The organism is Myroides sp. 1354, from assembly GCF_030324495.1.
Taxonomy (GTDB): Bacteria; Bacteroidota; Bacteroidia; order Flavobacteriales; family Flavobacteriaceae; genus Flavobacterium.
This window is the reverse complement of the sequence record NZ_JACAGN010000003.1, coordinates 1-57671: the sequence shown is the minus strand read 5'-3', so window position 1 is coordinate 57671 and position 57671 is coordinate 1. Positions and strand designations below refer to the sequence as shown.

Annotated in this window: 56 protein-coding genes (1 of these 56 running past the window's edge); 37 read left to right on the top strand and 19 right to left on the bottom strand. The window is 35.8% G+C overall.

What is annotated here, in order from left to right; translation table 11 throughout:
• The 9 genes from HX004_RS04740 to HX004_RS04700 form a co-directional block, all read left to right on the top strand.
• Window positions 1–1087, top strand: partial view of a DUF3858 domain-containing protein gene (locus HX004_RS04740; protein WP_286441187.1) — the 3' portion only. Its footprint begins 899 nt before the window's first position; 1087 of the gene's 1986 nt are visible here — the last part of the coding sequence; its start codon lies beyond the left edge, outside the window; the stop codon is at window positions 1085–1087.
• A gap of 3 nt (window positions 1088–1090) precedes the next feature.
• Entirely contained in the window at window positions 1091–1543 is a 453-nt protein-coding gene (gene dtd, locus HX004_RS04735) for a D-aminoacyl-tRNA deacylase (RefSeq protein ID WP_286441186.1), read from the top strand.
• On the top strand, window positions 1543–1743 hold the full coding sequence (locus tag HX004_RS04730) for a hypothetical protein (protein WP_286441185.1): 201 nt from the start codon (window positions 1543–1545) through the stop codon (window positions 1741–1743). The genes dtd and HX004_RS04730 overlap by 1 nt, the downstream gene beginning before the upstream one ends.
• Window positions 1744–1755: 12 nt before the next feature.
• Window positions 1756–2082 carry a nucleotide pyrophosphohydrolase gene (locus HX004_RS04725; RefSeq protein WP_286441184.1) on the top strand — a complete coding sequence of 109 codons (327 nt, stop codon included), beginning with the start codon at window positions 1756–1758 and terminating at the stop codon, window positions 2080–2082.
• Between the two features lie 12 nt (window positions 2083–2094).
• The gene (locus HX004_RS04720) at window positions 2095–3327 is read left to right on the top strand and encodes a 3-phosphoshikimate 1-carboxyvinyltransferase (protein ID WP_286441183.1); all 1233 of its coding nucleotides are present in this window, start codon (window positions 2095–2097) and stop codon (window positions 3325–3327) included.
• Window positions 3328–3437: 110 nt separating this feature from the next.
• Window positions 3438–4487: a tRNA preQ1(34) S-adenosylmethionine ribosyltransferase-isomerase QueA gene (gene queA, locus HX004_RS04715; RefSeq protein WP_286441182.1), complete on the top strand. Its 1050-nt coding sequence runs from the start codon at window positions 3438–3440 to the stop codon at window positions 4485–4487.
• A 125-nt stretch (window positions 4488–4612) separates the two neighbouring features.
• Window positions 4613–5893, top strand: coding sequence for a kynureninase (gene kynU / locus HX004_RS04710; RefSeq protein WP_286441181.1), 1281 nt, complete (start codon window positions 4613–4615; stop codon window positions 5891–5893).
• Between the two features lie 61 nt (window positions 5894–5954).
• A complete protein-coding gene (locus tag HX004_RS04705; RefSeq protein WP_286441180.1) occupies window positions 5955–7037 on the top strand; it encodes an agmatinase family protein in 1083 nt (360 codons plus the stop codon).
• Between the two features lie 293 nt (window positions 7038–7330).
• Entirely contained in the window at window positions 7331–8677 is a 1347-nt protein-coding gene (locus tag HX004_RS04700; RefSeq protein WP_286441179.1) for an FAD-dependent oxidoreductase, read from the top strand.
• Between the two features lie 4 nt (window positions 8678–8681).
• Here the strand turns inward: HX004_RS04700 and HX004_RS04695 are convergent, their stop codons facing one another.
• Window positions 8682–10235, bottom strand: a complete 1554-nt coding sequence (locus HX004_RS04695; RefSeq protein WP_286441178.1) for a helicase HerA-like domain-containing protein — start codon at window positions 10233–10235, stop codon at window positions 8682–8684.
• Window positions 10236–10571: 336 nt separating this feature from the next.
• Between HX004_RS04695 and HX004_RS04690 the strand changes: the two genes are divergently transcribed.
• The 8 genes from HX004_RS04690 (at window position 10572) to HX004_RS04655 (ending at window position 19244) form a co-directional block, all read left to right on the top strand.
• A complete protein-coding gene (locus tag HX004_RS04690; protein WP_182647000.1) occupies window positions 10572–11408 on the top strand; it encodes a MotA/TolQ/ExbB proton channel family protein in 837 nt (278 codons plus the stop codon).
• 59 nt (window positions 11409–11467) lie between these two features.
• Entirely contained in the window at window positions 11468–12097 is a 630-nt protein-coding gene (locus tag HX004_RS04685) for a biopolymer transporter ExbD (RefSeq protein ID WP_286441177.1), read from the top strand.
• A 22-nt stretch (window positions 12098–12119) separates the two neighbouring features.
• Window positions 12120–12665, top strand: coding sequence for an ExbD/TolR family protein (locus HX004_RS04680; protein ID WP_286441176.1), 546 nt, complete (start codon window positions 12120–12122; stop codon window positions 12663–12665).
• Window positions 12666–12691: 26 nt separating this feature from the next.
• Window positions 12692–13543 carry an energy transducer TonB gene (locus HX004_RS04675; protein WP_286441174.1) on the top strand — a complete coding sequence of 284 codons (852 nt, stop codon included), beginning with the start codon at window positions 12692–12694 and terminating at the stop codon, window positions 13541–13543.
• A gap of 372 nt (window positions 13544–13915) precedes the next feature.
• On the top strand, window positions 13916–14869 hold the full coding sequence (locus HX004_RS04670) for a PstS family phosphate ABC transporter substrate-binding protein (RefSeq protein ID WP_286441173.1): 954 nt from the start codon (window positions 13916–13918) through the stop codon (window positions 14867–14869).
• A gap of 34 nt (window positions 14870–14903) precedes the next feature.
• Window positions 14904–16586 (top strand): tetratricopeptide repeat protein, encoded by a 1683-nt coding sequence (locus tag HX004_RS04665; protein ID WP_286441172.1) that lies wholly within the window; start codon window positions 14904–14906, stop codon window positions 16584–16586.
• A gap of 103 nt (window positions 16587–16689) precedes the next feature.
• Complete coding sequence (locus tag HX004_RS04660; protein WP_286441171.1) at window positions 16690–17859, top strand: glycosyltransferase family 2 protein; 1170 nt, start codon at window positions 16690–16692, stop codon at window positions 17857–17859.
• Between the two features lie 83 nt (window positions 17860–17942).
• Window positions 17943–19244 (top strand): dihydrolipoamide acetyltransferase family protein, encoded by a 1302-nt coding sequence (locus tag HX004_RS04655; RefSeq protein ID WP_286441170.1) that lies wholly within the window; start codon window positions 17943–17945, stop codon window positions 19242–19244.
• Between the two features lie 125 nt (window positions 19245–19369).
• Here HX004_RS04655 and HX004_RS04650 read toward each other — a convergent pair whose 3' ends face one another.
• The gene (locus HX004_RS04650) at window positions 19370–19876 is read right to left on the bottom strand and encodes a DUF1648 domain-containing protein (protein ID WP_286441168.1); all 507 of its coding nucleotides are present in this window, start codon (window positions 19874–19876) and stop codon (window positions 19370–19372) included.
• A 167-nt stretch (window positions 19877–20043) separates the two neighbouring features.
• Between HX004_RS04650 and HX004_RS04645 the strand changes: the two genes are divergently transcribed.
• Window positions 20044–20964, top strand: a complete 921-nt coding sequence (locus HX004_RS04645) for a hypothetical protein (RefSeq protein ID WP_286441167.1) — start codon at window positions 20044–20046, stop codon at window positions 20962–20964.
• On the opposite strand, the gene HX004_RS04640 is transcribed toward HX004_RS04645, so the two are convergent.
• Window positions 20959–21990, bottom strand: a complete 1032-nt coding sequence (locus HX004_RS04640) for a helix-turn-helix transcriptional regulator (protein ID WP_286441166.1) — start codon at window positions 21988–21990, stop codon at window positions 20959–20961. The two genes, HX004_RS04645 and HX004_RS04640, sit on opposite strands and share 6 nt — an antisense overlap.
• Window positions 21991–22729: 739 nt before the next feature.
• Here HX004_RS04640 and HX004_RS04635 point away from each other — a divergent pair.
• The 4 genes from HX004_RS04635 to HX004_RS04620 all read left to right on the top strand — a co-directional run bounded on the left by HX004_RS04635 (window position 22730) and on the right by HX004_RS04620 (window position 27267).
• Window positions 22730–23824, top strand: a complete 1095-nt coding sequence (locus HX004_RS04635) for a slipin family protein (protein WP_286441165.1) — start codon at window positions 22730–22732, stop codon at window positions 23822–23824.
• A 152-nt stretch (window positions 23825–23976) separates the two neighbouring features.
• Window positions 23977–24729: a nucleotidyltransferase domain-containing protein gene (locus HX004_RS04630; RefSeq protein ID WP_286441164.1), complete on the top strand. Its 753-nt coding sequence runs from the start codon at window positions 23977–23979 to the stop codon at window positions 24727–24729.
• Entirely contained in the window at window positions 24726–25784 is a 1059-nt protein-coding gene (locus HX004_RS04625; protein ID WP_286441163.1) for a nucleotidyltransferase domain-containing protein, read from the top strand. Before HX004_RS04630 ends, HX004_RS04625 begins: the two co-directional genes overlap by 4 nt.
• Before the next feature lie 52 nt (window positions 25785–25836).
• The gene (locus HX004_RS04620) at window positions 25837–27267 is read left to right on the top strand and encodes an RtcB family protein (RefSeq protein WP_286441162.1); all 1431 of its coding nucleotides are present in this window, start codon (window positions 25837–25839) and stop codon (window positions 27265–27267) included.
• Window positions 27268–27273: 6 nt separating this feature from the next.
• Here the strand turns inward: HX004_RS04620 and HX004_RS04615 are convergent, their stop codons facing one another.
• On the bottom strand, window positions 27274–27420 hold the full coding sequence (locus tag HX004_RS04615; RefSeq protein WP_286441161.1) for a hypothetical protein: 147 nt from the start codon (window positions 27418–27420) through the stop codon (window positions 27274–27276).
• A 216-nt stretch (window positions 27421–27636) separates the two neighbouring features.
• On the opposite strand from HX004_RS04615, the gene HX004_RS04610 reads away from it, so the two are divergent.
• Window positions 27637–28251 (top strand): GNAT family N-acetyltransferase, encoded by a 615-nt coding sequence (locus HX004_RS04610; protein WP_286441160.1) that lies wholly within the window; start codon window positions 27637–27639, stop codon window positions 28249–28251.
• A gap of 128 nt (window positions 28252–28379) precedes the next feature.
• On the opposite strand, the gene HX004_RS04605 is transcribed toward HX004_RS04610, so the two are convergent.
• The 7 genes from HX004_RS04605 to HX004_RS04575 form a co-directional block, all read right to left on the bottom strand.
• Window positions 28380–28883, bottom strand: a complete 504-nt coding sequence (locus tag HX004_RS04605) for a YfbM family protein (protein ID WP_286441159.1) — start codon at window positions 28881–28883, stop codon at window positions 28380–28382.
• Window positions 28884–28933: 50 nt separating this feature from the next.
• Complete coding sequence (locus HX004_RS04600) at window positions 28934–30091, bottom strand: alpha/beta fold hydrolase (RefSeq protein ID WP_286441158.1); 1158 nt, start codon at window positions 30089–30091, stop codon at window positions 28934–28936.
• A gap of 144 nt (window positions 30092–30235) precedes the next feature.
• Window positions 30236–30799 carry a YqgE/AlgH family protein gene (locus HX004_RS04595; protein ID WP_286441157.1) on the bottom strand — a complete coding sequence of 188 codons (564 nt, stop codon included), beginning with the start codon at window positions 30797–30799 and terminating at the stop codon, window positions 30236–30238.
• A gap of 102 nt (window positions 30800–30901) precedes the next feature.
• On the bottom strand, window positions 30902–31177 hold the full coding sequence (locus tag HX004_RS04590; protein ID WP_002986040.1) for an HU family DNA-binding protein: 276 nt from the start codon (window positions 31175–31177) through the stop codon (window positions 30902–30904).
• Between the two features lie 155 nt (window positions 31178–31332).
• Window positions 31333–32283: a methionyl-tRNA formyltransferase gene (gene fmt / locus HX004_RS04585; protein ID WP_286441156.1), complete on the bottom strand. Its 951-nt coding sequence runs from the start codon at window positions 32281–32283 to the stop codon at window positions 31333–31335.
• Window positions 32283–34187, bottom strand: a complete 1905-nt coding sequence (locus tag HX004_RS04580; RefSeq protein WP_286441155.1) for a RecQ family ATP-dependent DNA helicase — start codon at window positions 34185–34187, stop codon at window positions 32283–32285. The genes fmt and HX004_RS04580 overlap by 1 nt, the downstream gene beginning before the upstream one ends.
• Window positions 34188–34261: 74 nt before the next feature.
• Window positions 34262–34795, bottom strand: a complete 534-nt coding sequence (locus tag HX004_RS04575; RefSeq protein ID WP_286441154.1) for an AAA family ATPase — start codon at window positions 34793–34795, stop codon at window positions 34262–34264.
• A 523-nt stretch (window positions 34796–35318) separates the two neighbouring features.
• Here HX004_RS04575 and HX004_RS04570 point away from each other — a divergent pair.
• The 3 genes from HX004_RS04570 (at window position 35319) to murA (ending at window position 37731) form a co-directional block, all read left to right on the top strand.
• The gene (locus HX004_RS04570; RefSeq protein ID WP_286441153.1) at window positions 35319–35603 is read left to right on the top strand and encodes a DUF493 family protein; all 285 of its coding nucleotides are present in this window, start codon (window positions 35319–35321) and stop codon (window positions 35601–35603) included.
• A 74-nt stretch (window positions 35604–35677) separates the two neighbouring features.
• Window positions 35678–36421: a DUF4290 domain-containing protein gene (locus tag HX004_RS04565; RefSeq protein ID WP_286441152.1), complete on the top strand. Its 744-nt coding sequence runs from the start codon at window positions 35678–35680 to the stop codon at window positions 36419–36421.
• Window positions 36418–37731 (top strand): UDP-N-acetylglucosamine 1-carboxyvinyltransferase, encoded by a 1314-nt coding sequence (gene murA, locus HX004_RS04560; protein ID WP_286441151.1) that lies wholly within the window; start codon window positions 36418–36420, stop codon window positions 37729–37731. Before HX004_RS04565 ends, murA begins: the two co-directional genes overlap by 4 nt.
• A 338-nt stretch (window positions 37732–38069) precedes the next feature.
• Here the strand turns inward: murA and HX004_RS04555 are convergent, their stop codons facing one another.
• On the bottom strand, window positions 38070–40490 hold the full coding sequence (locus tag HX004_RS04555; RefSeq protein WP_286441150.1) for a S9 family peptidase: 2421 nt from the start codon (window positions 40488–40490) through the stop codon (window positions 38070–38072).
• A 128-nt stretch (window positions 40491–40618) separates the two neighbouring features.
• Here HX004_RS04555 and HX004_RS04550 point away from each other — a divergent pair, with 128 nt between their 5' ends.
• The 3 genes from HX004_RS04550 to HX004_RS04540 all read left to right on the top strand — a co-directional run bounded on the left by HX004_RS04550 (window position 40619) and on the right by HX004_RS04540 (window position 42846).
• Window positions 40619–41623 carry a 3-oxoacyl-ACP synthase III family protein gene (locus HX004_RS04550; protein ID WP_286441149.1) on the top strand — a complete coding sequence of 335 codons (1005 nt, stop codon included), beginning with the start codon at window positions 40619–40621 and terminating at the stop codon, window positions 41621–41623.
• Window positions 41624–41658: 35 nt separating this feature from the next.
• Entirely contained in the window at window positions 41659–42333 is a 675-nt protein-coding gene (locus HX004_RS04545; protein WP_286441148.1) for a sterol desaturase family protein, read from the top strand.
• A 348-nt stretch (window positions 42334–42681) separates the two neighbouring features.
• Window positions 42682–42846, top strand: a complete 165-nt coding sequence (locus tag HX004_RS04540) for a hypothetical protein (RefSeq protein ID WP_286441147.1) — start codon at window positions 42682–42684, stop codon at window positions 42844–42846.
• A gap of 63 nt (window positions 42847–42909) precedes the next feature.
• Here the strand turns inward: HX004_RS04540 and HX004_RS04535 are convergent, their stop codons facing one another.
• The 5 genes from HX004_RS04535 to HX004_RS04515 form a co-directional block, all read right to left on the bottom strand.
• Window positions 42910–43797: an endonuclease I family protein gene (locus HX004_RS04535; RefSeq protein ID WP_286441146.1), complete on the bottom strand. Its 888-nt coding sequence runs from the start codon at window positions 43795–43797 to the stop codon at window positions 42910–42912.
• Between the two features lie 18 nt (window positions 43798–43815).
• On the bottom strand, window positions 43816–45030 hold the full coding sequence (locus tag HX004_RS04530; RefSeq protein ID WP_286441145.1) for an RsmB/NOP family class I SAM-dependent RNA methyltransferase: 1215 nt from the start codon (window positions 45028–45030) through the stop codon (window positions 43816–43818).
• 83 nt (window positions 45031–45113) lie between these two features.
• A complete protein-coding gene (locus HX004_RS04525) occupies window positions 45114–45545 on the bottom strand; it encodes a hypothetical protein (protein ID WP_286441144.1) in 432 nt (143 codons plus the stop codon).
• A gap of 7 nt (window positions 45546–45552) precedes the next feature.
• Window positions 45553–45975, bottom strand: a complete 423-nt coding sequence (locus HX004_RS04520; protein ID WP_286441143.1) for a hypothetical protein — start codon at window positions 45973–45975, stop codon at window positions 45553–45555.
• 46 nt (window positions 45976–46021) lie between these two features.
• Entirely contained in the window at window positions 46022–46570 is a 549-nt protein-coding gene (locus tag HX004_RS04515) for an RNA polymerase sigma factor (protein ID WP_286441142.1), read from the bottom strand.
• A gap of 168 nt (window positions 46571–46738) precedes the next feature.
• Between HX004_RS04515 and HX004_RS04510 the strand changes: the two genes are divergently transcribed.
• From HX004_RS04510 to ung, 4 genes are all read left to right on the top strand, one after another.
• Complete coding sequence (locus tag HX004_RS04510) at window positions 46739–47410, top strand: HAD family hydrolase (RefSeq protein ID WP_286441365.1); 672 nt, start codon at window positions 46739–46741, stop codon at window positions 47408–47410.
• Window positions 47411–47892: 482 nt separating this feature from the next.
• Window positions 47893–48408, top strand: coding sequence for a DUF2892 domain-containing protein (locus HX004_RS04505; protein WP_286441141.1), 516 nt, complete (start codon window positions 47893–47895; stop codon window positions 48406–48408).
• Between the two features lie 209 nt (window positions 48409–48617).
• A complete protein-coding gene (locus tag HX004_RS04500) occupies window positions 48618–49358 on the top strand; it encodes a hypothetical protein (protein WP_286441140.1) in 741 nt (246 codons plus the stop codon).
• The gene (ung, locus tag HX004_RS04495; protein ID WP_286441139.1) at window positions 49358–50029 is read left to right on the top strand and encodes a uracil-DNA glycosylase; all 672 of its coding nucleotides are present in this window, start codon (window positions 49358–49360) and stop codon (window positions 50027–50029) included. Before HX004_RS04500 ends, ung begins: the two co-directional genes overlap by 1 nt.
• A 40-nt stretch (window positions 50030–50069) precedes the next feature.
• Here the strand turns inward: ung and HX004_RS04490 are convergent, their stop codons facing one another.
• Together HX004_RS04490 and HX004_RS04485 are read right to left on the bottom strand one after the other, a co-directional pair.
• Entirely contained in the window at window positions 50070–51845 is a 1776-nt protein-coding gene (locus tag HX004_RS04490; RefSeq protein ID WP_286441138.1) for an aminopeptidase P family protein, read from the bottom strand.
• A 96-nt stretch (window positions 51846–51941) separates the two neighbouring features.
• Window positions 51942–52850 carry a lysophospholipid acyltransferase family protein gene (locus HX004_RS04485; RefSeq protein ID WP_286441137.1) on the bottom strand — a complete coding sequence of 303 codons (909 nt, stop codon included), beginning with the start codon at window positions 52848–52850 and terminating at the stop codon, window positions 51942–51944.
• 102 nt (window positions 52851–52952) lie between these two features.
• Here HX004_RS04485 and HX004_RS04480 point away from each other — a divergent pair, with 102 nt between their 5' ends.
• The 4 genes from HX004_RS04480 to HX004_RS04465 all read left to right on the top strand — a co-directional run.
• On the top strand, window positions 52953–53600 hold the full coding sequence (locus HX004_RS04480) for a rhomboid family intramembrane serine protease (RefSeq protein ID WP_286441136.1): 648 nt from the start codon (window positions 52953–52955) through the stop codon (window positions 53598–53600).
• Between the two features lie 91 nt (window positions 53601–53691).
• Window positions 53692–54393 carry an SIMPL domain-containing protein gene (locus HX004_RS04475; protein ID WP_286441135.1) on the top strand — a complete coding sequence of 234 codons (702 nt, stop codon included), beginning with the start codon at window positions 53692–53694 and terminating at the stop codon, window positions 54391–54393.
• Window positions 54394–55323: 930 nt separating this feature from the next.
• A complete protein-coding gene (locus tag HX004_RS04470; RefSeq protein ID WP_286441134.1) occupies window positions 55324–55962 on the top strand; it encodes a helix-turn-helix domain-containing protein in 639 nt (212 codons plus the stop codon).
• Between the two features lie 681 nt (window positions 55963–56643).
• Window positions 56644–57671 (top strand): phage tail-like protein (locus HX004_RS04465; RefSeq protein ID WP_502888459.1); only part of this gene is annotated, 1028 nt, incomplete at its 3' end.

The following is a 57671-nucleotide window of genomic DNA, read 5'->3' as shown; positions in this document are numbered from 1 at the left end:
AGTAGTAAAAGATTTTCCAATTGTAGAGGGTAACGAACAAGAAAAAGCAATGCAAATGATTGCCTTTGTTCAAAGTAAAATCAAATGGAATCAACAGTATGGTTATTGGGCAGAAAAAGGGGTAAAAAAAGCGATGAGCCAAGGAGAAGGAAATGGAGCGGATATTAATTTAGCTTTGATAGGAGCGTTACGAGCTGTGGGAATTCAGGCGGAACCTATCGTTTTGAGTACCCAGTCTAATGGAAAAGCTTCCTTGTTGTTCTCTCGTTTTATCAATCATGTCATTGTGGGATTAAAACTCGACCAGGTCTTATATGTAGTGGATGGGACCATGCCTCATGCTGTTTTAAATGTATTGCCGTTTGAGGATTTAAATGGTGAAGGATGGATGATAACAGATCAATACGCAGTGACCAAAGTGGATCTTACTCCCAAGCAAATTTCATTTAAACAAGAAGAATTCACTGTACAGCTAGAAGAATCAGGACAAGCAACGGGACAGTTACACATGACATTGACGCGTTACGAAGCTTTGGCTTTTCAATCGAGATATGGAGAAAGTTCACTAAATCGAACTCGCGCAGATATAGAAGCTAGAAGTGCTCAGCTTTTTTTAAGTGAGGGAAAGGTAATGCAAAAACCTGGAGAAGTTGAAGTGTCATTTCATTTGCGAAAGTTTAACTTTGCCACGTTGGAAGAAAATGGGCAAATTATGAAATTTAATCCCTTGGAATTCTATCGCGATAAAGAGAATCCTTTTGTTAGTGAAAGTAGACAATCGGATGTTCATTTTATGTATCCTTTTATGGATATGTATAAAATAACGGTTCAATTGCCTACAGGATATAAAGTGAAACAACTAGCTAAAAGTGGAGTTTTGACTAGTAAAGCGACGGGATTGAATATGACGTATGAAGTGAAAGAACTCGATGCTAATCAATTGCAAATAGGATATACCTTAAGAGTAACAAATCCTATTATAGCCAAAGAATATTATAGTGAATTACAGGGCTTTTATTTAGAAATGAATAAGAGAATGGATCAATTTATCGTGTTAGAAAAAATAAACGAAGCAGAAAAAAAGTAAAAATTGAGAATAGTTATACAACGCGTAACAGAAGCTTCTGTTGCGGTAGATGGAGCCATCATCGGTCGTATTGATACAGGTTTATTGGTACTAGTGGGAATAGAAGAAGTAGATACAAAACAAGATATTGAATGGCTCTCGGGCAAATTGGTGAATTTGCGCATCTTTGAGGATGAACAAGGAGTCATGAATAAATCGGTTCTCGATGTAGAAGGAGATGTATTGGTTGTAAGTCAGTTTACTTTACATGCTTCCACGAAAAAAGGAAACCGTCCTTCATATATCAGAGCAGCAAAACCAGATTTTGCAATTCCGATGTATGAAGCATTTGTTGCTCAAGTAGAGCGTGATTTAAATAAAAAAGTACAAACGGGAAAATTTGGCGCAGATATGAAAGTAGCCTTGCTCAACGATGGACCTGTAACCATTTGTATTGATTCCCAAAATAAAGAATAATGAAAAGTACACTGATTAAATTTAGCCTATTTACGGTTATTTATATTTTATTTTCGTGGTTTATTGCTACGGATTTTGTTTGTGCCTTAAAGGGAGATCCACTGTGTATGCAGAATGTTGCGATTCGCTATGTGATTTTTATGGTACTGATGGTTGTCTATGAAAAATGGGTAAAAAACAGATTGTTCAAAAAAAAGTAAATTAGAATTAAAATGAATATTAAAGACGCACAATTAGCAGTAGATAGTTGGATTAAAGAACATGGAGTTCGCTATTTTAATGAGTTAACTAATATGGCTCAATTGACAGAAGAAGTTGGGGAAGTTGCTCGAATTATTGCTCGTCGTTATGGAGAGCAATCAGAAAAAGAAAGTGATAAAAACAAAGATTTAGGTGAAGAGTTGGCTGATGTTGTTTTTGTTGTGTTGTGCTTAGCGAATCAAACAGGTGTTAATTTACAAGAAGCCTTTGACAAGAAGATGGATTTGAAAACAAAAAGGGATCACGATCGCCATCACAACAATGAAAAATTGAAATAAAAAGAAATACTTATGCAGGTTCACCTACAAAAATCATCCTTACAATCCAACCAAACCGTTGTTATTTCAGGAAGTAAATCCGAAAGCAATCGATTATTGGTTTTGCAAAAACTATTCCCTCAACTAGAGGTCGAAAATTTAGCAGATTCAGATGATGTGGTGGCGATGCAAGAAGGTTTGGCTCAAGAGACAGGTGTTGTAGACGTGCATCATGCAGGAACGACGATGCGCTTTTTGACTGCTTATTTTGCGTTGTGTCAAAATCAAGTGGTGATTGTAAAAGGAAGTGAACGCATGCACAACCGTCCCATAGCAGTTTTAGTTGATGCATTACGGGATTTAGGCGCTCAAATTGCGTATTTAGAAAAAGAAGGATATCCACCGTTGTCCATTCAAGGAATACTGGAGGAAGGAGGAAGTATTGAGATTCCTGCTACCATTAGCAGTCAGTATATTTCTGCCTTATTATTGGTTGGATGTGCTTTGGAAAAAGGACTTACGATTCAGCTATTAGGAGAAATTACCTCTCGGCCTTATATTGAGATGACGTTAGCTATGCTTGGAGAATTAGGCGTTGAGACTTCTTTTGAGGGGCAGAGGATTAGGGTGCAAGCGCTGCATCAAATTCAACAAACACATTTTACAGTAGAAGCCGATTGGTCTTCTGCCTCTTATTACTATTCCCTTGTGGCTTTGTCTCCAATTGGAACAACGCTGCGTTTGGGAAAGTATAAAGCAGTTAGCTTACAAGGAGATGCTGCTTTAGTTGAGATTTATGCTCAATTGGGAGTGGAAACAGTATTTGAAGCAGATGATTTTATTCGATTAACTAAAATAAAACAGGTAGAAGATATTTTTGTAGCAGATTTTAACGCTACACCAGATCTTGCACAAACAGTTGTGGTTACTTGTTTCGGATTGGGTATTGCTTGTGATATTCAAGGGGTACATACACTGAAAATAAAAGAAACCGATCGTCTAGTTGCCCTGCAACAGGAATTGACAAAATTAGGTGGACATCTTCTAATCACAGGAAATAGCTTGTTTTTGTCTGAAGTGAGAACAAACGCAACAACTCCCCCTGCGATAGAAACCTATCAAGATCATCGCATGGCTATGGCATTTGCACCATTGGTTATGCAAATGGACTTGTTGATTCGCGAAGCAGAAGTCGTGAGTAAGTCTTATCCTAACTTTTGGAATGATCTGAGAAAACTTGGTATTCAATTAATTGAATCCAAGTGATATAGAAAAAAATACCGCTAAAAACTTGACAACCCCTATCTCAAGGTTGTATATTTGTAAAACTTAAAAAGAACTGACTTCTTTTTATTGAACTAATTAAAATTGTTTTCATGAAGTTATCAAACTTTAATTTTGATTTGCCAGAAGAATTATTGGCAGAGTTTCCAGCTGAGAATAGAGATGAAGCTCGTTTAATGGTTGTTGATCGTAAAACGGGAACTATCGAACATAAATTATTCAAAGATGTAGTGGATTATTTTGGAGAAGGTGATGTAATGGTTTTAAACAATACGAAAGTATTTCCTGCACGTCTTTATGGGAATAAGGAAAAAACTGGTGCTAGAATCGAAGTTTTCTTATTGCGCGAATTGAATGAAGAACAACGTCTATGGGATGTTTTAGTAGATCCAGCACGTAAGATTCGAATAGGAAATAAATTGTACTTTGGAGAAGACGATTCATTAGTTGCTGAGGTAATTGACAATACAACGTCTAGAGGTAGAACGTTGCGCTTTTTATATGATGGATCATACGAAGAATTCAGAGCTAAATTGCAAGAATTAGGAGAAACTCCAATTCCAAAATACATCAACAGAGAAGTAGTTCCAGAAGATGCTGAGCGTTACCAAACGATTTATGCAAAAGAAGAAGGAGCTGTTGCTGCACCAACTGCAGGATTACACTTTTCTAAACACTTGATGAAACGCTTGGAAATCAATGGAATTAAATTCGCTGAAATCACACTGCACATTGGTTTAGGAACATTTAACCCAGTTGAAGTAGAAGACTTATCTAAACACAAAATGGATTCTGAAGAATTCGTAGTGTCACAAGAAGCGTGTGATGTAGTGAATGAAGCAAAAGAAGCGAAACACCGAGTTTGTGCTGTAGGAACAACTTGTATGAGAGCTTTAGAAAGTTCGGTTTCATCAAGTCAAACCTTAAATCCATATAGAGGATGGACCAATAAATTTATTTTCCCTCCTTATGATTTTAGTATTGCAGATTGTATGATTACAAACTTCCATATGCCAAAGTCTACCTTATTAATGATGATTTCAGCGTTCTGTGGTCATGATTTAATGATGAAAGCTTATAAAGAAGCTGTTGAGGAAGGATACAAATTCTATTCGTACGGAGATGCGATGTTGATTTTATAAAATCAATTAGAAATAAGATATCAACAAAAAATCCCTTGCAATCCCAGCAAGGGATTTTTTATATGTAGAAAATAGTAGAAATATTGATAAAAATTCTACTTTTACAAAAACCAAAATTATAAAACATGAAATTTGAGAATACGTTAGCTTTTGCTCAAAGTCTTGATGCTAAAGATACCTTGTCAAACTATAGAAGTGAATTTAATTTCCCTAAAGTAAAGGGGAAGCAAGTGATTTATTTTACAGGTAATTCACTTGGACTTCAACCCAAACGTGCGGTAGAATATGTAAATGAAGTAATGACAGATTGGGCGGAGTTAGCAGTAGAAGGACACTTTTATGCGGATAAACCTTGGTGGGATTACCACGAAAGATTTAGTGCACCTTTGAGTAAAATTGTAGGAGCTAAACCAGCTGAAGTAACCGTAATGAATACGTTGACGGTTAATCTACATTTATTGATGGCTACGTTCTATAAACCTTCAGGCAAACGCGTTAAGATTTTATGTGAAGAAAAAGCATTTCCTAGTGATCAATATTTAATCCAAACTCAAGTGAAATGGCATGGATTAGATCCTAAAGATGTAATTGTGGAGGTAAAAAGAAGACCAGGAGAACACAACTTTAGATTAGAAGACATTTTAGCAAAAATTGAAGAAGTAGGAGATGAGTTAGCTTTAGTGCTAATGGGAGGTTTGAATTATTATACTGGACAAGTTCTAGATATGAAAACCATTACAGCAAAAGCGCATCAACAAGGAGCATATGTAGGATGGGATTTAGCGCATGCTGCTGGAAATATCAATTTAGAATTACACGATTGGGATGCGGATTTCGCTGCTTGGTGTAGTTATAAATACATGAATTCAGGACCAGGAAATGCCTCTGGATGTTTTATTCATGAAAAACACCATACAAATAAAGACTTAGTTCGCTTAGGTGGATGGTGGGGACACAACAAAGAAAGACGCTTTTTGATGGAACCGAATTACGATCCTATTGAAAACGCACACGGATGGCAAATTAGTAATTTACCTATTTTGTCTTTGGCTCCCTATTTGGCTTCAGTTGAATTATTTGCTGAGGTGGGGATGCCTAAATTAATCGAGAAAAGAAATTTAATTACGGCATATTTAGAATTTATCATCCAAACGATTGGTGCGGAAGTAGGAGGGAATTTTGAAATTATCACCCCAGCAGAACAAAGTGAACGCGCGAGTCAACTGTCTATTTTATTACATGGAGAAGGACGTGCCATGTTTACTTATTTGATGGAGGCAGGAGTGATTGTCGATTGGAGAGAACCCAATGTGATTCGCTTGGCTCCAGTACCTTTATACACGAGTTTTGAGGATATGTATCACTTCGGACAAATCCTAAAAGAAGGGATTCTAAGTCAAAAATAATTTTGATGGTACAACAGTGATTTAATTCCTAAATTTGCAGCGAAAAATAACAGCTTAATATATGTCAACAAAGCAACAAAAAATAGAGACTTTTGATCCGTCTCAACCAGGGTTAGCAGATGCAACAATCTATGGTTTGCCTTTTACAGCAGAAGAAAGTGAAATAATTGTAGTTCCTGTGCCTTGGGAAGTAACGGTGAGTTATGGAGCTGGAGCATCAGAAGGACCAGAAGCAATTTTAGAAGCTTCATACCAAGTGGATTTGTTACACCAAAACTACCCTGAATTGTGGAAGTTGGGAATCTATTTTGACGAAGCACCCGCACATTGGAAAGAGCAAAGTGCAACATATAAAACGTTAGCTCAACCCATTATTGAAGCTTTAGAAAATGGAGAAGATCTAGCGGATCATCCTGCTTTACAAGACAGCTTAAATACAATCAACCAAGTGTGTGATGCTTTACATAAAGAAGTAGAAGCAAGGGTAGCGGATTGGATGAGCAAAGGTAAACGCGTCGTTTTATTAGGTGGAGATCACAGCACGCCGTTTGGATATTATAACGCAGTAGCAAAACACCATGATTCTTTCGGAATTTTACACTTTGATGCTCATATGGATTTAAGAGATGCCTATGAAGGATTTACGTATTCTCATGCTTCCATTATGTTTAATACATTGAAATTACCTCAAGTTGAAAAAATTGTTCAAGTGGGAATTCGCGATTTCTGTGAACAAGAGGTAGAAGTAGTAAAAGCTTCAGGACGCGTGTTGGTTCATACAGATGTAGATTTAAAGAAAGACGAGTTTGAAGGTATGAGCTGGAAAGCGAAATGCGATCAAATCATCGCTTCTTTACCGCAAAAAGTAGTCATCAGTTTTGATATCGATGCTTTGTTACCTTGGTATTGCCCAAACACGGGTACACCAGTGCCAGGAGGATTAACGTTTGAGCAAGCAACTTACTTAATCACTAGACTTTCAGAAACCAATAAAGAAATTATTGGAATGGATTTAGTAGAAGTAGCACCAGGAGAAGACGATTGGGATGGAAATGTAGGAGCAAGACTCTTATTTCACATGTGTGGAGCATTCGCAAAATCACAAGGACTGGCAGTTGGAAAGGAATTAACATTTGAGAAATAAAAAAATAATCCCTTTTAAAGGGATTATTTTTTTTGATTTTCTTTTAGAAAACAGTTGATTAAGGTTAAAACGATGGCCAATGTGAGCATGCTATAAACGAGCAGGCCATCAAAATAAAAGATAAATTGACAGATATACCAACAGCCTGTCAGCAGAATAACGATAATCCAAATTAAATTTTTCATTGCTGTTAAGAGTGTGATTTAAAAGTAGTCGATAATACGTAGAGCGAAAAACACTATTCAAATATTAATTAGGTAATTATATTAAAGATTCAAATATTGAAAGGGGATATGGGGAAAAGTATTGCAATTGTAGGGAGTGGTTTGGTAGGAACTGTGTTAGCCATTGCACTAAAACAACAGGGACATCAGGTTTTTGTTTATGAAAAAGGAGATGATATTCGCACCCTTGATTTTTCAGGACGTTCTATTAACCTAGCGCTTTCCGAACGCGGATGGAAGATGTTGAAACGCGTAGGATTGGAGGAGAGGGTTCGTCAATTTGGAATTCCAATGCATCAACGTGCCATTCATCACCTAAATAGAGAAGAACATCAACCTTATGGTATTCATGGGGAAGCTATTTGGGCTGTTTCTCGTGGAGGATTAAATAAGAAATTAGTCGATTGGGCAGAAGAAGTTGGAGTTCAGTTTGTATTCAATACCCCAATTTGGAGTGTAGATGTCAAAAGAGGCGTGTTGTATACCAGTGAATATGAGCATCAAGCATGGACGGAAATTCAACACGATGTCATTTTTGGAGCAGATGGTGCCTATTCTAAAGTGAGAAGTCGCTTGCAAAGACGCAGTAGATTCGAATACCAACAATCGTATTTGCCGATTGCCTATAAAGAACTTGTCATTCCTGCAAAAGAAGCAGGTGTTTTCGCCATGGATGAAAACTCTTTTCACATTTGGCCAAGAAAAGACTTTATGCTGATTGCTTTACCTAATATGGATGGTTCTTTTACCTGTACACTTTTTATGCCTTATAAAGGATCAATTTCTTTTGAAAGCGTAAAAACACAAGAAGAGGTTACTTCATTTTTTAAAACGCATTTTCCCGATGCACTGCAATTGATGCCTGATTTATTGGAATTGTACATTGAAAATCCAGTAAATTCTCTTGTTACAACGACGTGTTTTCCTTGGGTATACAAGGATAAAGTTGCATTAATTGGAGATGCCGCCCATGCCGTTGTGCCTTTTTATGGACAAGGACTGAATGCTGGATTAGAAGATGTAGATGTTCTACTAGATTGCTTGTTACAACATCCAACCGATTGGACAGAAGCCTTAGACCAATATCAATATTCGCGTAAGGTTAATGCAGATGCAATTGCAGAATTGTCCTACCGCAATTTCAGAGAAATGAGTGAACAAACTGCAAACCCTTTATTCTTGTTGCGCAAGAAAATAGAAAGTAAGTTTGCTAAAAAATACCCCAATCTTTGGTTGCCCTTATACGATCGCGTAACTTTTAGTCAAGGAAGTTATCAAGAAGCGCTAGCTATTGGTGATCAACAAGCGGCGATTATGGATATAATCATGGCAACAGAAGATATTGAAAAACATTGGGATAGCTTGGAGATAGAAGAGAAATTAAAACAATTGATAAACGAAAATAGAGGATCTTAATCCTCTATTTTCGTTTTCTAGCTGTAGTAGATTTTGTTGATTTGGACGAACTGTTTGATCCTCCCATTACTTTGCTCAATAAACTAAAAGCTCCTTTAATAAAAGTAGCGCTTGTAACTACCTTTAAAATACTTTTTGTAATTGTATTATCTTCTTTTTTAGTTGTTGATGTTGACTTTGTCGTTGTTGCTTCTGCCTGATCATTGATAGCCGTTGTACGCTTTTCCAGTATTTCATAAGCGCTTTCTACATCAAGGGTTTGATTGTAGCGTTGTACTAATTTTGACTGACTTAAGATTTCCTTGATTTCATCTTCGGTTAAGATATCCATGCGACTCATCGGTGCTCGCATCGTACACACCACTAAAGGAGTTGGAATTCCCTTTTCATTTAAGGCGGTTACTAAAGCTTCACCTGTTCCCAATTGGGTGATGATCTCATTGGTTGTATAATAAGTGGTAGAAGGAAAGTTTTCTGAAGCTGCTTTGATGGCTTTTCTGTCTTTTTCTGTGAAGGCACGCAAGGCATGTTGAATCTTTAATCCCAATTGAGCCAATACACCATTGGGAATATCGGTTGGATTTTGCGTGATAAAGTAAATTCCGATTCCCTTAGAGCGAATTAACTTAACAATAGTTTCAATTTGATTTAATAGCGCTTTACTCGCTTCGTTGAAAATAAGGTGTGCTTCATCGATAAAAATAACGAGTTCAGGTTGCCCACTATCGCCTTGTTCAGGCATTTGGTTGTATACTTGAGTCAAGAGATTCAGCATAAACGTAGAAAATAATTTCGGTTTATCTTGAATATCAGTCAAACGCAAAATATTGACATACCCTCTGCCTTTGTCGTCATAACGCATCAAATCGCGTACATCGAATGAAGGTTGCCCGAAGAATAAATCAGCCCCTTGTTGTTCCAATTCAATTACTTTCCTCAGAATTGCATTGGTAGAAGCAGGTGAAATTCGACCATACTCGTTTTCGATTTCCGATTTTCCTTCATTAGTAAGGTACTGTAAGAGTTTTTTGAAGTCTCTTAAGTCGACTAATTCGAGCTGTTGATCTGCTGCAAATTTGAAGAGTAAGGCGATAATTCCCGCTTGTGTATCGTTGAGTTCGAGGATTCGACTCAATAAAATCGGGCCAAATTCTGCTATTGTGGCGCGTAATCGCACGCCGTTTTGTTGTGATAATGTTAGTAATTCGACGGGAAATCCACTCGGTTCAAAAGGAATATTCATCTGTTCGTGGCGATTTTTGATAAAATCATTCAGTGTTCCCGCTTCAGCAATACCACTAAAATCTCCTTTAATGTCCATCATGAGCACTGGGATTCCCTTCGCAGAGAGTTGTTCCGATAACACTTGTATCGTTTTTGTTTTTCCTGTACCTGTCGCTCCTGCAATCAATCCATGGCGATTTAACGTCTTTAATGGTAGATTAACAAAAGTATCTGCAACGATTTTTTGATCCAAATTTGCACAGCCAATGGTAATAAAATCACTTTTATGACTATAACCATTAATGATGTCCGTTTTAAAATTTGCTAGGCTCATTTTGTGTATTTTATATAATTAAAGATGATTTTTAGCCAAATACACAAGTAAACATGAATAAATACTATAATTATCAAATGTTAAATGTATCTGGCTTGATGAAATAAAGATAGTAAAATTCATTTAGACTTATTATCTTTACCACTGCTTACTATTTTTTAAAAGTTAAGGTAAGTATAAAAAAATCTTATGTTAAGTCAAGGTTAGCTTATTTTAAAAAAATAGATTTTAATTTTTTTATTTCATCTAAAAACATAAATTTGCGACACTGATGACTTTAAAAAGTAAAAAAGTAATAAGTAATAATTGAAAAAAAAGAATTAAATTTTAAAAAAGATGACAAACGTATCAAACGAATCAGTTGAAAAAGTAGGGTCAAGCTCAGGAGCAAGTAGATTATTTGCATCATTAGCTGTAGTATTATGTATTGTTTTTGGTTATATCATTTGGCAATTCGTAATGGGTAATCCAGCGAACTTTGAGAATGGTGATCCAGCAGGACACCCACTACCAGGTAACTTTATGGGGATGGTTTATAAGGGAGGACCTGTAGTTGCTGTGTTAATTGGTTTATTAACTATGACAATTGTTTTCTCAATCGAGAGATTTTTAGTGATTTCTAAAGCTTCAGGAAAAGGAGATGTTGGAAAATTCGTAAAAGAAATCCAAGTTTCAATCAATGAAGGAAGAATCGAAGAAGCTATGGAAGCTTGTGATACTCAAAAAGGATCAGTAGCTAACGTTGTTAGAGCTGGTTTAGTGAAGTATCAACAAATGAAAAAAGAAGGATACAATAGCGAAGAAGCTACAGAAGCTATCCAAAAAGAAATCGAAGAAGCTACAACGCTTGAGATGCCAATGTTAGAGAAAAACATGATCGTATTGGCTACGTTAGTATCTATCGGTACATTATGTGGATTATTAGGAACAGTAACAGGGATGATTAAAGCGTTCTCAGCTTTAGCAACTTCTGGTACTCCTGACTCAGCTGCATTAGCAACAGGTATTTCTGAAGCATTAGTTTGTACTGCAACAGGTATTGGTACTTCAACATTAGCGATTGTAATGTATAACTCATTTACTACAAAAATTGATAGATTAACTTATTCAATTGATGAAGCTGGATTTGCTATTACTCAAGCATACAGAAGATTCAAAGGATTAGTAAAATAATTTTAGAATAAGTATTAATAATCTTATATTGAAAAATATAGGAGTTAAAAAATTTATCAATGGCTAAAGGTAAAATGAAAAAGAAGAGTATGAGCGTAGATATGACCGCGATGTGTGACGTGTCATTCTTACTCTTAACTTTCTTCGTATTAACATCGACAGCAAAGCTTCCGGAGCCATTACCAGTAGATACACCAAATTCAACCGTTCAAACGAAATTGCCAGAAAGTAACTTAGCAACAGTTACTATTGGAGGAGAACCAGGTGCAGAAAAGGTTTTCTTTGGAGTTTTGGGAAAAGAAGATCGTATTGCTACGCTTGAAAAAATGGGTAGTCGTTATCAGATTGAGTTTAATGATGAAGAGAAGCAAGTATTTGCTTATACTGAAGGTATCGGAACTCCTATTAACGAATTGAAGAAATTTTTAAATCTACCTGCAGATGTTAGAAATAAAATTGGAGCGGACCAACCAGGTGTTCCAACTGACTCTGTAAACAATCAATTAAAGGATTGGGTAGAGATGGCACGTACAGTGGCAAAAGAAAGAAATAACAAAGTTTTAGACGTTGCAATTAAGGGAGATGCTGAGGCAAATTACCCTGCAGTGAAAAAAGTTATTGATATCTTGCAAGAGCAACGTGTAAATAAATTCTTCTTAGTTACAGGACTTAGAAACGAAGATTTTTAATCATTAAAAAATTAAACTGTAAATGGCTGAATTAAATACAGGCGGCGGAGGCAATAAGGATAAAAAAGTAAGAAGTAAGAAACAAAATGCCGGAGTAGATTTAACTGCGATGGTGGACTTAGCGTTCTTATTGATTACATTCTTTATGTTGACAACATCTATGAACAAGCCTCAGTCTATGAATCTTGCAATGCCTGATAAGGATGCTGACAAGACTCAAGAAGAGGAGAAAACAAAAGTAGATGAGAACCGTACAATGACTATACTAATTGGCGGAGACAATAAAGTAAAATGGTATATGGGTATGGTTAACAGCCCAATCGAAGGACCAACAGATCAGACTTATGGTAAAGCAGGTATTCGTCAAGTATTGTTAGAGAAAGACAAACAAGCTATTGCATACTCGAGAGAAGCAGACAAAGGTTTGATCGTGATCATCAGAGCAAGTGAAAAAGCTACATATCGCAATTTAGTTGATATTTTAGATGAGATGGCTATCTCAGGTATTAAATCATATGCATTAGTAGATATCACGCCTGAGGATTTAGAAATATTAGGTGAGAAGTAGTTAACGTTCTGAGAAATTAAGAAATTATGTCAAAATTAAATATCTTTAAAAAGGATTGGGTTGATATTATCTTCGAAGGACGTAACAAGTCTTACGGAGCATATCAATTGAGATCTGAAAACCCAAAAGTAACCACTGTAGCTTTGTTCTCAGGAATTGCTTTGTTCGGTTTAGCATTGGTTTCACCAATGTTAATCGAAATGGCAAAAGGGACTTTTGGAAATAATAAGGTGGAAAAATTGGATAAGGTTATCGAAATGGAAAATTTAAATTTACCTGAAGATATCCCACCACCTCCACCACCCCCAGAGGATGTACCACCACCTCCACCACCTCCACCAGCAGATGAGGTAAAATCAATAAACGATACGAAAAAGTTTACTGAACCTGAAATTGCTAAGAAAGAAGAAGTGAAGGAAGAAATTGTTTCTCAAAAAGAGCTAGAATCAGCTGATGTAGGAACAAAAGACATGAAAGGTGATAAGGACAAAGGGGAGATCAAGATTAAAGAAAAAACAGGAGAAGCGGACAAAGGAACCGGTTCGGGTGGTGACGGAGATGGAAACGAAGTTTTCATTGCTGTACAAGTACCAGCTGAATACCCTGGAGGAATGCAAGCGTTTAATAAGCAATTTATTCAACGTTTTAGAACTCCAGACATCGATTCAGGTGTGAAATCTATCCGTGTTATCGTAATGTTTATCGTTGAAAAAGACGGTTCTTTAACTGATATCAAAGTTGTACGTGACCCAGGTTACGGTGCTGGAAAAGAAGCAGTACGCGTGTTGTCTAACATGCCGAAGTGGAAACCAGCGGTACAAAACGGAAAAACAGTTCGATCACAGTTTACATTACCAATTACAATTCAAGTTCAATAGTAATGTTTAACAATAAATTCAAACAAAAATCGCTTTTACAGCGATTTTTGTTCTTTTTTGGACTATTGTTTTTTCTTCTTTATTTGTTTTGTGGTATTGCACTTATTGTAAGTAAGTCATTGCCTTTTCAAATGGAAGACAATCACCGCATCTTGTTCGGTGTTGTATTAATAGTCTATGGTTTTTTTAGATTCTACCGCTTGTGGAATACTAATATGGGAAAAGATTAAAAAAAGCTTCGATTCTTTCGAAGCTTTTTTTATTCCTAGTTTTTATGTTAAAAACTACTTTTATTTTTTCCTTCTTACAAAGAATATCTATCTTAGACGAAAGTAAATGAGCAAACTATGTTTTGCTCTAAATTTGTTTTATATGATTCAAAGAAGAAGCGCTGCTAGAATAGGGATTTTAGCTGGTGTTTTAGCAACAACGACTTTGTTCTTTCAATGTAAGGATAAGAAGACAACAACTGCTGATACAAATACAGAAACAGTTTCTCAAGAAGAAACGTTATTAAGTGGCAACTTAACTATCGGAGTAGACGAATCCGTTTTTCCAATTGTTGAAGATGTAGCTATTCTTTTTGAAAATGAATATAAACGAGCGAAATTAAATTTACTTCCTAAATCGGAACGCGAGGTTCTAAATTTGTTGTTCTCCGATTCCATTCGCGTGGCCGTTTTGCCTCGTTTGATGTCTGAAGAAGAAATGGAACACTATAAAGGAGTTGTAGCACCGAAGCAAACGCACTTTGCCAGTGATGCTATCGTTTTTGTGACAAGTAAAACCGCTTCGGATTCTATCGTTGATTATACTGCAATTTTAAAGCAATTGGAAAAAGGTCGCCTGAATGAAGGGGATTCTTTTCTTGTTTTTGATAATTATCATTCAAGTGTTTCTGCAGCATTTAGAAAAGCAACAGGTTTTGATTCCTTTCCTAAGGATTATGCCTATTTCTTGAATACAACGGAAGAAGTGATAGATTATGTTGTTAAGAATCCAAAGGCGATAGGTGTAATTGGATTGAATTGGTTAACGCAACCCAATGCCGCTATTCAAAAAAATATCGAAGGGGTGAAAGTCCTAGCGGTAAAGAACGAAGTGGATAAACAATACTATAAACCCAGTCAGAATAATATTGCTGAAGGAACCTATCCTCTGATTCGCAAGCTTTACGTTTGGGATATGCAAGGTAAAAATGGGCTAGGTACCGGATTTGCTTCGTATATTGCAGGATATAAAGGACAACGCATTGTGTTAAAATCAGGATTATTCCCTTTTAATACGCCACCCAGGGAAATTGTAGTTACAAAGGAAATTAAATAAAAACCACATACTTATAAAACAATAACGATATATTATGAATAAAAAGTATTCTATTTCATTGTTAGCTTTAGCTTTAAGTAGTTCTTTTGCTTTTGCTCAAAGTATTAATGAAGCAAAAACAGCTATCAATGCAGAGCAATTTGATAAAGCTAAAGAGATTTTAAAAGATTTGATTGGTAAAAAACCAGCAGATGGAATCAACTATTACTATTTAGGAGATGTATTCTTGAAAGAAGATCAATCAGATTCAGCACGTTATTATTTCGATAAAGGACTTCTAGCTAAATCAAAAGGATCATTAAACTATATTGGATTAGGTCAAATTGAATTAGATAACAATCGCGCAGCTGAGGCAGTTGCTAATTTCAATAAGGCTGAAAAGGATATTAAGAAAAAAGATTACAATGAGCAGTTGTTGATTGCAGCCGCTTATTTAAATTCAAAGATGCCAAATCCAAAAGCAGCACAAACCATTGCAGCAGATGTTGTAGCAAAAGATTACAACAATCCAATGGGGCATTTATTGTTGGGACGTGCGTTTTTAGAACAAAAGAATTTAAATGACGCTTTTGCTTCTTTTAGAAATGCGTACGATTTAGACAATACTTTAGTAGATGCAAAATTGCAAATGGCTATGATTACGAAGCGTGCACGAGCGTATGCGGATGCAATTAAAGCTTGTGAGGAAATCTTGGCAACAACACCTGATTATGCACCAGCATATAGAGAAATTGCTGAAATTTCATATATGTGGTCTAAAGTTAATGCACCGAAAGAAAAAGAATTAATCGCAAAAGCAGGAGAGAACTATAAAAAATTCATCAAAGCGACTGGAAACTCTATTGATTCTCAAATGCGTTATGCTGATTTCTTAGTGTTGACAGAAAACTACCCAGAATTAGAGCGTGTAGCAACACAAATGAAAGATGTGAAAGGAGTAAATCCACGTATCTACAGATATTTAGGATATGCTGCTTATGAAAATAAAAACTACCAAGTGAGTGTGGACGCTTTAGATAAGTTCTTAAAAGTTTACTTGAAAGAATCTAAAAGTTTAAATGCAATCGGTAGAGATTATATGTATTTAGGTTTGTCTGAAATTGGATTATCAAACGACGGAGCAAACAAAGAATTGTACAACAAAGGATTAAGTCACTTGAAAGATGCAGTGAATGTTGAGTTGGCTATTGCAGGAGAATTTAATCGTTATGGTTTAGATTTATTCAGAGCGAAAAAATACCAAGAGGTAATTGATATTTTGAGTATCTCTGCAGATATAAAAGAATCATCAGGGTATATCTATGATAATTACTACGTAGGATATTCTTACTACTTATTAGGATCTGGAGAGCGTCCAGATAGCGAAGAGTTATTGAAAAAAGCAGATGAGTATTTAGCTCGTACAATTGAAGCTTCTCCATTAACACAAGAAGCTTATTTCTATAGAGCACGTGCTAATCGCTATATTGACCACGTAGATGCTTACGATAGAATGTTTGAATCTTACCAAGGATTCTTGAAAGTGTTAACAGAGAAAAATGAATTAAAAGATGCTTCAAATAAAGATCAAGTGATCGAAGCACATACTTCAATTGCGACGTATTATGCAAATAAAAACAGAAATGCGGAAGCAGTAGAAGAATTTAAAAAAGTATTAAACTTAGATCCTTCGAATAGTTTTGCTAAAAAAACAATGGAAGCAATTAAAAAAGGATAAACTATACGTTTAAAAGTAGTAAAAGGCTGAATATCTAAAGGTGTTCAGCCTTTTTTTTGTTGAATTTCTATTGTAGTTTTCTTAATCCTACTATATTTGCCGGATGCAACTATCTATAATTATTTTAAACTACAATGTTCGTTACTTTTTGGAGCAATGTATCAAATCTGTGCAATCCGCTATGGAGGGAATTGAGGCAGAAATTATAGTAGTTGATAATAATTCTCAAGATAGTAGTGCAACCATGATGCGCGAGCTATTTCCTGAGGTTCTTTACCTCTCCAATCAGGAGAATTTAGGATTTCCAAAAGGTAATAATATTGGAGTAAAACACGCAAAGGGAAAATACATCTGCATTCTCAATCCAGATACCGTTGTGGCAGAAGATACCTTCCATCAATTGCTCGCTTTTTTCGAACGCAAAGAAAAGTTGGGAATCGTAGGTTGTCAATTAATTGACGGGCGCGGTGGATTCTTACCCGAATCGAAGCGGGGAATTCCTACTTATTGGCGCTCTTTGATGAAGATTACAGGCTTTTATCGATTATTTCCTTCAAGTGCTTTCTTCAATGGCTATTATGCCGCTCATTTACCTCAAAATAAGAATGGTGCTGTTGAAGTATTAGTAGGAGCTTTTATGTTTATGCCACGAACGTTGTATTTGGAGTTAGGCGGTTTTGACGAGCGTTTTTTTATGTATGTAGAAGATACGGATTTGTCGTATTCTAGCTTAAAAGCAGGCTATGAAAACTATTATTTTGCTGATACAACCATCATCCATTACAAAGGAGAAAGTACAGATAAAGATCTTGAATATGTAAAGCGATTCCATAAAGGAACTCAGATCTTTTACGAAAAACACTTTCGAAAATCCTATCTTTTTGAGGTGTTCATGCGCTTAGTTACATTTACGTTTTTATTTGCAAAACAAAAGAAAAAGAGTTCCGCATTGGAGCAGGCTCAATCCATCTTCGTTTTAAGTGATAGTTTAATCTTGAAACAGCAGATTGAAACAGCAATAAAAAAAACTGTTGTTCTGGTTGATAATCTAGATCAACTGCAAGAGAACATCGATCAAAAAGAGAAGGAAAGTAAAGATTTAGTAGAAATTATCTTTGATGGCGATTATTTAACTAATAAAGAGATCATTACCTTTATGCGTAAAAATTATAGATCAGAAATAATTTATAAAATTAAACCTGTAAATTCTTTGTTTTTGATTGGTAGTAATGATAGTAATAGTAAAGGATCCGTGATAATTTTAGAAGAATGATAATTTTATCTTTACGTGGAAAAAGTCCGAAATATTATTAAATTTGTAATCTGAATTAAGAAACACAACCTTAGGTTATAAATATGGCAAAGTTCGAATTGAAATTACCCAAAATGGGAGAAAGTGTTGCGGAAGCAACCATTACAAACTGGTTGAAGAATGTAGGGGATCGCATTGAGGCTGATGAGACAGTATTAGAAATCGCAACAGATAAAGTTGACAGTGAAGTTCCATCAGAAGTAGAGGGAACTTTAGTTGAAATATTATTTCAAGTAGACGATGTTGTTCAAGTGGGACAAACAATCGCTATCATTGAAACAGAAGGAGGAGCAGTTGCTTCAACTCCAGCAGCTACATCAACTCCAACCGTAGCAGCAGTAGAACAAACAGTACAAGTAGCACAAGACGTTGCTGCACCAGTAGATTTTTCGGCATCTGAAAAATTCTTTTCGCCTTTAGTTAAAAATATCGCAAAAGAGGAAGGCATTTCGATTAGTGAGTTGGAAGCTATCCAAGGAACAGGAAAAGAAGGAAGAGTAACGAAAAACGATATTTTAGCTTATGTTGAGACAAGAGGTGCTCAACCACAAGCAGTAGCTGCTCCAGCTGCTAAGGTAGAAGTAGCAAAACCTGCTGCTGTTCCAGCTGCAAAAGCAACTCCAGTATCAGTAAACGGTGGAGATGAAATCGTTGAAATGGATCGTATGCGTAAACTGATCTCAGGTTACATGGTACAATCTGTTCAAACATCAGCTCACGTACAATCGTTTATCGAAGTTGACGTGACGAATATTGTGAAATGGAGAGATAAAGTTAAAAACTCTTTCGAAAAGAGAGAAGGTGAGAAATTAACATTCACACCAATCTTTATGGAAGCAGTAGCTAAAGCATTAAAAGATTTCCCAGGAATGAATATTTCTGTTGATGGAGATTTCATCATTAAGAAAAAGAATATCAACTTAGGAATGGCTGCAGCATTGCCAAACGGAAACTTAATTGTACCTGTAATCAAAAACGCAGATCAATTAAACTTAGTTGGGATGGCTAAAGCGGTTAATGACTTAGGAAACCGTGCAAAAGCTGGTAAATTAAAACCAGACGATACACAAGGAGGTACATACACAGTAACAAACGTAGGTACATTTGGTAGCGTTTTCGGTACGCCAATCATCAACCAGCCACAAGTAGGTATCCTAGCTTTAGGAGCAATCCGTAAAGTACCAGCAGTTATTGAAACACCAGAAGGAGACTTCATCGGTATCCGTCAAAAAATGTTCTTATCACACAGTTATGATCACCGTGTAGTAGATGGAGCATTAGGAGGTTCTTTTGTGAAGCGTGTAGCGGACATTTTAGAAGCTTGGGATATTAATAGAGAAATCTAGTTTGGTTTACGGTGAACGGTTTACAGTTCACGGTAGCGATATAAATATAAATATAAAAGGGATTGTCACTTAGACAATCCCTTTTTTTGTATTAGATGTTTTGGCTTTTACCTTTTGACTATTTATCATTTGACTATACGTTGTTTCTTTTTAGAAGGGAGCAAAAAAAGCAGCGGAAGTAAGCCTGAGATTATTACAAAAATAATAAAATAAGATCCTAAACCTGCTGCATTGCCCAAAGCCGTTTGAATGGTTTGAAATTGCAGATAAAAGAGAATGACTAAGGTCGTAAGGTTTAGAACACGCATCATGCGCATGGCTTTGGTGTACTGTTCTTGGGTATTTTCTTCGGTTATTGTTGTTGGATAATTATACAAATGGGGTTTAGTTTGAAAGTAACGCAACAAAAGAAAAATCAAAAGAGCAATTCCCGCTAGCAGAAAAAGAGAAGCTTTGTGACCATAAGCATCAGGTTCTCCCACAGCATTAAAGTGGGTTGGGATGGTTTCTGGTAATGAAGCATAGTAAAATACTGTTATACCGAAAAAGGCAATCAATAAGAACAAACTAATTCCATCTAGACAACGATCAAGAGGGGTAGAAGTGATTTTTACAACTGGTTTTTGATTCATAGTTTGTAATTAGGTTAATAAAGTTAAATATAAACGTAATAAAATTAAGTTAAGTTTTAATAAAATTTAAAAGTAAGTATAATGTGCTTTTGAAATTAAATGAAAAATGAAGCTTTAATTATTGTATCTTAGAGAGCATTGAATAGTTGTTGTAATTTATTTCAGATATGCAAAAAATGATATCCTTTCTACTTCTTTTGGTTTTTGTTGGAACGTATTCTTCTTTGCAAGCCTATCCTATTTTTCCTCGAACACTGAGCGATGTGTATAAAGCAGCTGATCATGTGGTGTATGGAAAAGTAAAGAGGTTAATCGATGTTCTAATTCAAGCAGATGTTGATGGTATCCCTCCACCACCTATTTTGCATGATGGATTTGCTGTATTTACTATACAAGAGGAACTAAAAGGAACAAGTAACAAAACGGAAATTTATATTGCTACAGAGCATTCAGTCACTTGTCCTACACCTTTTTATTTTGTAGAAGGACAGGAATTACTTTTATTTTTACATAAGGATGGTAGTGAAGATTTCTATTGGACGCATGCAATGTCTTATGGAGGTAGAGAAGTTACACCAGAGGAATATCTTTTGTACAAAGAGAAACTTGTAGTTTTGCAAACTATTTTAGATTATAGCAATTCTGAGATTCAAGAAAAAGATTATATATCCTGGATGATTAGTTGTATTAAAGTTCCTTTGATGCATTGGGATGGCATTTTCGAATTACTCAATGAAAAAGAAGATGAAAATAGGAATATTGTGTCAAACCCTTATCCTTTGACAGAAGGTCAGAAAGGAGAACTACGTCAAATAATAATGGAAAGAGAGGAATTGATTAATGCCGATTTGCATCTAATCAACTATATAAAGAAAGAAAATGATCCTCAATTATTAATCTTTCTAACGATGAAATTTAAGACAACAATGTATTCACAATTTGATTATGTATTCACTAGTATGGCAACAAAATTGATTGCAGATTTATCTCAAAGAGAAGATTTAATTCAATTGAGTAAACAAATACAAGAGGCTTATTTTTCTAAAGAGGGCGAACAATTGGTTGAGAAATTTCAAGCATTATTATAAAATACTATTTTCTTCCTTCAAATAATGTTGATGCATTTTTTCCACGCGTTTGGCAATCTGTCGTTGCAGATGACGAGGAGAAAGAACGACAATCGCTTCTCCAAAACCTAAAATTTCGCGTTCTAATTCAAAATTGAGTACTACATCTAAGCGAATTTTCATTCCCTTTTCATTTTCCTCTATCAATTGTTGTGAACTGTGTAAGGGTTTAGTCTTCACATAAGGCGCATGATATTGATTGACCCAGAGAATCACTTTTTGCGCGCGATCCTGTTCCGTTTTGGTTACACCTAAGGTATCTTCAAAGTAACGATCAAAATTAACCCCTTGATATTCTTTGTACGGTTCATTGAGAAGGGTATGTACGTTGACAATTCGATCCAAAGCCAAAGTAAGGAGATGACGCCCTTTACTCGCTCTAGTAACCAAAAACCAACGGTTGCGATACTCTTTCAGCAAATAAGGATAATAGAACTGTTTAGAAGCCTCTTTGGATTTAAACGATTTGTATTCGATTAACAAGGTTTGCTTGTTCTTAATCGCTTCGTACAACGGACTAATAAACTTAATTCCCTTCAACAACGGATTGCCTTCCATCTGAATGTAATTCGGTGCTTGTGTACTACGCGTCAATAAACTATTGTCTAACTTGGCAATGACCTCACTCATCTCATCCACTTGGCTAAATCCATTGAGGTGTTTTAGAATTGAAACCACCTCTTTGAGCTTTTCCATATCCGCGTCGTTAATAGGCGAATTTTTGATGCTGTACTGTGGATCTTCATACGTATAATACTTTCGATCTACTACAATAATAGGAGCGTTATAGCCCAAACTATCACTGCGCATAGTTTGTAGGTCCATCTGAATGGTGCGTTTACTGATACCACTATCAATGCCTTCATATTCGTATAATCCATCAGCTACCTTTTCGATTAGGTCATTCAACGTCCATTTTCTGAATCGATTCTGTAAACAATCGTCTATAATGCGGTAGCGCAAAAGCGCTAGTTTGTTTGTTGCCATTGATTTTTTTGTCTATTCCCTGTTCAAATATAGTGCATTTGAGATTAAGCTGCGCAATATACTTGCGTACTTAGAATTTTTTCGAAAAAACATTAATTGTAATTAGCTGTTATATAGTATTTTGAAAAATATTTTTCATTTATTTTTTAGTGCGTAGATAGCTTGCGTACTTAGGGGTGCATCTTTGTACTGTTCGAAAGATACAAACCTCGGAAGCGTTTCTGTATAGCGCGGAAGTAAGGCACAATCGTTCCCCTTATCCTGTTTGTATGTAGAGAAAAATGAGGTTCGACTCCTCACATTCGCTTCGGTGAATGACTAGTGGTTTAGTTACGTTATTTGGGTCGTAGGTTCGAATCCTACTATTGCAGTAGCAATATAACTCAGTTGGTTAGAGTAAAATAGCAATTGCCTCAAAAGCAATCTTTGGTGAAGAAGGAGAACTTCAATAAAAAATCTCCTCCATAAAAAAGTTCAGTCAACTCGTGTTTCTGTTTTTAGACGTCCTTCTCTAGAGAAAGACAATCAAAAACACTTTGTCAAAGCCTGTAAAAACAAGTGAGACGATAAAAAGAGAAAGAGGGAGACTATAGGGTGAATCACTTGCTAGCTGAGGGATTCCAGACTATAGACCAAATCATTCGATTTTTGAGTCAACTTCTTTTTCCGCCGACCACAAAGGAAGCCGAGTTCGATCTGTTCTTTATACAAATGACATAAAAAATAAAAAAAATAGAAAATGAAAAAGTTACAAGTAAAAACCAATCACGTAGCCCTTGTGTTTAACCAAGGAGAATTGCAAAAAGTATATACTGCTGGTCAGTATTGGCTGTGGGGAAATAAAGAAATCATTGAATACAACCAATCGGAACTATTTCCAATGCGTCGCGATATGGATGCCTTGTTGAAAAATGAACAGCTATTGGGGCTATTGGATATCGTGGATGTAATGGATGATGAAATCATTGTAGTATACAAAAACAAGGTGTTCTATACGGTATTTTCCGCAGGACGTTATATCTTTTGGAAAGATACAAACATCTATTCATTTGAACGTTATCAAACAACGGCCTTAGAGGTGCCAACATCAATTGCTAGAAACATCAGAACCAAAGGCAATATGTTAAACTTCTTGCGTATGTACACCGTTGGAGCAAATGAAAAGGGCTTGCTGTTTGTCGATGAACAATTTCAGGGTATCTTGAATGCTGGGGACTACTGCTATTGGAAAAACGAGAGTAAAGTGCAAATCATCTTTGTTGATGTACGTCAGCAAAGTATGGATATGAATGGGCAGGAAATCTTAACCAAAGACAAAGTGCAATTGCGCATTAATTTCAATATCGTTTATCAAGTACAAAATATGTTAACGGCCTATGTGGAAAACAAAGAAGTGGAGAAACAAATGTACAATGCCATTCAACTGATGCTGAGAGAAAAAATAGGACGTTTGTCTTTTGACGAGCTAATGGAGAACAAAGAGAATGTCTCTCAAGCCATTTTGGAAGCGGTACAAGAAGAAATCGCAGCTTTAGGTATTGCTTTGAAAACTTGTGGCATCAAAGATATTATCCTGCCAGGGGATATTCGAGAGATTATGAATCAGGTATTGATTGCCGAGAAAAAAGCGCAAGCAAACATGATTACGAGACGAGAAGAAACAGCCGCTACTCGTAGCTTGCTGAATACAGCGAAATTGATGGAGGAAAATGAGATGCTGATGCGATTGAAAGAAATGGAGTATATTGAAAAAATTGCTGATAAAGTTGGAGAAATTAGCCTATCAGGTGGCGGAAATGTATTGAAACAATTGAAAGAGGTATTTGGGAGGTAGTTAACGGTTATCAGTTATCGTTATCAGTTATCATAACCCATAACTCATAACCGATAACCCATAATCCATAACCCATAATCCATAACCGATAACCGATAACCGATAACCGATAACCCATAACTGATAACCCATAACTGATAACCGATAAAAAAATGAAAACAATCATACAGAAAAAGATAAAAGAAATAGAGGCAGTATATGACATACAAGTGTTGTACGCCTGTGAATCGGGAAGTCGAGCTTGGGGATTTGCTTCTGTAGATAGCGATTACGACGTGCGTTTGATCTATAAAAGAAAAAAAGAAACGTATTTAAGCGTTGTTGAAACACAAGATTTTTTACAGTTGCCAATAGATGAAGTATGGGATTTTAATGCTTGGGATTTAAAAAAAGTATTGAAATTAGTATTTCAGTCTAATACCACGATATTTGAATGGATTCAATCTCCCATAGTTTACAGAGAAACAGCTGGTTTTAAAAAAGAGTTAGAGGTATTGTGTCAGCAATTTTATTGTCAACAAACACATACGCATCACTATTTAGGATTGGCAAAGAAAAAGATGGAAGCAATGAAGGAGAACCAAGTCAAATACAAAACATTGTTCTATATTCTCCGCGCCTTGTTGTCGGCAAAATGGAATGCACAACACGGTTCAATTGCTCCAATGGAATTCAAACCTCTATTGGAGTTAGTTGAAGATCCCGTTTTAAAAAAGGATATTCTTCAGTTAATGGAAGAAAAAGCAAAGGCAACAGAACAAGATTTTTATACTTGGAAAGTTACATTGAAAAAGTATGTTAGTGACTTATATGTTGATTTGGCTCGAGTTCAAGTGCAGAAAAAAAAGGGCACGTTTGAGGTAGAACGATTAAATGAATTTTTTAGAAAGGAGGTAAACCTATGACAATTGAAGAAATGAAAAAACGTGGACTTTTACTGTTTGAATGCATCAGTGGGAGTCGAGCCTATGGATTAGCAACTCCAGATTCGGATACGGATATTCGAGGTGTGTTTTACTTGCCAAAAGAACAATTTTTTGGATTGAATTATATCTCCCAAATCAGCAATGAAACCAATGATATTGTGTATTATGAATTGGGACGCTTTATGGAGTTGTTGAGTAAGAGTAATCCCAGCATCTTAGAATTGTTAGCTACTCCAAAGGAGTTTATCTTGTATAAACATCCGTTAATGGAAAAAGTGAAGTTGTCCGATTTCTTGTCTAAACTAGCCAAAGATGCATTTGCAGGATATGCAATGACTCAAATAAAGAAGGCAAAGGGGTTGAATAAAAAAGTGTTTAATCCGATAGATAAGAAGCGCAAGGAGTTGTTGGATTTTTGTTATGTATTAGAAGCAGATCAAACCGTGCATTTAAAAACGTGGTTGATGGCTCATTCAAAACAACAGAACGCTTGTGGATTAGTAAAGATGAATCATGCAAAAGATGTTTATGCGCTGTTTTATGATGCAGTAGGAGATAAAGGATACAAGGGAATTGTGCGTTCAGCCCAAGCGAATCAAGTAAGTGTAAGTAGTATTTCCAAAGATGAAGAAATACTAGCGTACCTCTTATGCAAGGAGGATGAGTATTCCATACACTGTAAACAGCATAAAGAATATTGGGATTGGGTGGAAAAACGAAACGATGCTCGATACCAAAATACGATTAGTCACACGGGAGGATATGATAGCAAAAATATGATGCATACCATCCGATTGATGTTGACTGCAAAAGCGATTTTCGAATGGAACACAATCCAAGTATGGACTCCGCATCGAGAGGAATTATTGAAGATAAAAGCAGGAGATTATAGTTATGAGGAGCTTTTAGAAAAAGTAACTCAACTCAATGAAGAAATAGAAGCACTAGAAGCTCATTCTGATTTGCCAGATCAACCCGATATCGCATTTGTAGAAAAGATGTTAGTTGAAATGAGAATGGAGTTATATGGTTAACAGTTGACGGTTGACAGTTTTACCGATAACTCATAACAGATAACAGAAGAAAATGAAAGAAAATACAACAATAAACGGAAACGATTTAATAGCCTTAGGATACCCACAAACTAAATTATTGGGTATAGCCTTAAAGGCAAATAAAAAGAGAACAGGGCTAACAAAAATAGAAATGTTAGCCCATTACAAAATGGTGTTGGATAATGCCGAAGATTACATCAACCATAAGATATTTGGAAAACTAGCAACCGCTATTATCGAAGGCGTTGGTCAGCGAGAAGTAGAAGATGTAATTCCCTTGAGAGAAGAAGCAGTGGATTATAGTGTTTATGGCGCTCAGCATATTGAAGAAGGAGCCATCCGACAAATGCAAACCGCAGTAAAATTACCTGTGGCTGTTGCAGGGGCTTTAATGCCCGATGCTCATCAGGGGTATGGATTGCCAATTGGAGGGGTATTAGCCACAGAACATGCGGTGATTCCCTATGGTGTAGGAGTGGATATTGGATGTCGAATGGCGCTGTCTATTTTTGATATCAAGGGAGTAGAGTTCTACGGAATGGAGGCCTTGTTAAAAGAACAATTAATCAAGCATACCAAGTTTGGAGCGGGACATGGATTTCATGGACAATATAAAGCTCAACATGCTATTTTAGATCGCGGGGAGTTCAATTTGAACCCCTTCATCAAGAATTTACAAGACAAAGCATGGGCTCAATTGGGGTCTTCTGGAGGAGGAAATCACTTTGTAGAATGGGGATTAATGGAATTTATGGAACGCGATGAGGTTTTGAATATTGAAAAGGGAACCTATTTAGCCTTGTTGACTCATTCAGGATCCCGAGGAATGGGGGCCATGATTGCTGGACGCTATACCCAAATTGCCAAAGACCAATGTAAGTTGCCTCATGAAGCGCAAAATTTAGCTTATTTGGATTTGAATTCAGAAGCTGGACAAGAATATTGGACTTTGATGAATTTGGCTGGTGACTATGCTTCTGCTTGTCACGAGGTGATTCACGATAAATTGACCAAAGCCATTGGAGCAGAAGTACTCGCGAAAATTGAGAACCACCATAACTTTGCTTGGAAGGAAATGTACCAAGGAAAAGAAGTGATTGTACACCGTAAAGGAGCTACACCTGCGAGTAAAGGAGTAATGGGAATTATCCCGGGATCCATGACTGCACCTGGGTTTTTGGTGAGAGGAAAAGGAGAAGAAGAGGCACTAAACTCAGCCTCCCATGGAGCAGGACGACAGATGAGTCGAACACAAGCCATCAAAACGCTAAAATCAAGCGATATTAAGGCTGTTCTACAAGATCACGGCGTAGAACTCATCGGAGCAGGAAAAGATGAAGCACCGATGGCGTATAAAGATATTCACCAAGTGATGGCCGCACAAGGAAACTTAGTGGACGTGGTAGCAATGTTTACACCCAAAATTGTCCGTATGGCCGATGATGGAAGTAGAGAGGATTGAGGTGGTTTACGGTTGTTCGTTGATTGTTGTTTGTTGGTGGTTGTTTGTTGATGGTTGTTTGTTGATGGTTGTTTGTTGATGGTTGTTTGTTGATTGTTGTTTGTTGATTGTTGTTTGTTGATTGTTGTTTGTTGATTGTTGTTGGCGTGACAAACGACCGTCAACAATCAACAAACCTCACAAAGAGCAAACTTCACAAAGAGCAAACTTCACAAAGTACAAATCGTAGCGTAGCGTAGATTCATCGAATACCAATAAAAAAATATAAACTAAATGAGATAAACCTCACAAAGAAACTCATTTCTCAATTCGTTTGTTTTAATTTAGCGTGCTTATTTAAAATGGCAAAGTAATCAAAACGAAATGATGATGAATAATAAGAATGAAACCCTTTGGATTGCACATCCCCTTGTTTTAGAAGGAGAGCACATTCGACTTATTCCCTTGGAGGTTGAACACTTAGAAGAGTTATATCAAAAAGCAGCGGATCGAAAGCTGTGGGAATTAGTTCCAACGGATTGTTCTCAACGAGAAACTTTTTTTGAGAAATATACCCAAGCCCTAGCTGCAAGAGATAAGGGAATTCAATATCCCTTTGTTATTCAACATAAAAAAAATGGTGAGTTTATTGGTTCTACTCGTTTTTTTGAAATGTATGAAGCAGACAAAAAATTAGAAATAGGTTGGTCGTGGATTACACAAGAATATTGGGGAACCGCGGTTAATTTAGAAAGTAAACTATTGTTGATGACTTATTGCTTTGAAGTACTAGGCGTAAATCGCGTCCAATTAAAAACAAAGGATACCAACATTCGATCGCGCAAAGCGATAGAAAAGATAGGAGGAGTGTTTGAAGGTATTTTGAGAAAAGATAAAATACAAGCTGATGGCACAACGCGCAATGCCGCTTATTACAGTATTTTAGATACAGAATGGGAAGCAGCTAAAGGAAAAATCAATCGATTGATTCTCGAAAGAAAATAAGGGAAAGGGATGCATAATAGCATCCCTTTCCTCTTTATCTCACCTAAAAAAAGGTACTTCGATTTATTAGGCACATGACCCTGTGCCCCTACAATTTCCCCTCTCTTCTTTCCTCTTTCCTCTTTCTATTAATTCAAATAAGTGATCATAGCCTCATCTTGATCTGCAGCTTTTTGATAAGCTGTACGGAGAACTTGGAGATTATCATGGATGTATTCCCATAAATCCTCAGCGTCTTCTCCCGCCCAAAAAGAAGGGTAAATATCGTGTTCTTCACATAAAGCAGGTGAAAAGCGTTTTTTTATTTCTTCATTTGTTAGTTGAGTTAAGGTCTGATTGAGTTCTTTTACCTCATCAGCAGTGAGGTATCTCGCCGGGCCATACCCCACATCTTGATTCTCGTCTAAGGTGTGTTTCCCGAAGATTAAACCCGCCATAGGGTGATCTTCAAATTCGTCTTTTGTTTCACCTAAAAGAAAGGCCAATACATGCCATGATTTATCTAAATCAACCATCGCCTCATCTGTATCGTCGTATTCTTTGTAAATGCGATCTTCAAATAATTGACTATCGGCTTGGTAACGCGCTAAGTCTGCTTGTGAAACACGAAGCAAATTGCCTATCATACTCATCGTTTATGTTTTTTAGTAGTGATAAAGATAAGAGAAATAACCTTCCTTTTTTATCCCCAATTTTGGCTAAATGCATCCAGTAAAAGAGCATAGCGATCGGGATGTAAATCGTGTCCCATATGCTCAATTAACATCAATTTTGCTTGTGGAATAGCGGCTTGTAAATCCAAGGCGTGTTCCTGAGGGAAGATGGGATCAAGCGTTCCATGCATAATAATCACCGGACAACTAATGCCTTGCGCAATAGTTGGAGTATAAGGGGTAAATCCAACAGCCGCTACGTGGAAGAGGGTTTGGTTAGGCTTTTCATTGCGGCGATAATCCTCCTCAATCAGTGCAATTTCTTCTGCATCGTTTAACGGTAAATCAGTACTCGAAATGCGTTTGGTGAAGGCCAATCGCGTTTGAAGGTGGTCTTCTTTCGCATTGAAATAAGACGGAAGTGGTGTCATCATTTGTTGCATGACCACAGGATCCGTTTGCGGTAGTGTTGGGTTCAAGGAAGTTGACATAATAATCACCAAAGACAATATACGTTCTTTATACTTACTCCCTAAAATTTGAGCGACAATTCCTCCCATTGAACGCCCCATAATATGTGCTTGTTCAATGTGAAGGTAATCCAATAAATCAATGGCATCTTGGGCTAAATCGTATAAAGAATAAAAAGGCGCTTCTATTTTTCCTGTTTGCAAGGCAGCCATGAGTTCCCCCGGATGACTCAAGTTTGGTGTACTAAAGGTAGAACAACCCGTATCCCGATGATCGTATCGGATGACATAAAAGCCACGTTGGACCAACTGTTGACAAAAATCAACCGTCCATCGCGTCATGGAAGTCCCTAAACCGCCAATTAGCAGTACACAGGGATTTGCAGAAGAACCGAAATCTTCATAGCAAAGGGTTAGGTGTGGGGTTTGTATGTGTTTCATTTCGTTCGTTGTTTGTTGTTTGTTGTTCGTTGTTTGTTGTTCGTTGTTTGTTGTTCGTTGTTTGTTGTTCGTTGTTTGTTGTTTGTTGTTCGTTGTTTGTTGTTCGTTGTTTGTTGTTCGTTGTTTGTTGTTTGTTGTTTGTTGTTTGTTGTTCGTTGTTTGTTGTTTGTTGTTTGTTGTTGAGATGATGAAATCGGAACGCAGTGAAAATCGAAACGCAGTGAAAATCGAAACGCAGTGAAAATCGAAACGCAGTGAAGATTCATCGAACTCCAAAACAAAATATAAACCCTGTGAGATATATTCATCGAACACCAAAATCAATATAAACTAGGTGAGATAGACGTTGAGGTTGTGATTAAGGAACGAACGATCTTCTTTCAAAACATCTACCGTTAACTGTTAACCGATAACAGTTAACTAATTCAAATTCGGGTTTTCCGGTGCGTTAGACCAGATGCGAAAGTCTTTACCAAGTGTTTGCATGGCTTGTTTCCAGTAAGATTTTGTTGCTTGTTCAAAGAGATTGAAAGGGAGTGAAGGTGTTTTTACCCAATGTTGATTGGCTAATTCCATTTCCAGTTGTCCATTGTCCCAACCAGCGTATCCCATAAAAAAACGAACATCTAAATGGGTAAGCAGTCCCATTTCAATGTGGTGAAAAATAGCATTAAAATCACCTCCCCAATACAGCTGATCTGTGATGGCAATACTGTCTGGAATTAGATCAGGGCATTTGTGAATACAAAACAAGCGATCGGATTCAACAGGACCTCCGTGATAAACGGTAAATGCACCATTGCTTTCGGGTACTAATTCGCTTAATAAATAAGGGGTAGGTTTGTTTAAAATAAACCCCATACAGCCATCAAGATTGTGATCGGTTAATAAGATGACAGATTGATTGAATTCTAAATCTGTAGGGTTGTATGCAGAGGGAAGTGCTATTAAATAATCTCCTTTATTAATCTCGTGTTTTGTCATAACAATAAGGCATAAAAAAAAAGTCTCATTATACAATATAATAAGACTTTTTTAATTTTTTACTATTTTGATCTGTTTATATTACATAAACAAAGTCAGTAACTACTTGTTTACAGATCCTTCTAACTCAGATCCAGCTTTAAATTTAACTACTTTTTTAGCAGCAATTTTGATTGTTTTTCCAGTTTGAGGATTTCTTCCTTCTCTAGCCGCTCTTTCAGATACTGACCATGAACCGAAACCTACCAATGAAATTTTGTCTCCTTTAGCTAATGTAGATTCAACGTTAGATAAGAAAGATTCTAAAGCTTTTTTAGCTGCAACTTTACTGATCTCTGCATCTTTTGCGATAGCATCAATTAATTCTGTTTTGTTCATAATAATTTTTTTTAAAGGTTAACTTTATTAACGTTCTTATTACAAATTTAGGGTTATAAAGTTATAAAACAAGCTTTTTGTAAAAAAAAAACGCAGGGCAATATCTTTTTTTGTGTTAAGGTTCTATGTGAAGTATTCCTTTGAAGGGAAATGAGTTATAAAACGATAGTGTTTTCGCTAAATTTTTGCCCATTTAATACTTCATTTACCAGCATCATTTTCTTGCCTGGTAGCTGTAATTTGACCACATTTAAGAAGCCGTTTTGCACGGCAATTTGAATGGTTTTCTTTGTTGTAATTACTTGACCGATAGGTAGTTGATGTTCTTCTTTTTCAAAGTCCGCTTCGTATATTTTGATGTTCCATTCTTGCTGTGCGTCTCGATCTTCTAACATACACCAGGCTGCAGGATAAGGGCTTAAACCTCGGATAAGTTGTTCAATCTCAAGGCCTGTTTTAGAAAAATCAATTTTGCAATTGTCTCGATTCAATTTATAGGCCGTTTTCGTGTCTTCAGCAGGTTGATGAACCACTTTTACGTCTCCTTTTTGAATTAACTCCAATGTTTCAACCACAGTTTCAGCACCTAAAATCATCAAACGGTCGTGAAGTTCACCAGCAGATTCCTTTGTTCCAATAGCCGTTTCTTTCTTTAAAATGATCGCTCCAGTGTCAATTTTTTCGTCAATGAAGAAAGTGGTAACACCTGTTTTCGTTTCTCCATTGATAATGGCCCAGTTAATGGGAGCAGCCCCACGATAGTCTGGTAGTAAGGAGGCATGTAGATTAAACGTTCCCAAAGCGGGCATTTGCCATACCGCTGCAGGTAACATTCTAAACGCAACGACTACTTGTAGATTCGCCTGATAAGAAGCTAATTCCTCCAAAAAAGCTTCCTCTTTTAAGTTTGTCGGTTGTAAAATAGGAAGTTGTTTGTCTAATGCATATTCTTTAACAGCAGAATACTTTAATTTTTGACCTCTCCCTGCAGGTCGATCGGGTGCCGTAATCACAGCGACAATATTGAAGTTATGTTGATACATCGCATCGAGAATTCCAACTGCAAAGTCAGGGGTTCCCATAAATATGATACGTAAGTCTTTCATTATAATAAAATATATTGATTTTTGTTATTTAATTTAATTTTTTGTTGCTCAGATAACTGCTGTAAAATTACGATAATGTCTTGCATCTCAAGAGATAAATCGGTTTCTAGTTCAGCAATAGAGGCTGCTTGTTTGCGTTGTAAGTACAGAATAATATGTTCTCTTTTCTCAGTTAAGTGATGAAGCGATTGCTGTCGATTCGCTTGCAAACAAGTTGAACAACTGCCACAGTTTCGCTCTAAGGTTTCATTGAAATAATGTAAAATAATTTTATTCTTACAAATATCGTCATTTTGTGCGTAAAAGTACATGGCGCGATATTGTTCGATTTTGAGCTTATTCTGTTGTTCTAAGAACGGAAAGGTTCTGTAAATTGTTTTATCCTCTTCCCAAGCTTCGAGAAAGGTAATTTCTAAGTCGTGTTCTTCAGGTGTAAAGATACACAATTCTTCTTGATGCCATAGTTGTAAGCATTCTTGTATATACAATATGGGTTCGCCTACTTGTTCGCTGATAAAAGCCAAGTTAATAGGTGTTTGGTATTCGTGTATCCCTGGATAGTGTCGGATAATTTGAAGTAAGACGTTTTCTTGTCGTTCATTTTCATAGACGTAATCCAATAATTCACTGCTACTCACGGTGAATTGAACCTGTGTTTTGTTGTTTGAATTTGGGGTTAACTTACAAATCCCTTGGCGATCTAGGAATTGAAGGGCATTGTACGTTAACGTATAAGGAAATTTATAATGTACGCAAAATTGATTGAAACTAAATGAATAGGATGTATTATAACCTTCACCTAGCCCAATGCTCAAATAATTGTTGAGCTTGCGATAAACGAGTTTTAAAAAATTTTTGTCAAAGAGGTTGTCTTTGGTCCACTCTTCAACTGATTTCGGTTCATTTGGAGCAACGAGTAAAGAAGCAAAGGCTTTGGCTTCATCTCGACCTGCTCGACCTGCTTCTTGGTAGTAATTTTCTAAGTTTTCCGGAATCTGCAAATGAATAACATTGCGTACATTCTTCTTGTCAATTCCCATTCCAAAGGCATTTGTAGCCACCATAATAGGGGTTTTCTCCGAAACCCAATCGTCCAATCGTTTCTTTTTTTCAAACGTATTAAGTCCTCCGTGGAAAAAACTTGTTTTGAAATTCTTTTGATTTAACTGTTGAGCCAATAGTTGGGTTTCTTTTCTACTGCGCACGTAAATAATCGTTGGAAAGGGATTCTTTTGAAGAATTCGCTCAACGATCATTTCTTTGTTTTCCACAGGGTATACCCCATAGATTAGGTTACTGCGATAAAAACTCTTTTTGAATAGCGCAACATCGTTCAGTTCTAGATTGGTGCAAATATCTTGGATGACGCGTTCATTGGCAGATCCCGTTAAAGCAATAATAGGAGCATGAGGAAATAGCTTGCGCAACTGGTTTATCTTGAGATAAGCAGGTCGAAAATCATGTCCCCATTGCGAGATACAATGCGCTTCGTCTACAGCGATTAAGCTTATTTTTAAATTTTCAATGCGCTCCAATAACCAGGTTTGTTCCAATCGCTCTGGAGAGAGATAGAGTAATTTATATTCACCGTAAAGGCAGTTGTCCAATATGGCGTCAATATCCGTTAGCGAAGTACCGCCAATAATCGCGGCTGCTTTAATACCCAAGGTATTTAAATTATTGACTTGATCTTGCATTAATGCAACCAGAGGAGAAATAACCAAACAAGTGCCCGGTAGGAGGAGAGCTGGAATCTGAAAACAGATGCTCTTTCCGCCACCCGTGGGCAACAAAGCAAAGGTGTCTTTTCCTTCTAAAACAGATTCGATAATGGCTTCTTGTGGTTCACGAAAAGAACTGTGTTTCCAATAGTGTTGAAGTAAATCGATCGGTTTTTTAGTCATTGAAACGGAAATTTTGCTTTCGACTAAGGTAGTCAAAAATGTAAAAAGGATTGCAACCACAATCCTTTTTTATGTTATACGCGTTCTAAGATAAATTCTACTCTTTTGGCGATGGTTTCTCGAGGTACTTCAATCAAATCATAACCGTAACTTTTATAGGTATCAACCAAGTAACGGTGAATTAAGTTTGCTTGTTCAAAAGATTCATAACGCTGATCATCACTGATATAAATGTTTTCCCACGGCGGTAATAAGAAAATCTGGTGATACAAGTGATTTTTACACGCTAAGTCAAAGCTCTCAGGATAAGCATCTCCTTTGTAATGCATATACGCTAGTACATCGGGAATCCCACGGTCAATAAAAACAATTGGTGCATCTTCTTCAACTGCACTCTTGTGTTGATCAATTCTACCTTCTAGTAAAAGTTGACTAAATAACAGCGGTTCTGTTAAGAAAAGTTGATCAATTCCTTTCTCTTGTGCTTTCTTTGTAACCTCTCTTGATATTTCAGGATAACAGGTATATCCCTTCTCAATTAATTCATTGATTATGGTTGTTTTACCAGATCCTGGGCCACCGATTATTAAAACGAGTTTTGTATTCATTTCTACTAAAAAAATAAGAAAGGGGCAAAAGTAGCACAAAAAGTCGGGATAACATGAGGTTTCCGAGATTCTTTATTATTAAGAGAAGGTTAAAATGGAGACAGTACACATAACGTAGGGGCACAGGGATCCTGTGCCTAATAAAAAGAAGTATTTTTTTAAATGAGATAGGGGATACACATAACGCAGGGGCACAGGGATCCTGTGCCTAATAAAAAGAAGTATTTTTTTAAATGAGATAGACGGTACACATAACGTAGGGGCACAGGATCCTGTGCCTAATAAAAAAAAGTATTTTTTTAAATGAGATAGACAGTACACATAACGTAGGGGCACAGGGATCCTGTGCCTAATAAAAAGAAGTATTTTTTTAAATGAGATATATTCATCGAATACTAAAAATAAATATGAACCTGATGAGATAGAGAGGGGAAGAAAAACGTACTGATTTCCTCTCTCCCTTTTCCTCTTTCCAATACACTATTTCCCAATCAAAATACGTATATTTGCATCAAAACAAGGTATGGATACTAAGACGAAAGAATTTTACGAAAGCTTGAAAGAAAAGCTAGAGTTTGAGAGAACTTGGCCGAATGAATATTTATTCAAATTTATTGTTCCCGCAGAAGAGAGTAAGATTGCACAAATCGAGCGTGCTTTTGATGGAATGAATCCCGTAATTAACTTCAGAAATTCAAGTAAAGGTACTTTTACTAGTGTATCGATAAAAGTGCATATGCCTAGTGCGCAAGCTATCGTTGATAAGTATATTGAATTATCGACAATTGAAGGGTTATTATCGCTGTAAAAATTGCTTTATCCTAGAAAGTTTTATATTTTTATAGCTCAGGCAGATAGCCAAACTTTGTAAACACCAATTAGATGAAATTTAACTCCGCAGAAGCAGTAACACACTTAGGCTATAATACAGCCACCAATAAATTAGTAATCCCAGATTATGGCCGTCATCTTCAGATAATGATTGAACAAATCACTTTGATGGAAGATAACGATGAGCGAAATAAAGCGGCAAATTACGCTATTCGCGTGATGGGGGATATGAACCCACATTTACGTGATGTGCCTGATTTTCAACATAAGTTATGGGATCAGCTTTTTATGATTTCTGATTTTAAATTAAATGTGGATTGTCCTTTTCCTATTGCGACAAGAGAAACGGTGTATGCAAAACCAGAAGTTTTACCTTATCCTAAGAAACAATTGAATTATCGCTACTACGGCAATAACATCAAGAGTATGATTGAGGAAGCGTTAAAATTCGAAGAAGGTGAAATGAGAGATGCTTTGATTATTGTCATCGCTAATCACATGAAAAAAAGTTACTTAAGCTGGAATAAAGACAATGTGAAAGACGAGGTTATTTTCGAGCATTTGAGTGAACTTTCAGGAGGGAAAATTAATTTATCTAAACAAGAAGAGGAGTTGTCTACTACGGCAAACTTAATTCAGGTGAATCGAAAACAATCCAATAAAAGCAATTATTCGAACAACAATAACGCAAATAATTCGAATAATCAAAAAGGGAACAACAACAACAACAACAACAACAATAGCAACAAAAAGTATAGCAAGCACAATTATCAAGCAAAAGGTAAAAAGCAATGAGTACATTTAGAATTGAAGGAGGTCACCAATTAAAAGGTGAAGTACATGCACAAGGCGCTAAAAACGAGGCATTACAAGTGTTGTGTGCCGTGTTGTTAACCGATGAAAAAGTAGTAATTTCCAATATTCCAGATATTATTGATGTCAATAAATTAATTGAATTATTAGAATCTTTAGGTGTGAAAACCGAACGATTAGCTCCGAATAAGATGTCTTTTCAAGCGGATAATTTAAATCTGGATTACCTAACGTCAGAAGATTTTAAAGCAGGTGGAAAGGCTTTAAGAGGATCTATTATGATGGTGGGACCACTTTTAGGACGCTTTGGAAAAGGGTATATCCCAAAACCAGGAGGAGATAAAATTGGAAGACGCCGTTTGGATACTCACTTTGAAGGATTTATCAAGTTAGGTGCGACGTTTCGATACAATAGAGAAGAGCATTTCTACGGAGTTGAAGCAGAGCAATTGATTGGTGCTGATATGTTATTGGAAGAGGCTTCTGTTACAGGAACGGCTAATATTGTAATGGCGGCTGTCCTAGCAAAGGGAACAACGACAATATACAATGCAGCTTGTGAGCCTTATTTGCAACAGCTTTGCAAAATGCTAAATAGCATGGGAGCTAAAATCACAGGAGTTGGTTCGAATTTCTTGACCATTGAAGGAGTAGAGAGATTGTCAGGATGTGATCACCGTATCTTACCAGATATGATTGAAATCGGCTCTTGGATTGGATTAGCTGCTATGACTAAAAGTGAATTGACAATCAAAAATGTAGGATGGGAACATTTAGGTGTGATTCCAAATACATTCAGACGATTGGGGATTCAGCTAGAAAAAAGAGGAGATGATATCTACATTCCTGCTCATACGCAAGGATACGAAATACAAAGCTTTATCGACGGATCTATCTTGACCATTGCCGATGCGCCATGGCCAGGTCTAACGCCTGATTTATTGAGCGTTATCTTAGTAGTAGCAACCCAAGCAAGAGGAGAGGTGTTGATTCATCAAAAGATGTTTGAAAGCCGTTTGTTCTTCGTGGATAAATTAATCGATATGGGAGCGAAGATTATTCTTTGTGATCCACACCGAGCAGTGGTAATAGGACATGATTTTAAATCTCAATTGAAGGCAACTCGTATGTCTTCACCCGATATTCGCGCGGGAATCTCTTTGTTAATTGCTGCTTTATCAGCACAAGGAACTAGTGTGATTCAAAACATCGATCAAATTGATCGTGGATACGAAAGAATCGATGAGCGTTTACGTGCTTTAGGTGCGAAAATTGAACGTGTTGACGAATAGGTTAATGGAGAGAAGAAAGAGGAAATCGGAGCATAGCGTAGATTCATCGAACTCCAAAATAAAATAGTCATGCAGTGAGATAAAGAGGAGAGAAGAAAAATTAACAATAAAAAAAAGCTTGCGTTAAAAAACGCAAGCTTTTTTTTATTACAAATCTGTTTGTTGTGAGTTGATGAGGTGCGTAGGGACCAATGGCAATTGGTCTATGACATGATTAAATAATGAGGAATGGGAAAAAGAAAAAAAAATCTTATTTCAGGAAAATCACTTCAATCCGAGAATTTACTCCTCTCTCCTCTCTCTTCTTTCCAATAAAAAGACCCCGAAGGGTCTTTTTATTATTTATTCTTTAAGTATTTTTCTAAGAATTGATCTTGTTCCCACAATAAGTGTAAGATGTTTTCTTTGGCAACATAGCTGTGACTTTCTTTTGGTAGGATAACCATGCGAACCGGTGCTCCTAATCCTTTTAATGCTTGGAAATAACGCTCTGTTTGTAGAGTGAATGTTCCAGGATTGTTGTCTGCTTCACCGTGTACTAATAACATTGGTGTTTTCATTTTGTCTGCATTCATGAATGGAGACATGGTATTGTATACCTGAGGCACTTCCCAATAGTTGCGTTGTTCGGTTTGGAATCCAAAGGGAGTCAATGTTCGGTTGTAAGCCCCACTTCTCGCAATACCTACAGCAAATAAGTCAGAGTGCGTTAGTAAGTTAGCCGTCATAAAGGCTCCGTATGAATGTCCTCCAACCCCAACTTTTGAGCGATCAATATAACCCAAAGCATCAACCGCGTCGATAGCAGCTTTACCATTAGCTACTAATTGCTCAATGTACGTATCATTGGGTTCTTCAGTTCCTTCACCTACAATAGGAAAAGCTGCGTTGTCTAATACGGCATAACCTTTGGTTACCCAATAAACAAATGAACCGTAATAAGGGAAGGTAAACTCACTAGAGTTAGATGTTACTTGTCCCGCACTGTTTTTGTCTTTGTATTCTGTTGGATAAGCCCAAATCAATAAAGGCAATTTTTCGGTCTTATTCTTTCTGTCGTAATTCGCAGGTAAATACAATGTTCCTGATAATTCTAAACCATCCGCTCTTTTGTATGTAATGACTTCTTTGTACACCCCATTTAAGCTTTCAAATGGATTTTTGAATGTCGTAATCGGTTTGATATCGTTTTTCTTCTTGATATTTCTGAAGTAGTAGTTTGGGTACTCAGTAGGTGACTGAATAGAAACCAATACTAATCCTTTTTTAATATCTTCGATGGATTGGATGCTTTCTTTTTTCGTAGTGTACGTAGATTGATATAAGCGTTTTGTTTTTAACGTAGTTAAATCAAACTCATCAATAAAAGGAAATTGACCTTTTGAGGTATATCCTTCTCCAATTAAGTACATTTTGTTGTTGTCAATTGCTAAGGTATAACGACCAAATTCGTTTCTTTTCGTTTCGAAAGTTCCTGGATCACTATAAACATCTTGAGAGTTTCGATCTTCTATCTTTATTGGATTAGCAGTAAAAGAAGAAGGGTTAATCAAGAATTGTCTGATATTACGTGTGTCATACCATTGGTCTGCCACCAAAGCTACTTGATCGTTCCCCCATGTAATGCCAGCATAGCGCTGACCTAGTTTTACGATAGATTTAGGTGCAGCAGTAAATGGAGCTTCCCAAGTGAATACTTCGTCTCTATATTCTACTTCTTTTGCAGGATCACCTCCATCTAAAGCCTCTACATAAGATAAAGTAGCTGGTTGATCTGCACGCCATTGCATGCTTCTCTTTCCTTCTCTAACCGCCATGAATCCTTTAGGCATGATTTCGTTTAACGCTACATCATTCACCTCTTTTACCAAGGTTCCATCCATGTTGTATACGCTTGTTTTCATCGGAAAACGACTCAGTGGAACAAGGTAAGAAAAAGGCTTTTCCAATGTAGTAAGCATCAAGTAATTCCCGTCAGGAGAAATCGATTCACTAGCGTACATAGCAGCTTCTTTAAATAGCTTTTTATTGCCATTTAGATCCACTAGATATAACTCAGAAGTCACCAATGTTTCAAAGTTAGCTTCATCGGTTTTGTTCTTTAAAAGATCTTGATAGGTTCTGTTTTGAGAAACAACTCCTTCTTCACTAATAGAAACAATAGGACCTGTTGGTAAATTCTTTTTCGTATCTACCAAAGCGGGTCTATTTGCCGGAATTACACTAATCAAAACTTGTTGATTGTCTTTTAACCACGTAATAGGGTTTCCTAAGTTGGCATTTAAATTTGCTTCTGTTAGTTTTTTAGCTTCTGCTGTTTTGAAATCAACAACCCATAGTTCAACTCCTGTCGCTACCGTATTGGTAAAAGCGATTTTCGTTTGATCAGGCGAAACCGTAATATTGGAAATTCTAGGATTTGCAGGTAAACCTTTCACCTGAATTTCAGCTTTGTCTTTTACTTTTCTAACTTTTAGATTGTTGATGTACGTAAGGGTACTAGAAATGTTTGTGTTTACATCGATTCGTAAACCACCTAATCGCATCTCTTCGACATTTAAATCATCTAGTGTTTTGTACGTACTGCGGTAACTTAAAAGCATATACTCCATATTGCTATCCATGAAGATAGAAGGAGCTCGTTCAAATTCTGCTAGTTGCAAAATTTCTTGTGAAGGCTTTTGGTAAGTTACATTTTCTTGTGCAAACATAGATGTAATTAAAAAAAGAGAGAATAAAGAAGTTTTTAAAATCTTCATTTTTGTTTGTTTTAGTTTATCTGAGCAATATACGTGGAATATTTATAAAATAAATGGTTTTTGTAGTTGATGTTTTTTAAAATACACAAAAAAGTTACCTTTGCTTCAACAAATTAAATCAGATAAATATGTTTAGATCAAAGATTTCGGGTCTAGGTTATTATGTACCCGATAACGTAGTAACCAATGACGATTTGTCAAAAATAATGGATACAAACAACGAATGGATCGTTGAGAGAACGGGAATTCACGAGCGTAGACATAAGGTTTTAGAAGAAGATACTACTTCTGGAATGGGAGTGAAAGCGGCTAAAAAAGCCATGGAAAGAGCAGGAGTAGAGGCCAAGGATATTGATTTTGTTGTTTTTGCGACATTGAGTCCGGATTATTATTTCCCTGGACCAGGCGTGATGTTACAAAAAGCATTAGGTCTAAATACTGTAGCGGCTTTAGATATTAGAGCCCAGTGTTCTGGTTTTATTTATGCGCTATCTGTAGCAGATCAATACATCAAAACGGGAATGTATAAAACAGTTTTGGTTGTAGGATCAGAAGTGCATTCGGCAGGATTGGATATGACAACAAGAGGGAGGTCTGTCTCCGTTATTTTTGGAGATGGAGCAGGAGCTGCTATTTTAACGCGCTCTGAAGATGAAACAGGGATTCTATCTACTCATATTCACTCACAAGGAGAACATGCCGAAGAACTAGCTTTAATTGCACCAGGTATGGGAGGAAGATGGGTTTCTGATATTTTGAAAGACAATGACCCAGATGATTTGAGCTATATGCCGTATATGAATGGTCAATTTGTATTTAAAAATGCAGTAGTGCGCTTCAGTGAAGTGATTATGGAAGGATTAGAGGCTAACAAACTACAAGTTTCAGATATTGATATGTTGATTCCGCACCAAGCCAATTTGAGAATCTCTCAATTCATTCAACAAAAATTTGCCTTGTCAGATGATCAGGTGTACAACAACATCCAAAAATATGGGAATACAACCGCTGCATCTGTGCCTATTGCCTTGACAGAAGCATGGGAGCAAGGTAAAATAAAAACAGGAGATGTTGTCGTTTTAGCTGCTTTTGGAAGTGGTTTTACTTGGGGAAGCGTTGTATTAAAGTGGTAATTTTTTTATCTTAGCTAGAAAAGTAGTTAAGATATATGAAATTTGATAAGATAAATAACAAAGGACAAGCGAGACTATTTGAGAATCCTTATTTAGAAATGTTGACTAAAGGGCATCCAGCTATTATCTGGGGGATGTATATTCCCGTTTTGTCTTATATCATTTATTTGGGTTATACCGATTATAATTTATCCGTTCAGAACCTCATTCTTCTCTTTATCGGAGGGATGTTGTTCTGGACGTTTTTTGAATATTTAGCCCATCGTTATTTGTTTCACCTCATTAGTGAACAGCATAATTTACAGCGATTGGCCTATATTATGCATGGCAATCACCACCATTATCCCAGAGATAGACAGCGCTTATTCATGCCTCCAGTACCGAGTATTCTTTTAGCGGCTATGCTCTTTGGGATACACTATTTAGTGTTAGGAAGATATACCTTTGGTTTTTATCCAGGTTTTATTATTGGCTATCTTTTGTATGCTTCCATGCATTATGCAATTCACGCCTTCGCTCCACCTTTTAAATTTATGAAACCCCTTTGGCGTAACCATCATTTACATCATTATAAAAATGAAAATCTAGGTTTTGGAGTAAGTAATACATTTTGGGATCGCGTTTTTGGTACGATGTTCGATTTGAATCAAGAGAAAGAAGATAAGGAAAAAGTGAAGGAGTTAATGTTTGAGAAGGGAAAAAGGAAATAGTTAACGGTTGACAGTTAACGGTTAACGGTAGATTTTTCTAAAATAAGAAGGTGTTTTCTTTAAATGAAAATTTCACCATCTTAACGAGCAAAAAGTTATCAGTGATCTGTTATGAGGTATCAGTAGATTTTTCTAAAATAAGAGGGTGTTTTTTTTAAATGGAAATCTCACCATCTCAACGAACAAAAAGTTATCAGTGATCTGTTATGAGGTATCAGTAGATTTTTCTAAAATAAGAAGGTGTTTTTTTTAAATGGAAATCTCACCATCTTAACGAGCAAAAAGTTATCAGTGATCTGTTATGAGGTATCAGTAGATTTTTCTAAAATAAGAAGGTGTTTTCTTTAAATGAAAATTTCACCATCTCAACGCCTCACCATCTCAACGAACAACAATCAACAAACAACAAACAACAAACAACAATCAACAAACAACAATCAACAATCAACAATCAACAAACAACAATCAACAATCAACGAACAACAAACAACCAACAAAAAAAACCACCCCTAAAAAGGAATGGTTTGTTTATATTGATCATCTTCTGTAAAACGTTAACTGTCAGCTGTTAACTAATCACCATCTATTTTCCGCTTCTGGGCCACCCCAAATTTGTGTAGCCAAGTATGGATTATCAATAAATGGATTTCGGTTGCCTTGAATTTCGGGTTTACTTAGATATTCATTGCGTTGTATTTCAATGGTTGACACAGGATCTTCCGCATTCCATTGCAAGAGTAGGTCAATCATGTTGCGATCAGTTTTGTTCTTTTCTCCTATAGCAACGTTAGAAGGTAGGCATTGTGTTGGATAGCGTAGATACATATAGAGCATCATACGAGCAACATCGCCTTTCCATTCATCTCCGGGATACCATCCGTTTTTGACATCTCCAGCTGATCCTACTCCTTGTGCAAATTTCTTATTGCCGCGTTGCGCATTCCACTGTACATCAGCAGGTCGGATATGATGAGCGTCTTCGTTGGCTCCCGTACTAGATTGTTCTAATTTGGGTGTACCCAAAGAACGCGCATAAACATGTTCTCTATTCCATTGATTTTGTCGTCCTCCATTTTGATTTTTTCCTCGAGCATAGGCTGTTTTTCCTTTCAATACGCCTTTTTCACCATAAAGTAAATATACTTCATTGGCAGCTGGAGTTAAATCGGTTGCTTTTAACACTTCCCATAAGTCGTTATACGTTAGGCGATGGGTGTGTTTACGTACCGTTAATTGTCCTAAATCGCCTTGTAAACTTGTATTGGATTTAGAGAAATCAATCCCATTGTAGTATGACTTTATGGCTTGGGGAATGATATAATCAACTCCTTGTTTCGATGGCGAAATAGTTGATTGTGTTGTTTCTTCCGGACTAAAACCGCTACTAGGTTGTGTTTTGTTTTTTGTACACCCACAACCGAAGAATAATGAAACGAATAAAACAACGATCAAATGTTTTTTCATACCGTAATTAAGCACTTTTTATTTGATTCGCTCTAGTAAAGCCATATAGAATCCATCAAAACCAGATTGATGAGCCAATACCTTGTGATCTTTGATAAATTTAAAACTCTGCCCATGCTCTGAAGCCAAGAATTTTTCAATTTGTTTCTCGTTCTCAGAAGGTAAGATAGAACAAGTTGCGTATACTACTTGACCGCCTACTTTTACGATTTTAGTGTAATCCTGTAGGATTTGTTGTTGTACTTGTTTGATTTCCTCAACAAATTCAGGCTGTAATTTCCATTTTGTATCGGGATTACGCTTGATAACACCTAAACCACTACAAGGAGCATCAATTAATACGCGATCTGCTTTTTCGTGTAATTTTTTGATGGTTTTTGTTCCTTCAATGATGCGGTATTCAATATTGAACGCGCTATTTCTCTTCGCTCTAATTTTCAATTGTTTTTGCTTGCTTTCATAGATATCCATAGCAATGATTTGCCCTTTGTTCTCCATTAAAGCAGCCATGTGAAGCGTTTTTCCTCCAGCACCTGCGCAAGTATCTACTACGCGCATTCCAGGTTGTACCCCTAAGAAAGGAGCTACCAATTGAGAAGAAGCATCTTGTACTTCAAATAAACCTTCTTTGAAAGCATCTGTTAAGAATACATTGGCTCTTTCTTTTAAGATTAAGGCGTCTGGATATTCTTCAGGTTGAATGGTTTCAATGTCTAAATCCATCAAAATAGCATGTAATTTCTTACGTGTTGTTTTTAATGTATTGACGCGTAAAATAACTTGAGCTTGTTGATTTTGAGCTGCAATTTCTTTGGTCCAAAGTTCTTCACCCAATTCTTTTACACCCAATTCATCCATCCAATCTGGAATAGCTTCTTTGAATTTTCTAATTTTACTTAGTTCGTCAAATCTACCTTTGATTCTGCGAAGTGGAGCATTTTCAAAATACTTCCAATCCGGCAAGTTATACCCTCTTAATACAGCCCATACCGTAAAAATACGCCAAGCATCATCGCGTGTATAAGGTTCTTTTACCTCGGCGATTTCAGTGTATAACCTCTTCCAGCGCACAATCTCATAAATCGTCTCAGCAACGAATTTACGATCTGCACTTCCCCAACGCTTGTCCTTTTTTAAGGCTTTCGCAACGACTTTGTCTGCGTATTCTCCTTCGTTGAAAATTAATAGGATAGAGTCAATAACGGTAAAAACTAAGTTTCTGTGTAATCTCATTATATAATTAAATAAAATAGCCTACAAATATAGGTCTTTTGTAGGCTAGGTTTGGTAGGTTTTATTATTTTTTATTTTATCGCTTATTTTTTGTCCTTGTACTTCTTGAGTAACTTGCGATTAAAATCATCTTCTGCTTTCTTTAGTAAAAGAATTTTCTTGTTTGAGAGAATCTTTTTACAATCTAAAATGAATTGACTTCTCAAAGAAGAATAATCCTCTTCAAATGTCAGTAAAGCTTGTACTTTCTCTGTGGCTTGCTTTTCTGTAAGTCCCTCAATATCTTGTATTTCATTCGATTTGATATAGTGAATAACTTCTGAATGTCTAAGCTTGTACAGTTTATTGTCATACGTATTGTATATCGGCCAAAATTTTTCAGCTTCCTCACTCGTCAGGTTTAATACCGAAGACAAGTGGGCGATTTTTAACGATTTTATTTGATCTGATGATTGCTGTGCCTGGCTGAAATTCGAAACGCACATGAAGATCAATAGCAATAGAAATCTTTTCATCGTATAATTAGTAATTTAAGTAATAATCTAAGTCAATATTCGTTTGAACGTATTCATTAATTTCTTTTTGATTTACCTGAATTGCTTGTTCCATTTCTTGTAAATCTTGCTCGTCAAAGGCTTGTATAAATTCATTAGACAGCGTATAAGACGAATTGTATTCTAAGTAATTCTCTATCGTTTCATGGCTAAGGGTCGTGGCTTTCTGTTGTTTTACTACCAAACCGATTCCAAGAAGAAGCGTTATTACAGCCGCCACCGCAATCAATTTCTTGAAAGGCGTCAATTGGCGAATGCGTTTGTCTGTTTGACGGAGTTGTACATTCCCGTTTAATCGTTCAAAAAGACGTTGTTCTACCGTATCAAAGTAGCCCTCTGGAACGCTAAAACCGTCTTTTCTTGTGTGATGAGAATTGTGATTTGTTGTCATGTTGTTTGTACTTCGTATTACTTAGACTGCTTTTTTAGCAAAAGGTTTAATGCTCACTTAAAAAAAGTTCTATTTTTTTTGTTGCATGGTGATAAGAAGCCTTTAATGCCCCTACAGAAGTGTCGAGAATAGCAGCTATACTGTTGTAATCTAATTCTTGAAAATAGCGCATTTTAAATACTAATTGTTGTTTTTCAGGCAACGTAGCAATAGCTTTATGTAAGAGTAGGGTAGCTGCATCTCCATTGAAAAAAGGATCAGCTTCTATTTGTTCAATTAATTGTTGATTGTATTCATCTAGGGTTACTTTTTGCACTCGACTTTTGTGTTTTAAGAAATCCAAGGCTTGGTTAGTTGCTATGCGATAGAGCCAAGAAGAGAGTTTACTTTGTCCTTTAAAGGAAGCGATATTCTCATAGGCTTTAATAAAGGTTTCTTGTAAAACATCATCCGTATCTTCATGGTTCAATACAATAGAGCGAACGTGGTAGTACAACATCGTCTTATTTTGCGCGATGAGGTCGCGAAAAGCACTGTCTTTTGTATCGCCATGTTGCAATTGTTGCACGAATTGTTCTTCTTCCGATGCTGACAAGATGAATAGGTATTTGAATTTAAGATAAGGTGTAAATGTAAAAATACTAAAAAGAGTCGAGGCAATACCACGATTTAAAATATAATTTACTTGACCTACTTTAAATCTTGGATTGTGGACTATTCGGTATCGGTAAAAACCGCTTACCTTTACAGCAAAATAAAAGATATGTTACGCACGGTTATTTTTGATATGGATGGGGTTATTGTAGATACAGAACCTGTTCATCGTTATGCTTATTTTCAACACTTTGACGAATTGGGAATTAATGTTTCCGAAGATATGTATACCTCATTCACTGGATTTTCAACCAAAAATACGTATCAGAAAGTAAAAGACCACTTTCAGCTTACGCAGGAGGTTCATGATTTGGTTTTGCGTAAACGCACTATATTCAACGAATCCTTTGATACAAAACCAGATTTAGAGTTAATAGAAGGAGTACGCGATTTGATTGTCCATCTCCATCAACAAGATATTGAGTTAATCTTGGGATCGTCCGCATCAAAAAGTACAATTCACCGCGTGTTTAACCGCTTTGAATTATTTCCGTATTTTACTCATATTGTCAGTGGAGAGGACTTTCCGCAGTCCAAACCCAATCCCGCCATTTTTAATCATGCAGCATCTTTGGCTAAAATAGACACGAAAGCACATTGTTTAGTGATTGAAGATAGCACCAATGGTATAAAAGCAGCAAATGCGGCGGGTATTAAGGTATTGGGATATAAAAGTCAAAATTCAAAACAACAAGATTATAGTACAGCGGACGCTGTCATTGAATCCTTTTTGAATGTAGATGCACGCGAATTACTTCGTCTCCTGAGTTTTGAGAAGTAAGAGAGGTTTGTTGTTTGTGAGGTTTGTGCTTTGTAGAGAATTTACAACTTCACAAATAACAAAGAGCAAAAAAATGTGAGGTTTGTTGTTTGTTAGGTTTATCTCATTTAGTTTATATTGGTTTTGGTGTTCGATGAATCTATCTCACAGGGTTTATATTTTGTTTTGGTGTTCGATGAATCTTCACTACGTTTCGATTTTCACTACGTTTCGATTTGTGCTTTGTAGAGAATTTACAACTTCACAAATAACAAAGAGCAAAAAAATGTGAGGTTTGTGCAAACCGTAAACTGTAACCAACAAGAATAATCCGTAGTTTTTTCTACAATAACGAGGTGTTTTCTATACAAAATAGAGGATACGAGGAAACAAAAAAGCAAAAAAGCAAAAAAGCAAAAAAGCAAAATAGGTTTATGAGGAATAATTTTTATACTACGCTTATTTTTTTAATTTTGCATTCTTAATGAAGTTAATTATAGCATATGTTTCATAGGTATATTAAATTAGGTATCGCAGCAGTATTATTAGCAATGGCTGTTTGGCAATTTTCAGAATCGAATATTGGGAATGGAATTTTCTTATTGTTCTTGATGGGGCTTGTAATACTATTGTATTTTAAAAATGAATTCATCTTATTGTCTTTCTTAAAATTGAGAAAACAAGATTTTGAAGGAGCAGAAAAATGGTTGAAAAAAATTAAAAATCCTGAAACAGCTTTAGTAAGAAAGCAAAATGGATACTATAATTACCTCATGGGAATCATGACTTCTCAAACAAATTTGAATGCTTCAGAGAAATACATGAAGAAAGCAATTGAATTAGGTTTAAATATGGATCAAGATTTAGCCATGGCCAAATTGCAATTAGCGGGGATTTCTATGACAAAACGCAGAAAAATAGAAGCAACTAAGTTGTTGGGTGAAGCGCAGAAATTGGATAAACAAGGCATGCTGAAAGATCAAATCAAAATGATGAAAGAACAAATGAAACGTTTGTAATTATATAAAAAATAAAAGAAAACCACATGTTGAGAAGCATGTGGTTTTTTTTTGTTAACAGTTTCTGTTATGAGTGATCAGTTAATTGTTCTAACACAAACCTCACGAACAACCAACAACATCATCTTCCCAAAATAAAATAAATCGCATAAAGTGAGGAATATTTGAAAAGTTTTATATTTTTGATTTCTTAATAAAATATTAATAACATGAAGTTATATTTGTCGGTCATTTTACTTTTCGTAAGTATTGTTCAGATTCAAGCACAATGTTTAGATAAAAACAAGGTAAAAATAGGAGGAAGTTACCAAAGTGATTTGTTCATTGATGCTTGTCCTTATTATAATTACTTTGTTGATGCTGAGGTATCTTCCACGGGATACCACTATAATAATAGACCGATAAATTTAGTTCCACAGGGATTTGCGGATGTAAAGAAGAATTTAGAAGACCTCTTGGTTACTAAGGTAGGATCTGATATGGTGGATCGATTAAAATTTAAGGGCGTTAGTATTAGTGCTTACGATAGTATTCGCAAGTTTGCCTCGAGATATCCAGTCGTTGACATGAGTAAATGTATGACGAAATACTTCTTTTATTACGATTTTGAACCTACAGAAGGAGTGAGTTATTGTGTGGGAATTGCTTTAAATGATTATCAGCAAATTATTTCTCCTTTACAATTACCAGAAACTTCAGAAAAATTAGCTTTAGATTATTCTTTAGATTTGTGTAAGGTCTTGCAAATTGCCAAAGAAACAGGAACTAAGTTTGAGCCTGTTGATTTTGTGTCTTTCGAGTTTGACCCAGATAAAAAAGAGTTTTTTTGGGTGGTACGTCAGCAAATTGTCAAACCAAAGAAAGGATTAAACGAATACAATCAAATATTAATAGAAGCAAGAGATGCTACGCAAGTAGTGTCTTATAGAAGAACGGTTTATATAGAATAATGAGTTTTAGATTACAAAATACCAGTTGGAATACAGTTTTACAAGATCAATTTGACCAACCATATTTCAAAGCATTACAAGCATTTGTAGCTACAGAAAGAAAAACAAAAACAATTTACCCGCCTCAAGAACAGGTATTTCAGGCATTGGAAAGTCTTGATTTTTCGGAGGTGAAGGTGGTAATTTTGGGACAAGATCCATATCACGGTGAATTTCAAGCCAACGGTTTGTCCTTTTCAGTTCACAAAGGAGTGAAGTTTCCGCCTAGTTTAAAGAATATATTCAAAGAGTTAGAGGATGATTTGGGTATTAAGAATTTGCACAATGGAGATTTATCTAGTTGGGCCAAACAAGGCGTATTATTACTCAATGCAACCTTAACAGTAGAAGCGTCTAAAGCAGGGTCTCATCAAAAAAGAGGATGGGAAACCTTTACTGATGCGGTCATTGAGCGTGTATCCACTCAATTAGAGCACGTTGTTTTTATTTTGTGGGGAAGCTACGCACAAAAAAAAGGTAAGATGATTGACAGAGAGAAACATCTTGTTTTAGAAACAGCACATCCTTCTCCTTTGTCCGTGTATAGAGGTTTTTATGGAAGTAAACCGTTTTCCAAAAGCAATGCCTATTTGATTGAAGCTGGTCGTGCGCCGATTGATTGGCAAATATAAAGCATAAAAAAACCGTCTATTTTAGACGGTTTTTTCAGTATTAGATTGCTTTTGTTTTTTCTTTTAACCAAGCAGCTTCTTCAGTAGAAAGTAAATCTTTTAGGCTATTGTATACCCATTCGTTGTATTGGTTTAACCAATCAATATGGGTTTGTTCTAACCATTTTCTATCTACCAAGTCCGTTGCAATATAACAGATTGTCAAGGTTTCGAAATCCATGAAATCGCCAAATTGATTTGAATCTAAGTCTTTTGCTAAAACTAAGTTTTCAATTCGAATTCCGTGTTTACCTTCGCGGTATAAGCCCGGTTCAATAGAAGTAATCATTCCTTTTTCGATAGCGATATCTGTTGGTGTAGGGTTGAATACGTGTGGACCTTCGTGAACATTTAAGAAAAACCCAACGCCGTGTCCTGTACCATGTCCATAGTTTCTCAGTGTTGCCCAAATTGGTCTTCTTGTAATGGCATCAATTTGGTAGCCACGAGTTCCCTTGGTATAAATAGCCATTGAACCTTCAATTGTACCACGTAAAACAATGGTATAATCATCTTTTTCTTCTTGAGTAGGCGTACCTAAAGCAACAACACGTGTAATATCTGTTGTTCCTGTTTCGTATTGCCCTCCAGAGTCAACTAAAAGTAAACCTTCTGTTTTTAGTTCATAGCTACTTTTCTCATCTGCAGAATAGTGAGGTAAAGCTCCGTGATCTTTATAACCTGCAATGGTGTTAAAACTAATATCTTTAAACCCAGGTTGAGCGGCGCGTAATCCCAAAAGATGATCCGCAATATTCAATTCCGTTAAAGTACCTGTTGCTACATTTTCTTCCACCCATTTGAAAAATTTCGTCATGGCAACCCCATCGTTAATCATAGCTTGTCTTTCATGAGCAATTTCTACTTCATTTTTAATTGCTTTTAGGTAAGTAGAAGGGTTCATGTCCTCTTTGATTTGTACATCAACAGGTACACTGTCATAGGTAGCAAAACACGTGCGTTTTGGATCCAGTAAGATTGTACTTCCTGTAGGAATATCGGCAATGGCTTGTGGTAAGCTAGTGTAATCTGCAATTGAAATTCCAAAACTGTTTAATTCTTGTTTTGTAGCTTCTTCTAATTTGGAAGCATCAATGAACAAAGTTGCTTTTTCTGCATCGAGGTACACAAAGCTCAAGGTAACAGGGTTACAAGGAACGTCAGTACCTCTAATATTTAGTAACCAAGCAATATCATCCAAAGAAGAGATAATATGACATGTGGCTCTTTTTTGTTTAAGGATCGCTCTTACTTTTGTTAATTTATCTGCAGTGCTTTGACCTGTAGTGGTAAGCGGTAATGTATAGGCTTTTTCTGTTGGTAAAGCAGGTCTATTGGACCAGATAGGACTTAATAAATCCACATGACCATTAATCGTAAATCCAATTGGCGCTAAAGTAGATTGAATAGCGTTGGCAACAGCTAAAGAAGCTAAATTTCCATCAAAAGCGACAACACCTGTTTCGAATTGATTTCCAATCCAATCCACATATTCTGGCATATGTTGTACTTTTAACTTTACTAATTCAAAACCACTATCTGCTAATTGCTCATTGGCTTGAACAAAATAGCGAGAATCGGTCCATAAACCAGCAAATTGTTGGGTAATCACTAATGTTCCTGCAGAACCAGTAAAACCAGAAGTCCATGCAATACATTTGTAATACTCTGGTAAATACTCACTAATATGTGGATCTGAGGAAGGGATGATATAGGCGTCTATTTTTTGTTCTTTCATCAAAGAACGTATAGCGTTTAGCTTTTCTATGTGTGTCATAATATGCGTAATTTCAGTTAAAGGTACGAAATGCAATTTTTATACCTGATATAATTCATTTGTTTTACTCAGAAAAAAAGGAAATGATCTGAGTCTTTATTGAAAAGATTTGATGTTTGCCGGTTTTTTACCTCTGTGTTTCCAGCGTTTATGAGTCCAAAAATAATAAGCTGGAGCTTGGTGTATTTGCTTTTCAACTTCTTGTAAAAAGCGATTGGTTAATTCATAATTGGGAATTTCTTTTACGTTTTCACCTTCTTTGCGAAGAGGAATAAATGTTGCTTGGTAATGGCCGCGTTTTACATATTCAACCTTTAGATACATAGGTTCCATATTGAATTTTTTACACAATGCTTCCCCACCAGTGAATACAGGAACCTCAATGCCCATAAAGTTTTGCCAGTAATTAGCATCGCCAATCATTGGTGATTGGTCGCTGATGAAGGCGTAAATTCCGTGATTTTTATTCACTTCATTTTGACGAATCACGCGAATGGTTTCTTTCATTTCAATCAAACGCGTATTGAATCGCGTGCGAATCTTTAAAAATAAGTTGTCAAAATGAGGATTGCCCAATTTTTTATATACCGCATATCCTTGAAAGCTGATGAATTTGTCCAAAATAATCAACCATTCCCAATTGGCATAATGTGCACAAAATAGCAAGGCGCTTTTGCCTTGTTTTTCTACGTCTAAAATAGTGTCTAAATTAGTGAATTGAAAACGTTTTTTGAGTTCTTCTTCTGGAATGGTAAAGGTTTTTATCATCTCTAAGAATATGTCACAGAGGTGTTTGTAAAATTGTTTGACTATTTTTTGTACTTCTTCATCTGATAAATGAGGCATCGTTAATTTGATATTTTCAGTTACCGCTTTGCGGCGATATCTCACAAGATGATACAGTAATACAAAAAAACAATCCGATACAAAGTAAAAGATTGGAAAAGGTAATTTAGAAATAAGCCATAAGATGGGATAGGCAATATAGTAAATTAATAACTTCATTATTTCGGTTTAAATACTAGCAAAGATACTCGATTTAGAGTATTTTTAGCCCGTAAATTACGACATATATTACACCTAGTACTAGATTTTAAACATTTAAATATGGATATGGCACCTATTGTTTTAGTTATTTTAATTGCTTCAGGAATTATTACCTATAAAGGCTTGCAAGATTATTCTTTTTTTGCCAAATACAATTTTGATTTGGACCGCATTCGAAAAGGAGAAGTATATCGCATGATTACAGCTGGTTTTTTACATGTGGATTGGATGCATTTTGCCTTTAATATGTTTACTCTCTATATGTTTTCAGGTATTGTAGTGGCTATTAGTGGAAGTTTCTATTTTGTATTGATTTACTTGTTGAGTATTGTTATTGGAAATATTCTAACGTATCAGTTGTATGTTAAGCAAAGCCAATATTATGCGGTAGGAGCTTCTGGAGGTGTGACGGGAATTGTTTATGCTTCTATATTGTTGTATCCTGATTTAAAGTTGTATTTGTTCTTTATCCCCATTGGAATTAAAGGCTATATTTTTGCCTTAGGATATTTGCTGTATAGTTTATATGGCATGAAGAAGAAAAGCGATAATATCGGTCATGCAGCTCATTTTGGTGGAGCAATAGGCGGATTGGTGTTGACGTTAATTCGCTATCCCGAACTGATTCAACAACAGTTATTCTTAATCGCTTTGTTGTTGATCCCCATTGTATTACTCCTAATTTTGGCTAAAACCAATAAGATTTAGTTGTTAAAGGTTTATTATAAAATGAAGAATAAACTCATTTTTGTGGGTGAGTTCGCTATATTTGTTTGAAACGATTAAGAAAATAGACAAGATGAAAAAGAGTATTTTAGTAGCAGGTGTTTGTGTAGCTATGGGGTTAACAGCTCAGGCACAAGTAACAACAACAGGAAATAATGTCCCTCAAATTCAAGTGCAAGGAGTGGGAAAAATAAAAGCAGTACCCGATCAAGCTGTAATTCGATTAGGAATTGAAAACAAAGGGAAAACAGCTGACGAGGTAAAGAAAACAAACGATGCAATTGTAGCGAGCGTTTTAAAGTATTTAAAAGATGCTAAAGTTCCAGAGAAGAATATACAAACTGAACGTGTAAGTTTTTATTCTTATAAAGACTATACCGATAAGAAGGACTACTACCAAGCTAGTCAAACGATTACACTTACCGTAGAAGACTTGTCAAAATATGAAGTATTAGTAGCAGGTGTAATGGGGAAAGGAGTAAATCGCATTGATGGAGTAGAGTATAAGTCTTCTCAATTAGCTTCTTACCAAACGGAAGCTAGAAAACTTGCTGTCCAAGAGGCTAAGAAAAAAGCAACAGATTATGCAACAGCTTTAGGACAAAAAGTAGGTAAAGTATTAGTGGTAACTGATGGAGGAGGTTCGATGCCGCCCGTATTTAGACCGATGTACGCATTAAAAGGAGCGGCAGCAGATGAAGGAGTAGATCAAACATTGGCGGTGGGCGAAATTGAAATTAATACATCCGTTTCTATCAGTTTTGAATTAGAATAAAAAAAAAGTATTTTTACAAACGTCAGGTGAGATTTTACCTGACGTTTTTTTATGTTCAAAATTGAAGGAAAAAACGACGCTAAAAAAGCAGTTTTTTGAATAGGCTCTTTATTCTGTGAAAATAGAAAATAGGACAATAGAAATTGTCTTTTTAGAACTATTTCAGCTTTCTTTTTCGCGGAATTTATCCAAAATTATTTTTTTTATCATAAACAGGGCTGTGGTTTCTTCAAAATGCCTTGTCCGATATTTTTTTCACAAAATGTCATATTTATAGTCTTTTAATTCAATAAGATAGTGTAAATACTCAATACGAGAAAATCAAACGTATAAAAGTGGTGAATCTAGTGTTTTTAGAATCATTTTAAATTGTTTGTTTTGTGTATTTAATGTTAAAATGTATTTAATTGGTATCTTTTTTTATATTAAAAAAAGACTTAATAGTAAAAGTGTTAGTTATATTCCATTTCTTTTAGGTAAAGTGTAAATTTGCTTTATTGCACTTGAAGACAAAATTAATTGCATTCTATACAGTATACAAGGAGCTATTCTGAAATTGTATTAGCGAGCGTATGATAAACTCTCGAAATAGGAATTCTAATTCTTTGATGAATATAGCATGACTGTTTCTGAAAAAACTTCATACTGCAATTTGAGATTTTTTTCAAGTCAATTATTTCCTTTTTGAGGTTTTCAGTAGTACTAAAGCCTGATTTTTATTTGATACTTTAAAGTTTTTTGTTAAAAAAAAGTTAAATAAAAAGACGAAGGTCTTTTTGTTATGTGTCACTGTGTCAGGTTGTTATTTTTTTATTGGATACAAAATAAAGGATTATTTTGATTAAAAATAAAAATTGCGATTTTTCTGGCAAGATAATTGATTTTTAGAGAACAGAAGAAGATGTAGAATTAAGAAAAAGAAAGAAAGTTATGTTACAAGCAAACGAAGTAATTAAAAGATTAAAACAACTACTAGGGTATAAGAATGATCTAGAGTTAGCTAATCTATTAGGTATTAAACCCAATACCTTGTCCTCATGGAAGGTTAGAGAAACCATGCGTTACGATAAAATTATTGCAATCTGTAAAAAACATAAAATTGATTTGAACGATTTGTTTTTGGCTCATCCCAATTCAGTTTTAAATGTGGATCTTGAAAATAGAAGAGTCAAAATGATTTCTGTAGATCATCACATTGAATATTTTTTAAATGCAGAAAAGTGCTGTGGTACATCACCTACCAGTGTTTTTCCAACAGAAGAAGAAATCGATATGGCTTTTCAAGTAGGAGTGGAGAATATGTATCCCACCATTAAAGTCAGTTCCTATGTATTGACGAAACAAATTGGGTTGAGTGAAATTAAACCGTGGCACATTTATTTATTAGTGGTAGAAGGAAAAGGGATTTTGTGTTACCGCTTTAAGCGTTATACATCAGAAGGAGAACTGTTATTCATTAGTGATAACCCCGCTTTTGATTCCTTTTTAGTAGATCCTAAAGATGTTCGTGAAGTATTTTGTATTCGAGGAGCATTTTTACCGAATATCAAAAATTTATCAGACTATTAATAATGCTCATAATAGGTAAGAAAGTCTCAAATTGACCTACGTGGGGTGTAAAGATCTCATGTATACTATAGGGTAGAGTTGATCGAATATGTTCGTCTTACTACGTGATACTTTACCCAAATTCTATCGATTTATTTCCTATATAATTCGATAGTTAAAACGAATAATACTAAATAAAATTCTGTGTCTTCCTCCATAATAAGAGTCAAGTAGTTTAGAACATTTTATTTGACTTGAATACTATTGCTATTTCGTATTATTAATTGAAAGAAGTGAAGTACTGTGCTTTTAGTAAAAAAAAAGTACTACCTGATGTTTTTTTTGATTTTTTAATATTTATTCTTTGGAAAATGAAAAAAACAAGCAGCGAATTATTTATTTTTTTTCCGTTGTAAGAGAATACTCATTTCGAGATTGTTTTTATTCTCAAACCTGCTATAGGTAGAGTGAATTCAATACGGTGGAATTTAATAGAAGTAAAAGCTGACTTTATGCGAATAATTAACAAAAAAACAAATATGATTTAAATTTAAATTTAATATAATTTTAAATATTTAATGTTGTTTATTTTGATTTTTGTTTGTTTTTTTATAAAAATTACATACTATTATTAATTATAATATAATGGTAATAGCTTTGTAGGGCAAGATTTTATGAGTTGTATAACAAAAAAAATTGAATATGATAAGAAGATTAATTCCGTTAGTAGCACTTATATTGAGTAGTTCAGCAATGGCTCAAGTTGGTATAGGTACTAAAAAAGCAGCTAGCTCTGCTCAATTAGATGTTGTTGCTTTGAAAAAAGGGGTTTTACTACCTAGAGTAAAATTGAATAATAGTACTGATTTTAAACCTATTGAAGGGGATAAAATTGAAAGTTTATTAGTTTATCATACAGGAAATACTGAGTTAGTTGCAGGGTTTTACTATTGGAAATCAGATGCTTGGACTCCGTTACTTTCTGGTGATACCTATATTGATCGAAAAAACTATTCTTTTACTATTGCAGGAAACCCTACAAAAAATGGAGAAGAGTCTTTAGTCGTTACAGACAATCAAAATCATAGTGTATATCTTGCAGTTTCAGAGATTGCGAATAATACTACATTCGTTACCAACTTAGTAGAGAACCAAGAGTTTATCACTAAGTTAGGAGATAATATAGAATTCATTAACCACATTACCAATAACAATGAATTCATTGAAAATATCATCAATGAACTAAAAGGTAAATATGGAAATGTAAACTACAATCCAACAACCAATAAATTTGTGTACTATGATGTACAAGGAGTAGAACATGAAATTGATTGGTCTGCATTAAATACAACTAACGTAAGTTTTACTTTGGTAAATGATCAGTTGGTTGTTACCGATTCAGACAATAATGCAATTCGTTTGGATGTAGCAGAGATTGCGAATAATACTACATTCGTTACCAACTTAGTAGAGAACCAAGAGTTTATCACTAAGTTAGGAGATAATATAGAATTCATTAACCACATTACCAATAACAATGAATTCATTGAAAATATCATCAATGAACTAAAAGGTAAATATGGAAATGTAAACTACAATCCAACAACCAATAAATTTGTGTACTATGATGTACAAGGAGTAGAACATGAAATTGATTGGTCTGCATTAAATACAACTAACGTAAGTTTTACTTTGGTAAATGATCAGTTGGTTGTTACCGATTCAGACAA

Excerpts from the sequence above, each read along its gene's own strand:
- HX004_RS04505 (WP_286441141.1), top strand. The coding sequence starts at position 47,893 with ATGTTTCATAGGTATATTAAATTAGGTATCGCAGCAGTATTATTAGCA.
- HX004_RS04705 (WP_286441180.1), top strand. The coding sequence starts at position 5,955 with ATGTCAACAAAGCAACAAAAAATAGAGACTTTTGATCCGTCTCAACCA.
- HX004_RS04605 (WP_286441159.1), bottom strand. The coding sequence starts at position 28,883 with ATGAGTATGATAGGCAATTTGCTTCGTGTTTCACAAGCAGACTTAGCG.
- HX004_RS04635 (WP_286441165.1), top strand. The coding sequence starts at position 22,730 with ATGAAAAAGTTACAAGTAAAAACCAATCACGTAGCCCTTGTGTTTAAC.
- HX004_RS04675 (WP_286441174.1), top strand. The coding sequence starts at position 12,692 with ATGTCAAAATTAAATATCTTTAAAAAGGATTGGGTTGATATTATCTTC.
- HX004_RS04575 (WP_286441154.1), bottom strand. The coding sequence starts at position 34,795 with ATGAATACAAAACTCGTTTTAATAATCGGTGGCCCAGGATCTGGTAAA.
- HX004_RS04520 (WP_286441143.1), bottom strand. The coding sequence starts at position 45,975 with ATGACAACAAATCACAATTCTCATCACACAAGAAAAGACGGTTTTAGC.
- kynU (WP_286441181.1), top strand. The coding sequence starts at position 4,613 with ATGAAATTTGAGAATACGTTAGCTTTTGCTCAAAGTCTTGATGCTAAA.
- HX004_RS04480 (WP_286441136.1), top strand. The coding sequence starts at position 52,953 with ATGGATATGGCACCTATTGTTTTAGTTATTTTAATTGCTTCAGGAATT.
- fmt (WP_286441156.1), bottom strand. The coding sequence starts at position 32,283 with ATGAAAGACTTACGTATCATATTTATGGGAACCCCTGACTTTGCAGTT.
- HX004_RS04555 (WP_286441150.1), bottom strand. The coding sequence starts at position 40,490 with ATGAAGATTTTAAAAACTTCTTTATTCTCTCTTTTTTTAATTACATCT.
- HX004_RS04530 (WP_286441145.1), bottom strand. The coding sequence starts at position 45,030 with ATGAGATTACACAGAAACTTAGTTTTTACCGTTATTGACTCTATCCTA.
- HX004_RS04470 (WP_286441134.1), top strand. The coding sequence starts at position 55,324 with ATGTTACAAGCAAACGAAGTAATTAAAAGATTAAAACAACTACTAGGG.
- HX004_RS04720 (WP_286441183.1), top strand. The coding sequence starts at position 2,095 with ATGCAGGTTCACCTACAAAAATCATCCTTACAATCCAACCAAACCGTT.
- HX004_RS04535 (WP_286441146.1), bottom strand. The coding sequence starts at position 43,797 with ATGAAAAAACATTTGATCGTTGTTTTATTCGTTTCATTATTCTTCGGT.
- HX004_RS04610 (WP_286441160.1), top strand. The coding sequence starts at position 27,637 with ATGAATAATAAGAATGAAACCCTTTGGATTGCACATCCCCTTGTTTTA.
- HX004_RS04620 (WP_286441162.1), top strand. The coding sequence starts at position 25,837 with ATGAAAGAAAATACAACAATAAACGGAAACGATTTAATAGCCTTAGGA.
- HX004_RS04590 (WP_002986040.1), bottom strand. The coding sequence starts at position 31,177 with ATGAACAAAACAGAATTAATTGATGCTATCGCAAAAGATGCAGAGATC.
- HX004_RS04540 (WP_286441147.1), top strand. The coding sequence starts at position 42,682 with ATGAAAATTTCACCATCTCAACGCCTCACCATCTCAACGAACAACAAT.
- HX004_RS04665 (WP_286441172.1), top strand. The coding sequence starts at position 14,904 with ATGAATAAAAAGTATTCTATTTCATTGTTAGCTTTAGCTTTAAGTAGT.
- HX004_RS04570 (WP_286441153.1), top strand. The coding sequence starts at position 35,319 with ATGGATACTAAGACGAAAGAATTTTACGAAAGCTTGAAAGAAAAGCTA.
- HX004_RS04640 (WP_286441166.1), bottom strand. The coding sequence starts at position 21,990 with ATGGCAACAAACAAACTAGCGCTTTTGCGCTACCGCATTATAGACGAT.
- HX004_RS04730 (WP_286441185.1), top strand. The coding sequence starts at position 1,543 with ATGAAAAGTACACTGATTAAATTTAGCCTATTTACGGTTATTTATATT.
- HX004_RS04680 (WP_286441176.1), top strand. The coding sequence starts at position 12,120 with ATGGCTGAATTAAATACAGGCGGCGGAGGCAATAAGGATAAAAAAGTA.
- HX004_RS04630 (WP_286441164.1), top strand. The coding sequence starts at position 23,977 with ATGAAAACAATCATACAGAAAAAGATAAAAGAAATAGAGGCAGTATAT.
- HX004_RS04725 (WP_286441184.1), top strand. The coding sequence starts at position 1,756 with ATGAATATTAAAGACGCACAATTAGCAGTAGATAGTTGGATTAAAGAA.
- HX004_RS04595 (WP_286441157.1), bottom strand. The coding sequence starts at position 30,799 with ATGACAAAACACGAGATTAATAAAGGAGATTATTTAATAGCACTTCCC.
- HX004_RS04625 (WP_286441163.1), top strand. The coding sequence starts at position 24,726 with ATGACAATTGAAGAAATGAAAAAACGTGGACTTTTACTGTTTGAATGC.
- HX004_RS04700 (WP_286441179.1), top strand. The coding sequence starts at position 7,331 with ATGGGGAAAAGTATTGCAATTGTAGGGAGTGGTTTGGTAGGAACTGTG.
- HX004_RS04690 (WP_182647000.1), top strand. The coding sequence starts at position 10,572 with ATGACAAACGTATCAAACGAATCAGTTGAAAAAGTAGGGTCAAGCTCA.
- HX004_RS04565 (WP_286441152.1), top strand. The coding sequence starts at position 35,678 with ATGAAATTTAACTCCGCAGAAGCAGTAACACACTTAGGCTATAATACA.
- HX004_RS04510 (WP_286441365.1), top strand. The coding sequence starts at position 46,739 with ATGTTACGCACGGTTATTTTTGATATGGATGGGGTTATTGTAGATACA.
- ung (WP_286441139.1), top strand. The coding sequence starts at position 49,358 with ATGAGTTTTAGATTACAAAATACCAGTTGGAATACAGTTTTACAAGAT.
- HX004_RS04645 (WP_286441167.1), top strand. The coding sequence starts at position 20,044 with ATGCAAAAAATGATATCCTTTCTACTTCTTTTGGTTTTTGTTGGAACG.
- HX004_RS04685 (WP_286441177.1), top strand. The coding sequence starts at position 11,468 with ATGGCTAAAGGTAAAATGAAAAAGAAGAGTATGAGCGTAGATATGACC.
- HX004_RS04650 (WP_286441168.1), bottom strand. The coding sequence starts at position 19,876 with ATGAATCAAAAACCAGTTGTAAAAATCACTTCTACCCCTCTTGATCGT.
- HX004_RS04655 (WP_286441170.1), top strand. The coding sequence starts at position 17,943 with ATGGCAAAGTTCGAATTGAAATTACCCAAAATGGGAGAAAGTGTTGCG.
- HX004_RS04485 (WP_286441137.1), bottom strand. The coding sequence starts at position 52,850 with ATGAAGTTATTAATTTACTATATTGCCTATCCCATCTTATGGCTTATT.
- HX004_RS04580 (WP_286441155.1), bottom strand. The coding sequence starts at position 34,187 with ATGACTAAAAAACCGATCGATTTACTTCAACACTATTGGAAACACAGT.
- HX004_RS04500 (WP_286441140.1), top strand. The coding sequence starts at position 48,618 with ATGAAGTTATATTTGTCGGTCATTTTACTTTTCGTAAGTATTGTTCAG.
- HX004_RS04660 (WP_286441171.1), top strand. The coding sequence starts at position 16,690 with ATGCAACTATCTATAATTATTTTAAACTACAATGTTCGTTACTTTTTG.
- HX004_RS04670 (WP_286441173.1), top strand. The coding sequence starts at position 13,916 with ATGATTCAAAGAAGAAGCGCTGCTAGAATAGGGATTTTAGCTGGTGTT.
- HX004_RS04545 (WP_286441148.1), top strand. The coding sequence starts at position 41,659 with ATGAAATTTGATAAGATAAATAACAAAGGACAAGCGAGACTATTTGAG.
- HX004_RS04475 (WP_286441135.1), top strand. The coding sequence starts at position 53,692 with ATGAAAAAGAGTATTTTAGTAGCAGGTGTTTGTGTAGCTATGGGGTTA.
- queA (WP_286441182.1), top strand. The coding sequence starts at position 3,438 with ATGAAGTTATCAAACTTTAATTTTGATTTGCCAGAAGAATTATTGGCA.
- HX004_RS04550 (WP_286441149.1), top strand. The coding sequence starts at position 40,619 with ATGTTTAGATCAAAGATTTCGGGTCTAGGTTATTATGTACCCGATAAC.
- murA (WP_286441151.1), top strand. The coding sequence starts at position 36,418 with ATGAGTACATTTAGAATTGAAGGAGGTCACCAATTAAAAGGTGAAGTA.
- HX004_RS04695 (WP_286441178.1), bottom strand. The coding sequence starts at position 10,235 with ATGAGCCTAGCAAATTTTAAAACGGACATCATTAATGGTTATAGTCAT.
- HX004_RS04525 (WP_286441144.1), bottom strand. The coding sequence starts at position 45,545 with ATGAAAAGATTTCTATTGCTATTGATCTTCATGTGCGTTTCGAATTTC.
- HX004_RS04490 (WP_286441138.1), bottom strand. The coding sequence starts at position 51,845 with ATGACACACATAGAAAAGCTAAACGCTATACGTTCTTTGATGAAAGAA.